The 57,671-nt window shown below is 37.0% G+C and carries 51 protein-coding genes and 1 pseudogene (1 of these 52 running past the window's edge); 13 read left to right on the top strand and 39 right to left on the bottom strand.

The features are described from left to right. The 3 genes in view from M3175_RS13360 to M3175_RS13350 are tightly spaced (each overlapping or abutting the next) and all read left to right on the top strand, a layout consistent with a single transcriptional unit that may run on beyond the window. On the top strand, nucleotides 1-954 hold the 3' portion of the coding sequence (locus M3175_RS13360; RefSeq protein WP_251519662.1) for a spore germination protein. Its footprint begins 360 nt before the window's first position; the window shows 954 of its 1,314 coding nt (coding positions 361-1,314); its start codon lies off the left edge, out of view; the stop codon is at nucleotides 952-954. Continuing rightward, complete coding sequence (locus tag M3175_RS13355) at nucleotides 951-2,036, top strand: GerAB/ArcD/ProY family transporter (RefSeq protein ID WP_251519661.1); 1,086 nt, start codon at nucleotides 951-953, stop codon at nucleotides 2,034-2,036. The genes M3175_RS13360 and M3175_RS13355 overlap by 4 nt, the downstream gene beginning before the upstream one ends. Continuing rightward, nucleotides 2,023-3,072, top strand: a complete 1,050-nt coding sequence (locus M3175_RS13350) for a Ger(x)C family spore germination protein (RefSeq protein WP_251519660.1) — start codon at nucleotides 2,023-2,025, stop codon at nucleotides 3,070-3,072. The genes M3175_RS13355 and M3175_RS13350 overlap by 14 nt, the downstream gene beginning before the upstream one ends. A 364-nt stretch (nucleotides 3,073-3,436) precedes the next feature. Here the strand turns inward: M3175_RS13350 and M3175_RS13345 are convergent. From M3175_RS13345 to M3175_RS13325, 5 genes and pseudogenes are all read right to left on the bottom strand, one after another. After that, nucleotides 3,437-3,709: pseudogene (locus M3175_RS13345) on the bottom strand (pirin-like C-terminal cupin domain-containing protein); the annotation flags it as partial. A 385-nt stretch (nucleotides 3,710-4,094) separates the two neighbouring features. Then, complete coding sequence (locus M3175_RS13340) at nucleotides 4,095-6,104, bottom strand: acetoacetate--CoA ligase (RefSeq protein WP_251519682.1); 2,010 nt, start codon at nucleotides 6,102-6,104, stop codon at nucleotides 4,095-4,097. Nucleotides 6,105-6,255: 151 nt separating this feature from the next. Beyond that, complete coding sequence (locus M3175_RS13335) at nucleotides 6,256-7,140, bottom strand: VOC family protein (RefSeq protein ID WP_251519659.1); 885 nt, start codon at nucleotides 7,138-7,140, stop codon at nucleotides 6,256-6,258. A 165-nt stretch (nucleotides 7,141-7,305) separates the two neighbouring features. After that, nucleotides 7,306-8,325: a fumarylacetoacetate hydrolase family protein gene (locus tag M3175_RS13330; protein WP_251519657.1), complete on the bottom strand. Its 1,020-nt coding sequence runs from the start codon at nucleotides 8,323-8,325 to the stop codon at nucleotides 7,306-7,308. A 15-nt stretch (nucleotides 8,326-8,340) separates the two neighbouring features. After that, nucleotides 8,341-9,075 carry a FadR/GntR family transcriptional regulator gene (locus M3175_RS13325; protein ID WP_251519656.1) on the bottom strand — a complete coding sequence of 245 codons (735 nt, stop codon included), beginning with the start codon at nucleotides 9,073-9,075 and terminating at the stop codon, nucleotides 8,341-8,343. A gap of 451 nt (nucleotides 9,076-9,526) precedes the next feature. Between M3175_RS13325 and M3175_RS13320 the strand changes: the two genes are divergently transcribed. Beyond that, nucleotides 9,527-10,732: an acyl-CoA dehydrogenase family protein gene (locus M3175_RS13320; protein WP_251519655.1), complete on the top strand. Its 1,206-nt coding sequence runs from the start codon at nucleotides 9,527-9,529 to the stop codon at nucleotides 10,730-10,732. 191 nt (nucleotides 10,733-10,923) lie between these two features. Further along, nucleotides 10,924-11,385 carry a PNPOx family protein gene (locus M3175_RS13315; RefSeq protein WP_251519654.1) on the top strand — a complete coding sequence of 154 codons (462 nt, stop codon included), beginning with the start codon at nucleotides 10,924-10,926 and terminating at the stop codon, nucleotides 11,383-11,385. A 472-nt stretch (nucleotides 11,386-11,857) separates the two neighbouring features. Here the strand turns inward: M3175_RS13315 and pssA are convergent, their stop codons facing one another. Then, on the bottom strand, nucleotides 11,858-12,349 hold the full coding sequence (pssA, locus tag M3175_RS13310) for a CDP-diacylglycerol--serine O-phosphatidyltransferase (protein WP_251519653.1): 492 nt from the start codon (nucleotides 12,347-12,349) through the stop codon (nucleotides 11,858-11,860). A 368-nt stretch (nucleotides 12,350-12,717) separates the two neighbouring features. Here pssA and M3175_RS13305 point away from each other — a divergent pair, with 368 nt between their 5' ends. Then, the gene (locus M3175_RS13305) at nucleotides 12,718-13,740 is read left to right on the top strand and encodes a DUF3231 family protein (protein WP_251519652.1); all 1,023 of its coding nucleotides are present in this window, start codon (nucleotides 12,718-12,720) and stop codon (nucleotides 13,738-13,740) included. Between the two features lie 638 nt (nucleotides 13,741-14,378). Here M3175_RS13305 and M3175_RS13300 read toward each other — a convergent pair. From M3175_RS13300 to M3175_RS13240, 13 genes are all read right to left on the bottom strand, one after another. Further along, nucleotides 14,379-15,359 carry an NADPH:quinone reductase gene (locus M3175_RS13300; RefSeq protein WP_251519651.1) on the bottom strand — a complete coding sequence of 327 codons (981 nt, stop codon included), beginning with the start codon at nucleotides 15,357-15,359 and terminating at the stop codon, nucleotides 14,379-14,381. 209 nt (nucleotides 15,360-15,568) lie between these two features. Next, entirely contained in the window at nucleotides 15,569-16,513 is a 945-nt protein-coding gene (gene manA / locus M3175_RS13295) for a mannose-6-phosphate isomerase, class I (protein WP_251519650.1), read from the bottom strand. Between the two features lie 68 nt (nucleotides 16,514-16,581). Beyond that, complete coding sequence (locus M3175_RS13290; RefSeq protein ID WP_251519649.1) at nucleotides 16,582-17,481, bottom strand: ROK family protein; 900 nt, start codon at nucleotides 17,479-17,481, stop codon at nucleotides 16,582-16,584. A gap of 29 nt (nucleotides 17,482-17,510) precedes the next feature. Next, complete coding sequence (locus tag M3175_RS13285) at nucleotides 17,511-18,206, bottom strand: N-acetylmannosamine-6-phosphate 2-epimerase (protein WP_251519648.1); 696 nt, start codon at nucleotides 18,204-18,206, stop codon at nucleotides 17,511-17,513. A gap of 1 nt (nucleotide 18,207) precedes the next feature. Continuing rightward, on the bottom strand, nucleotides 18,208-19,728 hold the full coding sequence (locus M3175_RS13280; protein WP_251519647.1) for a DUF4127 family protein: 1,521 nt from the start codon (nucleotides 19,726-19,728) through the stop codon (nucleotides 18,208-18,210). Between the two features lie 55 nt (nucleotides 19,729-19,783). After that, a complete protein-coding gene (locus tag M3175_RS13275; protein WP_251519646.1) occupies nucleotides 19,784-20,737 on the bottom strand; it encodes an acetylxylan esterase in 954 nt (317 codons plus the stop codon). Between the two features lie 87 nt (nucleotides 20,738-20,824). Continuing rightward, complete coding sequence (locus M3175_RS13270; RefSeq protein ID WP_251519645.1) at nucleotides 20,825-22,504, bottom strand: ROK family protein; 1,680 nt, start codon at nucleotides 22,502-22,504, stop codon at nucleotides 20,825-20,827. A gap of 34 nt (nucleotides 22,505-22,538) precedes the next feature. After that, nucleotides 22,539-25,094, bottom strand: a complete 2,556-nt coding sequence (locus M3175_RS13265) for a glycoside hydrolase family 38 N-terminal domain-containing protein (RefSeq protein WP_251519644.1) — start codon at nucleotides 25,092-25,094, stop codon at nucleotides 22,539-22,541. 2 nt (nucleotides 25,095-25,096) lie between these two features. Then, nucleotides 25,097-26,449, bottom strand: coding sequence for an FAD-dependent oxidoreductase (locus M3175_RS13260; protein ID WP_251519643.1), 1,353 nt, complete (start codon nucleotides 26,447-26,449; stop codon nucleotides 25,097-25,099). Nucleotides 26,450-26,476: 27 nt separating this feature from the next. Continuing rightward, a complete protein-coding gene (locus M3175_RS13255; protein ID WP_251519642.1) occupies nucleotides 26,477-27,301 on the bottom strand; it encodes a carbohydrate ABC transporter permease in 825 nt (274 codons plus the stop codon). A gap of 19 nt (nucleotides 27,302-27,320) precedes the next feature. Next, nucleotides 27,321-28,259, bottom strand: a complete 939-nt coding sequence (locus M3175_RS13250; protein WP_251519641.1) for a carbohydrate ABC transporter permease — start codon at nucleotides 28,257-28,259, stop codon at nucleotides 27,321-27,323. Between the two features lie 160 nt (nucleotides 28,260-28,419). Continuing rightward, nucleotides 28,420-29,757 carry an ABC transporter substrate-binding protein gene (locus M3175_RS13245; protein WP_251519640.1) on the bottom strand — a complete coding sequence of 446 codons (1,338 nt, stop codon included), beginning with the start codon at nucleotides 29,755-29,757 and terminating at the stop codon, nucleotides 28,420-28,422. Nucleotides 29,758-29,936: 179 nt separating this feature from the next. Further along, a complete protein-coding gene (locus tag M3175_RS13240; RefSeq protein ID WP_251519680.1) occupies nucleotides 29,937-32,294 on the bottom strand; it encodes a glycoside hydrolase family 10-like protein in 2,358 nt (785 codons plus the stop codon). Nucleotides 32,295-32,682: 388 nt separating this feature from the next. Between M3175_RS13240 and M3175_RS13235 the strand changes: the two genes are divergently transcribed. The 3 genes from M3175_RS13235 to M3175_RS13225 all read left to right on the top strand — a co-directional run bounded on the left by M3175_RS13235 (nucleotide 32,683) and on the right by M3175_RS13225 (nucleotide 34,579). Further along, nucleotides 32,683-33,579, top strand: coding sequence for a LysR family transcriptional regulator (locus tag M3175_RS13235; protein WP_251519639.1), 897 nt, complete (start codon nucleotides 32,683-32,685; stop codon nucleotides 33,577-33,579). Between the two features lie 92 nt (nucleotides 33,580-33,671). Next, nucleotides 33,672-34,439 (top strand): MFS transporter, encoded by a 768-nt coding sequence (locus M3175_RS13230; RefSeq protein ID WP_371321693.1) that lies wholly within the window; start codon nucleotides 33,672-33,674, stop codon nucleotides 34,437-34,439. Further along, nucleotides 34,415-34,579: a hypothetical protein gene (locus M3175_RS13225; protein WP_251519638.1), complete on the top strand. Its 165-nt coding sequence runs from the start codon at nucleotides 34,415-34,417 to the stop codon at nucleotides 34,577-34,579. The genes M3175_RS13230 and M3175_RS13225 overlap by 25 nt, the downstream gene beginning before the upstream one ends. 235 nt (nucleotides 34,580-34,814) lie before the next feature. Here M3175_RS13225 and M3175_RS13220 read toward each other — a convergent pair whose 3' ends face one another. After that, nucleotides 34,815-35,522 (bottom strand): GntR family transcriptional regulator, encoded by a 708-nt coding sequence (locus M3175_RS13220; RefSeq protein WP_251519637.1) that lies wholly within the window; start codon nucleotides 35,520-35,522, stop codon nucleotides 34,815-34,817. Between the two features lie 155 nt (nucleotides 35,523-35,677). Between M3175_RS13220 and M3175_RS13215 the strand changes: the two genes are divergently transcribed. Beyond that, entirely contained in the window at nucleotides 35,678-36,415 is a 738-nt protein-coding gene (locus tag M3175_RS13215; RefSeq protein ID WP_251519677.1) for an SDR family oxidoreductase, read from the top strand. A gap of 62 nt (nucleotides 36,416-36,477) precedes the next feature. Further along, on the top strand, nucleotides 36,478-37,167 hold the full coding sequence (locus tag M3175_RS13210) for a YczE/YyaS/YitT family protein (protein ID WP_251519636.1): 690 nt from the start codon (nucleotides 36,478-36,480) through the stop codon (nucleotides 37,165-37,167). 232 nt (nucleotides 37,168-37,399) lie between these two features. Here the strand turns inward: M3175_RS13210 and M3175_RS13205 are convergent, their stop codons facing one another. The 14 genes from M3175_RS13205 to M3175_RS13140 all read right to left on the bottom strand — a co-directional run bounded on the left by M3175_RS13205 (nucleotide 37,400) and on the right by M3175_RS13140 (nucleotide 50,963). Then, the gene (locus M3175_RS13205) at nucleotides 37,400-38,188 is read right to left on the bottom strand and encodes an enoyl-CoA hydratase-related protein (protein WP_251519635.1); all 789 of its coding nucleotides are present in this window, start codon (nucleotides 38,186-38,188) and stop codon (nucleotides 37,400-37,402) included. A 17-nt stretch (nucleotides 38,189-38,205) separates the two neighbouring features. Next, nucleotides 38,206-39,045 carry a 3-hydroxybutyryl-CoA dehydrogenase gene (locus M3175_RS13200; RefSeq protein ID WP_251519634.1) on the bottom strand — a complete coding sequence of 280 codons (840 nt, stop codon included), beginning with the start codon at nucleotides 39,043-39,045 and terminating at the stop codon, nucleotides 38,206-38,208. A gap of 3 nt (nucleotides 39,046-39,048) precedes the next feature. After that, nucleotides 39,049-39,870 (bottom strand): enoyl-CoA hydratase-related protein, encoded by an 822-nt coding sequence (locus tag M3175_RS13195; protein ID WP_251519633.1) that lies wholly within the window; start codon nucleotides 39,868-39,870, stop codon nucleotides 39,049-39,051. After that, nucleotides 39,863-40,771, bottom strand: a complete 909-nt coding sequence (locus M3175_RS13190; RefSeq protein ID WP_251519632.1) for an NAD(P)H-dependent flavin oxidoreductase — start codon at nucleotides 40,769-40,771, stop codon at nucleotides 39,863-39,865. Before M3175_RS13190 ends, M3175_RS13195 begins: the two co-directional genes overlap by 8 nt. Before the next feature lie 6 nt (nucleotides 40,772-40,777). Next, on the bottom strand, nucleotides 40,778-41,965 hold the full coding sequence (locus M3175_RS13185) for a thiolase family protein (protein WP_251519631.1): 1,188 nt from the start codon (nucleotides 41,963-41,965) through the stop codon (nucleotides 40,778-40,780). Continuing rightward, nucleotides 41,962-42,468, bottom strand: a complete 507-nt coding sequence (locus tag M3175_RS13180) for a TRAP transporter small permease (protein WP_251519630.1) — start codon at nucleotides 42,466-42,468, stop codon at nucleotides 41,962-41,964. Before M3175_RS13180 ends, M3175_RS13185 begins: the two co-directional genes overlap by 4 nt. 15 nt (nucleotides 42,469-42,483) lie before the next feature. Beyond that, nucleotides 42,484-43,830 (bottom strand): TRAP transporter large permease, encoded by a 1,347-nt coding sequence (locus M3175_RS13175; RefSeq protein ID WP_251519629.1) that lies wholly within the window; start codon nucleotides 43,828-43,830, stop codon nucleotides 42,484-42,486. A gap of 86 nt (nucleotides 43,831-43,916) precedes the next feature. Then, nucleotides 43,917-45,056, bottom strand: a complete 1,140-nt coding sequence (dctP, locus tag M3175_RS13170) for a TRAP transporter substrate-binding protein DctP (protein ID WP_251519628.1) — start codon at nucleotides 45,054-45,056, stop codon at nucleotides 43,917-43,919. A 20-nt stretch (nucleotides 45,057-45,076) separates the two neighbouring features. Then, entirely contained in the window at nucleotides 45,077-45,850 is a 774-nt protein-coding gene (locus tag M3175_RS13165; protein WP_251519626.1) for an enoyl-CoA hydratase/isomerase family protein, read from the bottom strand. A gap of 2 nt (nucleotides 45,851-45,852) precedes the next feature. Further along, entirely contained in the window at nucleotides 45,853-47,352 is a 1,500-nt protein-coding gene (locus M3175_RS13160; RefSeq protein WP_251519624.1) for a class I adenylate-forming enzyme family protein, read from the bottom strand. Nucleotides 47,353-47,380: 28 nt separating this feature from the next. Beyond that, nucleotides 47,381-47,965 (bottom strand): TetR/AcrR family transcriptional regulator, encoded by a 585-nt coding sequence (locus tag M3175_RS13155; RefSeq protein ID WP_251519622.1) that lies wholly within the window; start codon nucleotides 47,963-47,965, stop codon nucleotides 47,381-47,383. Between the two features lie 19 nt (nucleotides 47,966-47,984). Further along, complete coding sequence (locus tag M3175_RS13150) at nucleotides 47,985-49,130, bottom strand: acyl-CoA dehydrogenase family protein (protein WP_285852273.1); 1,146 nt, start codon at nucleotides 49,128-49,130, stop codon at nucleotides 47,985-47,987. A 238-nt stretch (nucleotides 49,131-49,368) separates the two neighbouring features. Continuing rightward, nucleotides 49,369-49,674 carry a YwaF family protein gene (locus tag M3175_RS13145; RefSeq protein ID WP_251519620.1) on the bottom strand — a complete coding sequence of 102 codons (306 nt, stop codon included), beginning with the start codon at nucleotides 49,672-49,674 and terminating at the stop codon, nucleotides 49,369-49,371. A gap of 107 nt (nucleotides 49,675-49,781) precedes the next feature. Beyond that, on the bottom strand, nucleotides 49,782-50,963 hold the full coding sequence (locus M3175_RS13140; RefSeq protein ID WP_251519618.1) for an MFS transporter: 1,182 nt from the start codon (nucleotides 50,961-50,963) through the stop codon (nucleotides 49,782-49,784). A gap of 304 nt (nucleotides 50,964-51,267) precedes the next feature. Here M3175_RS13140 and M3175_RS13135 point away from each other — a divergent pair, with 304 nt between their 5' ends. Both M3175_RS13135 and yidA read left to right on the top strand, forming a co-directional pair. Next, a complete protein-coding gene (locus M3175_RS13135; RefSeq protein WP_251519616.1) occupies nucleotides 51,268-51,813 on the top strand; it encodes a TetR/AcrR family transcriptional regulator in 546 nt (181 codons plus the stop codon). A gap of 199 nt (nucleotides 51,814-52,012) precedes the next feature. Continuing rightward, nucleotides 52,013-52,819, top strand: a complete 807-nt coding sequence (gene yidA / locus M3175_RS13130; RefSeq protein ID WP_251519614.1) for a sugar-phosphatase — start codon at nucleotides 52,013-52,015, stop codon at nucleotides 52,817-52,819. A gap of 81 nt (nucleotides 52,820-52,900) precedes the next feature. Here the strand turns inward: yidA and M3175_RS13125 are convergent, their stop codons facing one another. From M3175_RS13125 to hprK, 5 genes are all read right to left on the bottom strand, one after another. Continuing rightward, nucleotides 52,901-53,854, bottom strand: coding sequence for a sensor domain-containing diguanylate cyclase (locus tag M3175_RS13125; protein ID WP_251519612.1), 954 nt, complete (start codon nucleotides 53,852-53,854; stop codon nucleotides 52,901-52,903). A gap of 173 nt (nucleotides 53,855-54,027) precedes the next feature. After that, nucleotides 54,028-54,498 (bottom strand): spore coat protein GerQ, encoded by a 471-nt coding sequence (gene gerQ, locus M3175_RS13120; RefSeq protein WP_251519610.1) that lies wholly within the window; start codon nucleotides 54,496-54,498, stop codon nucleotides 54,028-54,030. A gap of 21 nt (nucleotides 54,499-54,519) precedes the next feature. After that, nucleotides 54,520-54,996 (bottom strand): cell wall hydrolase, encoded by a 477-nt coding sequence (locus M3175_RS13115; protein ID WP_251519608.1) that lies wholly within the window; start codon nucleotides 54,994-54,996, stop codon nucleotides 54,520-54,522. 185 nt (nucleotides 54,997-55,181) lie between these two features. Then, complete coding sequence (locus tag M3175_RS13110; RefSeq protein ID WP_251519606.1) at nucleotides 55,182-56,432, bottom strand: ATP-binding protein; 1,251 nt, start codon at nucleotides 56,430-56,432, stop codon at nucleotides 55,182-55,184. Nucleotides 56,433-56,604: 172 nt separating this feature from the next. Then, the gene (gene hprK / locus M3175_RS13105; RefSeq protein ID WP_371321689.1) at nucleotides 56,605-57,516 is read right to left on the bottom strand and encodes an HPr(Ser) kinase/phosphatase; all 912 of its coding nucleotides are present in this window, start codon (nucleotides 57,514-57,516) and stop codon (nucleotides 56,605-56,607) included. Between the last annotated feature and the right edge of the window lie 155 nt (nucleotides 57,517-57,671).

Here is a 57,671-nt window from a genome sequence, read left to right as displayed (position 1 = left end):
TTTGACGCCTTCGGAGAGGATGTTGATATGAACATAGGGCTACTACGAAAGAGGCTGAATACTGACCGTCTTTACCATTGTTCTTATCAAGTTGGTGAGTTGGAAAAGAGAAGGATTTCTATCCTTTATATTAAAGGAAAAACTCCAAGTGCTCTTATTGAAAAAATTATCCGGAAGTTAAAACAAATAGAAACTGACATTGAATCACTTGAAGACCTGAATAAACATTTTGGTTATCGTAAATTTATTCCCGTCAGTCATTTATTTGTAACGGAAATTCCAATTCAAGCCGTCCAGTCTTTAAAAAAAAGCCGAGTGGTTCTATTTTTGGACAATTATCCCTCAGCTCTTGTTTTTCCTCACCTATTTTGGGATATGTTTGTTACTGAAAATGATCGCAATTTCCCTTTTCTTCTATCATTTATGGTTCGCAGCTTAAGGGTAATTGGAGCTTTAGCCACTCTGATACTACCCGGTTTATATGTCGCCTTAACGTCAGTTAACCCCGATTTATTAAGGATAGATCTCGCATTGTTTGTGGCAGAAAGTAGAGAAGGAATTCCATTAACGCCTTTAATTGAAACCCTTACAATGTTGGTATTAGTAGATTTAACGATTGAAGCGATTGTCAGACTTCCTAAAAGTATAGGTTCTACCATTACAATGGTTGGGGGAATCATACTCGGTCAGGCGATGGTTGAAGCGAAGTTAGTCAGTCAATTATTAGTTATTGTAATAGCAGCAATGGTAATTGCAGCTTCCACAATAGTTGGAGTCCAAAACTCATTATACATTCGTTCACTTAAATATTTTATTTTATTTGCGGCATCCATTTTTGGTATTTTAGGTCTATTTACCGGATTATTATTTATTTGTATACTTCTGGCTAGTTTAACGACATTCGATATTCCGTATATGGCATTTCGCTTTCCTGAAAAGGGGGATTCCCAATGACCCAAAGGGTGCAAATGGCATTATTAGTTTGTGTCGCTAGCGGGGGGTTTGTATATTTACTTTATCCCAGACTAGTAACTTCGTCGACAGATAGCGGACACTGGGTTATGGTTCTTTTTCAAGGATTACTACAAATATTTTTTATGCTTATCTACAAAAAAGGACTGGATTACTTTCCAGATAAGGATCTTATCGATATATTTAGACAAATGGGAAAGTGGGTTGCATTCATCATTCTCGTCCCCTATGCATTTATCCTGACATCAATGGTTGGATTCGGTCTTCGCGCCCATAGTGAAGAAATCATTGCTATTTTGAGAATGAGTCGAACACCTTATTGGGCGGTATTGGCTTTTCTTGTTTTTATATCCGCTTTTACAGCGATAAAAGGTTTGGGAACGATGCTACGTGCTTCTGTCATTGTTTTTATCATCACTAATTTATTAATCATGTTTAATACTTTGACTGTGACAGCAAATTTTGATTTTTACAATGCTTTTCCAGTTTGGCCATCATCACTCCAATTCTTATGGGACACAAACTTTAATTTTCTAACCGGATTCTCACCGTTATTATTTTTAGGGTTCGTGCCATCCGAAAACAATATGAAATACAGTCACCTGTTTTGGGTATGGACATATGTAACTTTCATAATACTACTATCTGTGTATATTCCGCTTTTCATATTTGGACAAGAAACAGTTGTCAAACTTCATTATCTGGTGGAAGAGGCAGTTGATACGGTAGACATGAGATGGTTCATTTTCAGCAGACAAACGATATTCTTTGGTATGTCATTAATTGCGTTTACGATTTTCTTGAATGCACTTTTGCTATGGAAAGCCGGACAACTCATGCAGAAAACGTTTAATTGGAAAAAAAACAAACGGTCTTATTCGATTATTGCTTTTTCATCGTTAGCATTTCTTATGGGATTATATGTTCCAAACCAGTATATGATAGAGAAATCTGTAGAGTTGAGCACAGGCATTCACGCTTTGTTAATTGTAATCATTCCTTTGATCATTTTTATCTATGGTGTCATAAATAGGAGAAGGATGGCGGTTTATGAAAAGAAATAGTCGTTTCAAACTTTTCATTGTACTTATTTCTTTAACGTTCCTTTGCGGTTGTTGGAATATTAAAGAAATCAATCACCGCACCACTCCATTGTACATAGGTGTATCCAAAGAAAACGATGACGAATACATTGTGACAATGTATGTTCCAGTAACGCAAAGTGGCGAATCAGAATCAATAATTGCAACAAAAAAAGGAGATACTCTTTCTAATATTTTCCGACAATTGCGAACAGACTCAGATAGTGCGCTTGACTACTCACATGTACAATTAATAGTCATCCAAGAAAAATTGGCAGAGAACGAAGAGGAAATGACTAAATTAATTCGTCTTTCAATGGCGGTGGAGCAACTGCCATCCCAAGCATTGGTTGTCATTACAGATGACGATATTAAAAAGATGTTTTCAAATATTGACAAATTACTGGGTACTCATGGAACCTATGTCCAAGAATTTTTTTATAAAGAGGAGTGGGCTCCAGAGGTTTCGAGCACCCACATTTGGGAGTTGTATCGCAGTCTATATTCCTATACGGAAGATATAAATGTTCCAATCATCACTATCGACAAGGATACAGGAATAGGTTTCAAAGGTACTGCTATTTTTAAAAAGGGAAAATTGACGGGGCGGGTCAACCCAAAGGAAAATCTACTGTTGAATTTATTTCATCACGACAATGCAAAAGGAGAGATAGAAAGTCTGGGTTCATCCGGCGTTATTGTACTAAACAGCTCTTTGTACATGACACCATCAATGAAAAAGAATGAACCGCTCGTGTCATGCGATCTTAAAATAAAAATAGATGTTATAGAAAGGAACGATGGTGTGACAGATAAACAGATACAAGGAGAATTCAAAGAGCTTATTGAAAAGCAATTTTACAAGATCTTCACACAAACCCAAGAAAACAAAGCGGATGTTTTTGGCTTTGGCCAATATTTTCGTAATCAGCTTTCATATCAGGAACTAAAAAAATGGAGAGACGAATATTATCCCAAGTTAAAAGTTAATTTTCAGGTTCATGTAAGTATGAAATAACTATATTTCGTTTAATATTACAAGTGATGTCTCTCAAATGAAATTGAGCCACAGTAACAATTAGTAAAATACCCTTACAAAGAAGCGTCAAAGACAGGGAATTGGTCTTTGACGCTGAAATATTACCTAAGAAACTATATACTTCTTCCATTTTCCCTCCTAATACAATGTGCATCTTTTAATTTCAAATGAATTTGTTATTTTCAATTTTGATTATCAAATTTTCCAATAATCATGTCAAACCTAGTAGCTACTCTACAATGGTTAGGTTCTTTTTCCATTCATTACCTCCATTAATACTAATGATGACTACTTATTATTAACATAGTTCTTTATTTTGATATTTATTTTTATTTTCTCTTATTCAGTCTAGGAAAGTTCCATTTTCATAATCAGAGAACGCTTTATTTATTTCTTCCTCTGTATTCATAACAAGTGGGCCTCTGGCAACCACAGGTTCGCCAATAGGTGCTCCTGCATATAGCATTACATGCATATCCTCTTCAGCTTTTATAATAATATTACTTAGGTCAGCGTTGTGCCCTGAGCCAAGCCATAATACTTCACCAGCTTTTCCGGCTGTTTGTTCTGGAACAAAGGTTTCTGAACCTTTTATTATATATAAGAATCCATTATAGGACCCTGGGAATTCGGGACCGTGTGAATATCACTATTTTGCTGAAATCGAGGAGTGTATTTACGACTAATTGTTCTGCTATAAATGTTGGGACTCATCTAATATTCCTCCATCTTACAAATTATTTGTAGAAACAATGTGTACTACAGTTATTAATTATGTATCCTTAATGCCTTATTGATAAGTAGGCACTTTAATGTGGGGTAGTTTCTTTGAAGAAACTATAGATTAGAGAGCCAACTCTCCCAACTTTATATACATAACTTTCCATTATATAAAAATCCACTTCAGTAATTCACCAAAACAAAGAGAGCACAAAAAATTGTACTCTCTAGAATTTCATTCTCTTATAAATCTTAGCTATTGCGCCGAGATTTTTCTTCGACTAATACATTCCTCTAATCCATTCTTCAAACTCAATAAAATACCTCAAGGATCCTGGGTTTAATAATGATCCTTCGTTAACAGCTTGTTCAACTGGTATTCCCATTAATATTTTTTTTATGGGCACCTCTATTTTCTTTCCATTTAATGTTTTCGGCAGATCTTCCACACTAAAAATGTCATTTGGTACATGCCTTGGGGAACAGCTCAGCCTAATCGTTTGGTAAATAGTTGATCTCAATTCATTTGTAAGCAAAGATTCGCCTTTTAATACTATGAATAACGGCATGTACGATTCGTTAGAGTTTATTGGAATATCAACAATTAAACTATCGTTTATTTCTTGGATTGTATCAAGAGCACCGTAGATTTCACTAGTTCCCATTCTTATACCCCCACGGTTAATGGTTGCGTCTGATCTCCCATAAATAATTGCGGTTTCTCTGGTGGTAATCTTAATAAAGTCACCATGCCTCCATACATCAGAAAACACATTAAAGTAACTATTTTTATAACGTGATCCATTCTCATCATTCCAAAAATAAACCGGCATAGAAGGCATTGGTTCAGTTATAACGAGTTCACCTATTTTATCTATTACCTCTTGACCTTCATCGTTATACGCCTTTACAGCTGCTCCTAAGGCACGAGCTTGTATTTCACCTGAATATACTGGCAAAAGCGGACTTCCTCCAAGAAAACCAGAGCAAATATCCGTTCCACCACTAGTAGAAGTAAGCCAAACATCTTCTTTCACGTGTTCATAAACCCAGTTAAATCCACTTTCAGGTAATGGCGAACCTGTTGAACCAATGCATCTCAATTTGGAGAGATTAAATTGTTTTTTGGGATACATTTCAGCTTTCATAGACTCTATTAAAAAACTGGCACTTGTACCAAATATAGTGATTTTCGTAGATTCCGCCAACTTCCATAACGTTTCATTATTGGGATAGCCCGGATTTCCATCATACATTACAATTGTCGCCCCAGTAAGTAAGCCACTAACCACAATGTTCCACATCATCCAGCCTGTAGTAGAGTACCAAAAAAAACGATCTTCCTTTTTTACATCCATTTGAAGAACGTGCATTTTTAAATGCTCTAAAAGTATTCCTCCCTGGCTTTGGACAATCCCTTTAGGTTTTCCAGTGGTTCCTGATGAATACAATATCCAAAGAGGATGATCAAAGGGAACTGGTGTAAATGTTAAAGTTGAATCAATATTGTTTTTCAAAATTACTGGCCAAAGTAAGGTATTGGTCATTCCTGATAATTCAATTTGTTCTTCCATATTTGGGATAAGAATGGTTTGTTTAAGTGATGGCAATTCTGATTGTATTCTTTTCACAACCTCTATCCTGTTGTATCTCTTTCCCCCATATTGGTACCCATCAACAGTAAGCAAAATTGTTGGTTCGATCTGTTTAAACCTGTCTATCACACTTTTAATACCAAATTCAGGGGAGCAACTTGACCAAATAGCCCCTAAACTAGCACATGCTAAGAAAAACGTCAGCGTTTCGGGAATATTTGGTGCATACCCTACAACCCGATCACCACTCTTTACCCCCATAGAACGTAAATGTGCGGCTACTGCCGCCGTATTATTTTTTAATTCTTTCCAGCTTAATTGCTGCACTGGACGAGATTCAGATTTATGAATAATAGCAGGTCTTTCTGCATTTTCATTCCTAAAGATATGTTCAGCATAGTTTAACATTGCCCCCTGGAACCATTTAACGTCCGGCATATTACTACCTGATAAAACTTCTAAATAATTTCTAGAAGCTAAAATATTAAAATATTCCCAAATGGCTGCCCAAAAGTTTTCTATCTCAGTTACAGACCACTTCCATAGCTGGTTATATGTTTCAAATTTTAGGCCTTTATTTTCTTCAAGCCAATTCATAAATTTCTTTACATTAGTATTCATTTGCATTTCTTGTGGGGGTTCCCAAAGTAACTTCCCTTGCGCCTTTTCCGCCTCCAATTTTAGCCCTCCAGTCATAATCAAACTTAAGCATTTACTAAAAAAGAAAGAAGACGAAAAGTGTAAATGTTAGTATAGAACCTTTAATCGTCTCCCCTTGCAATCTTAACTTCATGTTTAAGAAACCTGGAATATACTAACTCCTTAAATAGTCTTTTTGATAATCACTTTATATTTTTGCTAAATCCACTTCAAATTGTGTACCCCACGCACTCAAAGCCTCCCAAACCTTTGGTTTTTGCGGCAGTACCTCATGCCATGGACGAGGCTCAAAAATACCAAGTTCCTCGATAAAAACATCCATATCTGTATACAATTCAACAACATTTTTCTCCGGGTCATAGTGGTAAGTAGCAATATTATGACCCGCAGTGTGACGAGAAGGCCCCCATAGGACTGCACGGCCATGTTTCGCTAATAGATCTGAACTTTCATATTGATGACTTGCATCTTTAAGTTGAAATGCTATATGGTGTAAAAATGTTTGCTCTGAAGCTACAATATTTATGACATGGTGGTCCGTATTGCATGTTAAGAAATTAGCAAAACCTGCCCCAATCTGGTCGGTAAATGCAAATCCCAATACATTTTGGTAAAATTGTATGGTTTCATTAAAGTTCCTGGCACAAAAAGCCACATGTCCTAACTTTAGAGGAATGATACCTGAAGTTCCAAAGCCACCAGCTGTTTGGTCCATTTCTGTAAATAATTCAAGGGTGTTTCCTGCAGGGTCCTGTAATTTTAGAACTTTTGAAATACCTGGTTTAGAATGAGCCTCTATATTTGAGGTGATTCCTTTAAAACTTAGATGTTCTTGTACTTCTTCTAGCGACAATCTACCATCTAATTGGTAACCGTAACTCCTAACTGCTTTTTCTTTAGCTGGTGTAATTACAATATTGTGATGATCAAGCCCGTTACTTAAATAGCTAACTCCTTCTTTTTCTTCTGTCATACGATAACCCATGACATTAGTATAATAGTCCACCATGGATTCAACATTTTTGGCATAAAAATCAACATAAGCTAATCGAAATACTTTTACAGTTGACATGATTTAACCCCCTAAATAGATTAATTTAATTTTAAATAACCAAATTGGAAGCGATTACATATTTACCTAAGAAATGATACTTTTTATTCATACAATAATGGTTATTTCTAAGCCACACTGGGATTTTTGTTGAGTAAATTAAATCCCAGTAATAAATACACGAGCTTATGAAACTGTTACTTTACTTCCTACTACTTTGTTTATTTGCTCACCAAGTTCAATAGTTCCATCAGTACTTCTAATTTGACATTTAATTACGTCTCCATCTACAAGGTACTTTCCATTTTGTAGCTGACTTTCCAAAAGTAGATCCAATTTCTTTTGGTGAGACAGCACCGGATTTGAAACTTGACCAATTAATTCTGGAGAAAGGTTTAAAGCAACACCACCAGTTGTCCCGGTAATGAGTAAATCCCCTTTTGATAAATCCATAATTGCTGAAAGCTCAGTAAGCGTCTCAGTTGGTTTGAATAAAAGTTGCTTTGTATTAGTAGATTGGCGCAGCTCTTCATTTACCCAGCATTTCAATTCTAAATCATGGATGGTCGATATTTCATCTTGATCAAGTAAGTATAGGAATGGGCCTGTAGGACCAAATGTACGGTAGCTTTTTCCTTTCATCCATTGTCCTTCAGAAAGCTGAATGTCTCTAGCAGAAATATCATTAAAGATAACAAGTCCTGCAACATATTTATGTAGGTTGTTGTCTGTAACTTCAACTGAACTAGTAATTTCTGTCCCTATTACAAGTCCTAACTCAACTTCATAATCTAGTAATTGAATATTAGAAGGACGTATAATTTCAGAATAAGCACCACAAAGTGAACTATCTGCTTTACTAAAAATTAAATTAAATGGAGGACGTACGGCTTCAAGGCCGGCTTCAGCTCGATGCGAAGAATAGTTAGCCCCTTGGCATATTATTCTTGCTGGTTTAGTAACTGGGCTTAAGAAGGTTATTTCCTTAAAAGATATTGATTCAGCTATCTTATCTTCTTTCACTTGTCTTGCCTCTTCTACTCCATTCTCTAAAAATTGTGCCAAAGAGCTATATGAATCTTTTAAAACAATAATACGATCGTCTGATACAACTCCCCAATGTTCTTTGCTTTCTTTTTCAAATCTTACTATTTGTATACCCATCTTTTGCTCTTGCCCCTCTCTACATATTTTGTTGTTTAACAATAAATCAAATCTAATTTAAGAATGTTTTTCATTTATTTGTTCTAGTAACTTTTTAACACGGAGGATTAAGTCGGACATGTTTTGTCTTGCCAAATCTTCGTCCCGTGCCATTATTGCATCATATATAGAACGGTGTCGTTCTAATACTTCTTGTGTTGGTGATTCATACATTGAATCATACAAAGATCTAGGAAAATTCATTGCTGCATGGTATGTTTTTTCACGGCTTAAGACAAGTGCTTTACGAAGAGTTTTAATCGTGTTAATCATGATAGCGTTGTAAGAAGCCTGTAGGATTCTTTCATGAAAATCATAGTCTGCTTTTGCCCAGGCTTTTTCGTCTCCAATGGATTGCTCAAGTCGTTCAAATGCATTTTTTATATTGATCAAGTCTTGTTCCGTTGCCCTTTTAGCTGCAAGAGATGCAGCAATCGGTTCTAGTCCTAATCTTACTTCGGTTAAGTGCAATAAAAAATCGGTATTGTTCCCATCTTCAATTATCCAGGTCAATACATCTAGATTCCACCATTGCCAATCCGAGCAAGGAAGGACTACTGTCCCAGCTTTTTGATTTGACCTTACTAATCCAAGTGTCGATAATCCTCTAAATGCTTCACGCACAACCGTTCTACTAACCTCATTTATTTCACTTATATACTCAACCTTAGGCAGTACCTCTCCAGATCTATATTCCCCGGTTACAATCTTTCTTCCAAATTCATGAACAAGTTGATCACTTCTATTTTTCATTTGATAATTTACCCTCCTACTAATACTAGTTTTAAATATTACAATCAGAATACATTATATTTAAATGTATTGGGAGAGTTATTAAACGAAGAAATATAATAAATAGCTGTCTATATAAACACCTACCTTTTAAAAATTTTGACCCATAAAAGCTAATAACAATTATCTGACTATTACAATAAATAATATTTATTTTATTGTCAATATAAAAAATTTTTTTTCAAAGGTAATATTGATAACCTTAATCATTAACTTTCTCTATAATGAGTATCCAGGTCCGCTTCTATTTTAATAATTTATAAGTTTTTAGCGAATTCGAATTATTGTTGACAAATCATTAAATGTGTTTTTAAATGAAAATAAATATTATTTAACAGAAAAATCTGATAAATAATATTTATAAAGAATTACCAAATGCTTTTTACAATCAAAATTTTGGAGGTTGTTATTAATGAGTGAGCAAATGGTAGAAATAAGTAGTTCTTATCAAATGCTATTAGAAAGTGCTAAAAAGGTAAGTCCTAGGCTAAAAGAGAGAGTCCAAGAGGTTGACCAACTTAGAATGCTCCCCCAAGACACAATTTCAGAATTAAAAGCGGCCGGTCTATTTAAGATCCTAACTCCTAAGAAATATGGTGGGCACCAATTAAATTTTCGTCAGTATCTTGATATTGTTTCAGAGTTAGGTAAGGGCTGCGGTTCCACTGCCTGGGTTTCCTCCTTGATAAATGTAGTAAATTGGATGGTTGCTACTACATTTACTGAAGAGGTACATAAGATTGTATTTGGTGAAGATGGTGATGTTAATTGTTGTGGAGTTTTGGAACCAAGAAATTGTGAAGTAAGAAGAGAACCTGATGGCGTTTATATCAAAAAAGGCTTATGGGGATTTGCCTCTGGATCTAGACATGCCGACTATTTCTTCTTAGGAATACCAATAGTCAATGAAAATGGAGTAACTGAAGGATTAGGAGCTGCTTTATTGCCTAAGAAGTATGTAAAAATTTTAGATGATTGGCATACGATAAGTATGCGAGGCACAGGAAGCAATAGTGTAACTGTAGAAGATGTTTTTGTACCAAATAGTTGGGTAACTTCTATATCAAAAGCAATTAAAGGCGATTATCCATCAACGCATTTACAAAACCAAGCTTTATATCGATCAGCATTTATTCCTGTTTCAGCATTAGTATTAATGGCTCCAGGGCTAGGTTTAGGGATTGCTGCTAAAGAATATTTTATTGAAAAACTGCCAAGTCGTAGAATTCAATATACATGGTATAACAAACAAGCTGAAGCTCCAGTTACTCATTTACAATTGGCAGAAGCCGTAATGAAAATTGAAGCCGCTTCCTTACTTACTTATAGGGCAGCTGATGAGATTGATAAATGGGCTCAAAAGGATGTTTATATGGACTTTAACAGCAGAGTTCAAGTTAGGGCTGATTGTAGTTACGCAAACCGCCTAGTTTCTGAAGCTGTTGACATTTTTATGTCTATGGGTGGAGGAAGTGTAATTTCTGAAAATAATACATTATCAAGAATAATGAAGGACGCAAAGACACCACCTCAACATGGACTAATTGTACCAACTACAGGATTAGAATTATATGGTCGTATACTTGCAGGCCAAGAATCTAATACTTTACTTGTTTAACATTAGTTTTTTTGGCTAGTTTATAAGGATCATCTAATATAAACAAAAATAGTATTCGATAGTATTTATAAAATATGGGGTTTTAAGAATTTGAGCTAAATTCGTTAATCAAATTTATGATAAGGGAGGAAGAAATTCTTCCCTTTCTTTATACACAGAGAAGAAAATAAAGAAGTAACAGGGGGATAATAATGGAAAATCAACAACTGAGTAGAGAATTGGTTGATTTTTTACAAGGCGAAAAAATCATTTCACTAATTACGATTAATAAAGAAACTAAACAACCTACTGTTAGCATCATTTCATGGCTACTTGCACATAAAAATGGGAGATTCCTTAGCTTTGCTGTGGGCCATAATGCAGACAGTACTAAGAATATAGAGGAAGATCCCTATGTTGTTTTGAACATTATAGCGGAAAACAGTACTTTCGAGGTAACCGGGGAGGGGAAAGTCTCAAATATTTACAAAGGTACAATAAAATATAGGGTTGTTACGGTAGAAATAAAAACAGTAATAGAAAACATGTTTTATGGCGGCAAGATTACCACTTTCCCCCAATATGAAAAAACCTATGATCTAATTTTAGCCAAAAAGTTAGATCATGAAATATACGTAACATTAAAAGAAATTCTTGAAAAAATATTGCTATAAAGGAATGTTACCAAGAGCAGTCTTGTATAGAAAATAAAACTTGTAATAGAAGTATTAACCATGGATATTTAGGAAACCCAAAATAAATTAACTAAGGGAATTTAGGGGTTATGCCTTTTTGCCGGCCACCTGTAGACTTCTCAAACTACCAAGCGGTTCCTTTTTAATTAAAACCTAGTTATCATTTATAACATGGATACTGCCCATATTATTTAATAGCTAATAGGTTCTGAAACATCATGTTATTTAACGAGGTAAACTTCAGAACCTTCTCCACTTACATATTTTGAACTATACCACGTAAGAAAAATGGGTGTCTGACAGTATAGAATTGTCAGAAATTAAGCGTATTCGACGAAAGTGGAAACTCTATTTTATACATATTGCTGAGTTTTAAAATAACTTTGTATGTTAGGTAAGTATATTATGTAACCATTAATAAATAAATTTTATGTTACCTTTGTTAAAGGATTCAAAGCTTTTTAAACTTAAAAGGACTTACCATTAATAGGGCTAAAATTATCGTAATTAATTCATTACTATATGAAAATAATCCCATACCAGCTAATGTCAACCCAGCAGCTGGAATAGGTAATCCTTTAAAGTATCCAATAGTTGGACTAATATTAAACTTGGCTAATCTTAAAGCTCCCATTATTGGAAACAGTACAAATGCTAAAGAAGTAAAGATTGATGGAGTTGCTAATGTATAAAATAGAATAGCTGGTGACACTCCGAAACTCACGATATCCGCTAAGGAATCCAATTCTATCCCAAAATTACTATTCACTTTTAATTTTCTAGCAACCCTCCCGTCAAGAAAATCAAAAAGAGCTGAACAGAAAATTAAAATGGATGATAGCTTTAATAAGCCGTTCATATTACTGGTAATTGAAAGCACACCACACAATAAATTACCAATTGTAAATAGATTAGGTACCACCCTCACTATCCAATTAAACATCCTAGTCCCCCTTCGCTTTGGATCTCCATTAATTTTCAAACATGTTACCTATTTAACCCTTTGCTAATCATTTTCAGTTCTTATACTTCTCAGGTTATTTTTGACATTGGTCATTTGTGTTTTTGATAAAATAAATGTTATAGTGACTCAGTAATTCAAAGAAGAATTAAAGATAATTACTTCAGGAATTACACTAAGCATATTAAACAACACCGTACCCAATATTATTCCTAAAAATATAATTTTTACTGAAAACACTAATCCCAAAATACCTATTTAATCATAATACCTTAGATTTATCGCGTATATTAAACAATGAATTCCACAAAATAATCTCAGAATTATAAACGAAGTATGGAGGTATTCCTTTGAGTATTATTAGGGGGACAAAAACCAATTTTTTAACCTCAGCCGAAGTATCTGCACTTTGGCTTCAGTATATGGGCGATAGCATGGCAATTTGTGTTTACAAATATTTTCTTAAGATTGTTGAAAACAAAGATATAGAAACCATTTTAGAACTATCATTTCAGTTTGCTGAGAGCCATATTAAGAACATCACCGAATTCTTAAAGAGTGCTAATTTTCAAATCCCAATAGGATTCACAGAGAGTGACGTGAATATTAGTGCCCCACGTCTGTTTTCTGACCAATTTTTACTATTTTACTCCTATATTATGACAATTCATGGGTTATCCGCTTATAGTTTAGCTGTTACAAACTCGGAGCGAAAAGATATCCAAAATTATTTTTTTGAATGTATGGTTTCTTCTAGGGAATTGTTTCAAAAAATAGTGGAATTGGCTAAAAAACAGCCAAAATATTCAAGTGTTCCCTCCATTCCTTCACCTCATGGTGCAAAATTTATGGAATCGCCAGGATTCATTTCTAATTTAATTGGAGACAAAAGACCACTAAATAGTTCAGAAATCAGCACCCTCTTCTTTAATTCAATGAAAACTGGATTTATCAGGTCGTTAGCTTTGGCATTTAGTCAGGTGGCGGTGAATGAAGATGTTCGTAATTTTATGTTAAAACACGTTAAATTAGCAGGGAAAGATGTCGAAAGCTTTGACGATTTATTACAAAAGGATCATTTACCAATACCTGAAAAATGGGATGCTGAGATTACCGATTCTACGGTAAGTCCATTTTCAGACAAATTGATCATGTTTCATTCAGGTTTTTTAGTAAATGCGGCTCTTAGTTATTATGGTGCATCATTGGGTTCAACCTTTAGATCGGATATAATTATAAACTATAGTAAAGCATTTACTCATGCTATGGAGGGTGGTGCATCTTCTTTCAATATTATGGTTAAAAACGGATGGTTAGAAAAACAACCAGAAGCGATTGACAGAAAATCTTTGGCCCAAGAATCAAATAAATGAGACGGTATTTGTGCGGTGTACTACGGTATATCGCCTTTTTTATGCTTATGTTTACAAAGCATGATTAGTGTTAATAGAAGTTCTATAACGCACTAAAATCAGAAAAAATTAAACCCAATATGTGTACAATGTATGCACAGACTTATTTTATTTAATTGATTTTAATTGATCTAGATTGACTAACAGTATGCTAAAACTTTGATATACCAGGCTTAATTGTTTATAATTGAATGTAATTTTACTCAATTGTTCAATAGATTTTTTCTCTGGTAGCGTAGAGTTGCTCTTATTAAAGAATCTACATCACAAGAAGGCCTACTTTAAAGAAAGGCCCCTACTAGCCATACCAAAAATTGTTTACAGCTACCAAATGTGGTTAAAATATAGGATATTATGGCGTATTATAATGACCATAATTTCTAAGGTCGTATTCAATAATGTGCTATACCGGACCGCTATTTATGGAAACTAAACGATAAGTCAAAGTATCTACTTTCCTAATATATTATGTAAACTAGAAAAATGAAAATTATAAAATTACCCCCTTTCTTTTATTACTGATTGACGAGCGACACAAAGATACTGAAACTTATGTTAATTCCAGTATCTTTATATTTAAGATGATTCATCCAAGCTATTTAGTCAATTATTAAAATAAGTTTACCATTTCCTATACCTTTTTCTAATTGTTCAAAACCCTTCGACACTTGTTGGAGAGGCAAAGTTCTCCCAATGATAGGACGAAGTGCACCACTTGTTAACATACCAATTACACCATGGATACTTTGATCATATTCTTCTTTTGGTGCATTCCAAAGAGCTGTTGCTAAAATATCACATTCCTTTTGCATTGCAAGACGTGGAGTTATTTCTATTGAACCACGATTTCCAACAATTACAATTTTACCAAATGGTGCAATAAGCTTTAAATCTGTTTCTAAATTCTTGTTAGCTAAAAACTCAATAATTACATCTGGTCCATTGCCATTCAGTAAAGCTAGCACATCTTCAATCGTTTCTTCTGTTACATGATCAATGACAAAATCTGCTCCAGCTTGCTGAACCATTTTTTTACCCTCCGGCTTGCTTGCTGTTCCAATCACTTTAGCACCGTGAGATTTTGCCATTTGCACAATCTGTAATCCAACCCCACCACTGGCTCCATGAATAAACACGGTTTGACCAGGCTTCAGACAGGCACGTTGAAACAGTGCACGATATGCGGTTAAAGCAGGTACACCTAATGCCGCACCTTGTTCAAAAGATACATGGTCAGGTAATGGATGTACAAAGCTTGCATCACATACTACTTTTTGTGCAAATGTTCCTGTACTTTTGCCTCGTATTAAGGACGCAATAAATACACGATCACCCACACGAACATTTGTGACTCCTTCTCCAATCGCCTCTACAATCCCTGCACCGTCTAATCCTGGGGTATAAGGCAAATGAGGGATACTAAATGCATATGTACCTGATAATGTGTATGTATCACTCGGGTTAACTCCCGCTGCATATAAACGGACACATACCTCTCCCTTTCCTGCTACTACATCCTCAACTTCTTTAAATTCTAATTTATCTGGTCCACCAAATTGTGTAACTTGAATTGTTTTCATGTTCCGAACCTCCTTATTATTTATTATATATTGAAGGTTTAGAATTTACAGTAATATCGAACTTTAAGCATGATTTTCATTTGTACTTCCGATTTAAGTTGCTTCAACATGTCTTTGCAAGGTTACCAATTCATAGACTCTCAATTAAGGACAGCCTATCCAATATTTCAAGTGCGTTACAATCGTTGCTATAACCCTGTTTAATCATTCTATAAATGAGTTACTATTAACTCAACTTTCCCATAGATTTCAAAGTCACCATATCCAGATGGTAGCATGAAGTGGTCTCCTTTTTTGAATCTATAGCTTTCATCATTTTGTTTAATTAAACCTGCTCCTGATATAACACTAACTAAGAGAAAGAAATCTTTCTCTGTTATATTTACAGTGCCTTGCAGTTCCCACTTGTGCATGTTGAAATAGTCGCATTCTACAAAGGTAGTGATTATCATATCTCCGTCTCTTTTATGAAAATGAGTTTTTTTAGGCTCTTCAGATGGTACCTTTGTAACTGCAATGGATTGTGAAGGGTGTAGCTCTCGCAAATTACCATTGTGATCTCTTCGATCATAATCATACACTCTATAGGTTGTGTCAGAGTTTTGTTGTGTTTCTAGGATAATAATACCTGCCCCAATTGCATGGATTGTTCCGCTTGGTACAAAAAAGAAGTCCCCTGGTCGGACGGGAATTTTGCGAAGGAGGGTATCCCATTTCCCTTCTACAACCATACGTTGAAACTCTTCTTTTGTTTGAGCAGTATGGCCGTAGATAATCTCCGCTCCCTCATCACAATCAATAATATACCAACATTCGTTTTTTCCTAGATCCCCTTCATTGTCTAATGCATAATTATCATCTGGGTGGACTTGTACAGATAAGTTTTGTGTAGCATCGAGAATTTTTGTTAAGAGAGGAAAGCGATCCCCCTTTAAATTCCCAAAAAGGTGGGGATGGTCTTTCCATAGTTGTCCTAATGTCAAGCCTTTAAATTCACCACTCTTTACTATGGACTCTCCATTACGATGAGCGGCAAAGGCCCAGCATTCACCTGTTCGACTAGAGGGTATATCATAACCAAATGATGTGAGTCGTTGCCCTCCCCAAATTCTATCTTTAAAAATGGGTTCAAAAAATAATGGTTGTTTTGACATATTGGAATACCTCCATAGATAGCAAAACTAATAGATTTATAAAATGGTAAACTAATCAATATATGAATTTATTTATTCTTACCGTCCCCTACTTTACAACTTTGTTCTTGATAGGCATGCATAGCAAGTAAAAGGGCTCCGGTAATACCTGCACGGTCTCCTAGACCTGGACTTACAATGTACTCTGAGAAATTTGGTAACGATACATAATCATTTAGTAACTTCTCAAGATAAAGATAAATAGAAGAAAAGATCTGTTTTTGATTCATGACACCGCCACCAAGGATGATCTTCTTCGGAGATAGAATCAATATATATTGCATTAATGCCTGAGCAATATAGTAGCCTTCAAGATCCCAGACCTCTTCCTTGCTGAAAAGATTTACACCTTGGTCTCCCCAGCGTTCTTCTATAGCAGGTCCACTTGCTAACCCCTCAAAGCAATCTTTATGAATTGGACATTTTCCATGAAAATCATCCTTAGGATGGCGCCTTAACAAGATATGTCCCATTTCCGGATGGGAATATCCCCCAAGCAAATTACCATGAATGATAGCCCCAGCACCTATACCTGTTCCGACAGTAATATACAAGCAACTGTCCAATCCCTTTGCAGCTCCAAACGAAACTTCACCCAATGCTGCCGCATTCACATCTGTATTAAATCCCACAGGTAGTGAAAATGATAGCGCTTTCTTTATTTCCTTGACAAATGGATAGTCAGCCCAAGCTTGCTTTGGTGTCGAAGTAATATTTCCATATGTCGGACTATTTGCATTTATATCAATCGGACCAAAAGAACCTATTCCCATAGCCTTAATTTTATGATTTTGAAAGAAAGAAATTACCTGAGGAATCGTCTCATTTGGTGTCGTAGTGGGGATCTGAATCCGGTCAAAAATGTTTCCAAATTCATCACCAACTGCACAAACAAATTTTGTCCCACCTGCTTCAATGGCTCCCAACATAAAAAACCCCTCCAAACTCTAACAGTCTATTAAATACTTGTCCTTGACCTGTTCATTTCTTCGACAAATCGTTCGGTAATTTGCTGAGGTCTTGTAATAGCTCCTCCAACCACTACGGAATAGGCTCCATATTCAAGAGCCTTAGAAGCCATTTCGGGTGTTAAAATATTTCCTTCTGCTATGATTGGTACTTTTACTGCACTAGCCACATCTTTCAAAAATTGAAAGTCATCATGATATAGTTTTTTTCCTTTTGTACTTTCTGTGTACCCATGCATGGTGGTTCCGACGTAGTCGAATCCTAGTTCTTGAGCATTTAAACACTCCTCAAACGTCGAACAGTCTGCCATCCATTTCTGTTCAGGAAAATGTCTATTTGCTTCCTTCATGAAGAGGGCAAGGTCGATTGCTCCTGGTCTAATTCTATTTGTTGCGTCTGTCGCAATAATATCTACACCCACCTCAACAAGTTCCTCTACTTCCTTTAAGGTTGGTGTAATATAAACGTTTGAATCATTATATTCTCGCTTGATGATTCCTATAATCGGAAGTTTGACATATTCTTTTATCACTTTAATATCAGCAACACCGTTTGCCCGAATACCTATAGCACCTCCTCGTTTGGCTGCATCAGCCATACGTTTCATAATGTTTGAACCATACAATGGTTCGCCTTCTAATGCTTGGCAGGACACAATAAGGCCTTTTTTAATTTCTGAAAGCATTTTATTTCCACCTCTTTGTAAATGATAATCCACATTCAAACATTCTGTTCCACGGGGCAAAAGTTTGGACTTCTTTAAGTTCTATATCCTTAAAGGTATGAAGAATCGTTTCTTTGTATCTATTTAACATGCGTTTATTACGTTCTTTAATCACCTCATCCGCTGCCTCTTTTAAATCGAAGTAGGTCAATCCCTTATCAGGAAGGAAATCAGCTGTCATTTGCATACGAATTTCGGCCTGATAAAAGTAATCGTCTAAAAGATGATAAATAATATTTTCTTTAATAATGTCCTCTTTTCCATTAAGAGCAACCACACCTTGACTGATTGTGGTACCAAGGGTATTACAATTTGTATTCCAGCCCTTATAAGAAAGAATCCGGTCTAGAACCTTTTCTTCGTCTAAAAGAGTTACTAATTCTAGATCTCCACCATTCGCATAGGCAGAATCCGCAACAATTACGTTTTTCCCTGATTGGACATATGAGGTAATCTCGTCAACAAAGGTAAGAATATTTCTAAAACTTGTATAGGTAATATCCTTTTTGTGTTGATCCCACGACTCTTGCATCACCCGCCCCGGTGTATTGTAAGCAAGAATGAGGTCAGCATCCTCCTCATTACTAGTTAATTGACAGCCTGATGCTAAAATATGTGCTTTCAAGCTTTCTGCAAAAGGTCTATCTTCGTACATGGGAATGATCTGTGGACCAAGTGTACTGCTCCATATTGGATAAACTTTTGGACTTTGCTGCTTAAATTCATTATAAGCTCTTGCTAGTAAGGTGGCCCCAACCTCATCAGCTCCGGGATACATGTGTATGTTCTTATAAAGCCGAAGCTGTTCTCGCTTTTTAACAACAATCATTTGATCCATAGCTGTATATCCATATTCAGCACTATCATCTTGAGGAATTGCTAAGAAATTTAGTACGCCTTCATGAACAAGCTCTAGCATCTGTAAATTAATATGCGAATTAAACTTTCTTCTTTGTTCGTAATCATCAATATATTCTTTTGGTAGTCTTGTTATAATTTCTTTTAATTGGGCAGTTTCTTCTGAAGTAAGAGTTTCTCTATTTTGTTTATCAAGTAAATAAGAGCGTAAGAACAGTTCATGGCCCCAATCCCCATAATAATCTGGCTCTTCATCATTGGAACTGTATTTCGGTGTTCGCATGATAAGGTTAGAAGCATAGATAGGTAGCTTGGGATTTTCTTGTCGAAGAGAACGTAATCTTCCCTTCCAAAAAGCAACATTTTCTTCCTTCAGGTAATGTAAACGGGATGGAAGCAGTCCCCCAAAAATAAGCATATCAATACTTAAAATGAGGGCATCTGCCATTTTGGCCTTGTCCTTAATCCAGTTCCATAATCTTTCTGTATCTGCAGCTATTTTTTTATCACCGAGCAGTTCCATTTCAGGAATGACTAAATTTATATCAGATGATGAGTTAGCAATCATTTGAACATACTTTATATTACAAGGACGTTCGTCAATCGGCAGGTAAACAAGTCTCATGAATGGATCATCTCCTATAAAAGTTCATAGTAAAAGGGGCATTTACAGGTATACGCTAACCAATATGGGAAGCAATAAACTGAAGCTTTACTTCCTCATGTATGGCAGGAACCTCATGCCCGTATTCTGGATACACGTTTATTTCCTTTGAACAGTTCAGATGGTTATATATGGCAAAAATGCTGGATGGGGGACAAATCGTGTCTTCGAGGCCAACTGACATTAGTGTTGGACAGGTAACCCTTCCTGCTAGATTCATACAATCAATATAGCTTAGTGTTTCAAAGATTCTTTTTGTTGTGGTATGTAAGGGATCTTGAACTTTAAAATAATGATAGATTTCCTTATAAGGTCCATCCGAAGCAAGTTTAATTGAACGTTCAAAATGACTAAGGAACGGTATGTCACATAATGTAAATAGGATATTTTTTTGCAGAGCCGCCACCGCAAGAGCCATCGCACCTCCCTGGCTTGCCCCTTCAACGTATACACTAGATTTACCTGACAATTTCCTTGCAACATCCACGCCTCTGAAACAATCCATATATACATGTGTGTAATAGTAATTGTCGGGTTGATTAATACCCACGGTCATCCAGCCTGCTGACCCTCCGTTGTCATAATGATTTTTGTCTGGTGATTCTATGTTTTGTCCACGAATTTCTATCATTAATACAGGGTAACCTTGTATAACATGCTTAAAAGCATAATTAGGCTGCAAGGTATTCCAATTATAACCGTGAAAGATTACCGCTACTGGTTTACTTTCTTCAATCGTCACAGGAGAAATATAGACAGCATGAAGACGTGAGTTTCGGAAGCCATCAAAGTATACATCTTTTACTTTGATTCCCTTGACCGGGTACACCCTCTCCTTAACTTCGATGTTCAATGGATATTGAGTATTTTCTTTTATCCGACTGTCCCAAAAAGAATGAAAATCCGGTTTACTCGTTAGCTCTGGCATATATTTGTTTAACTGATCTAAAGACATATCAAATAAATTCATGCAGCGTCACTCCGTAACATAGATGAAGCAGGAATTAAGTTACAGCCAAAATAATTTAAGCACTGTTTCCCACTTCCTGCCCATGATTTAAATAATCTCTTTTTTTTCGACATCTTCAAGGAAATTCTGTAGTTCTTTTAAAATTACATCAACCAGAAAATAGACAGATACCTCCCCTAAAGAGCTGCTTTCTCTGTGAATATCTTCTGTAGCAGGTATGAGCAGGGGTATACTTGAGGCATGGGCCAAAGGGGAATCCTGTTGGCTTGTAACCCCTAATGTCATACACCCAGCCTGATTGCCTATTTCTATCATATCAACCACTTCTGCCGAATAACCATTCACACTGAAACCTACCATTACAGTTTTTGAAGTCAATGAGTGAACAGACATTTCCATTTGATATGGTGTTGAAAATGCGTCAGCCCGAATCCCGAGCTTCATTAACTTAAATTTCAACTGATCCGCAGCGAAAGACATCTCATGCCCACCATAAAGATAAACTTGATCTGCTTTACCAAGGACCTGTGTTACTTTTTGGATGTCATTTTTTTGCTGTAGGGTATTGAATTTAGTTAACATTCCCGTATAGGCTTCTTTTATCGCCGTTATTCCTGACATCTCTGAATGCTCATAAAGCCGAGTACTTACAGAGGCTTCCTTTGCTAGTAAACGCAGTTTATTATAGCTACCAAACTCTAATTTTTGACAAAAACGAGTAATTGTAGCTTCCGAAACATTAATCTGGCGAGATAGTTCAGAAATGGTCTTATTAGGGACCGATTCTAAATTTGTAATGATATATCTTGCTATCATTTGTTCACGTTTTGTTAATTTATGGTTGTTGGATTCTATAATCGTTACAATACTTTTCAAGGGTTTTAGGGATTCCTGAAGCATGAAATGGCGAACTGCACCAATCATGCCTGCATCGTTCAAGTTCTGAGCTATTTTAATCTTCGTTTTACTTAAAATCGCAGGTATAATATCTTTTTCAAGATGCTTCATAATAATTGGGTATAAGTAATCCTTTTGTGCTGTAATCCCGCCACCGATGATTACCATTTCAGGATTCATCATATAGGCAATGGTAGCAATTCCTTTAGACAAGAAATAAGCCAACCGATCAATTTCTTCGATACAGATTTCATCCCCTCTAAGGGCAAGCTCAAATATTTTTTTTCCATCAATCTCACTCTCAGAAATTCCCTTTCGGAGTGATACATTTTTAATTAATATCCTAGTAGAAGCTAATTCCTGAAACTGATTTCCCTCGATTGGAATATAGCCTATTTCTCCACCGCTAAAGCTATGCCCTGTATGAAGCTTATTATCAAGAATGTAACTGCCTCCGATTCCTGTACCAACAGTCAAGCAGAATAAGCTTTTTGCATCTTTTCCGGTTCCGATCCATGACTCTGCCAAACCTGCACAGTTAACGTCATTTTCAACTTCCACTGGCAAGTTAAAATAAGCTTCCAATTCCTTCTTCAGTGGAGTCCCCGTATATTCAGGAATGAGCGATGAGGCATAAATTATCGTTCCTTTATTTGAATCAACCTGTCCTGCGGTGCTAATACAAATTCCTGCAATATCGTATTTGGATGCCAGTCCCTTGCCGTATTCTTTTACCTTCTCAATAATGGATTGGCCACCTTGCATAGCTTCTGTCGGGGATTCAAACTTCTCTATGAATGTTCCATCCTCGTTCAGGACCCCGTATTTGAGTAATGTCCCACCAATATCAAATGCTATAAATTTTCTCATTTTGTCACCTTCATTTTCTAAGGATGGAGAAAGCCTAGTACCCTACGGCTTTTCTGTTTACACGAATTGTTTTAATTTCTTTGGGTTTGAAAGTAATGTTTAGCTCACGTTTTGCCGGATATACAGTGACCAATTCTCCAGTAAAATTAACTTCTGCCACTTCTTCTGGCTTAAAACCGAAATATATTTTCGTACTAGCTTCTTGTTCGGATGGATTAAACATCCGTATGTCAAAGGAATTCTCCTGTTTAGAAATAAAAGAGGAGAATGAAATATGTTGTGAACATTGTTTAAATAGTTGTTGAGGTTTAGCCTCTTCATAGGATTGTTGTACCAATATAGGTTGGCGCATCATTTTCGCATGATTTAGAGATCTGTTCTCCTGTCCCAATACCAGTCCGTATTCGAATTCGTATTTTCCTAGACACTGAGCTCCAGGTGTTTCAAAACCAGGACCTGCACCATTACCACGCGTACGTAAATCACGTCTTGATAACCAACCCACACCTCTTATCATCGTTAAAAAGATTGTGTCTTTCCCTTGAAAATGGTCCACTTCATATTCTTGGAGTCCACGATGAACTAGCAGATGCTCATTTGCTAACACTGTTGAATAGGTAGTGTATTGATTCATGATAGCTTCCTTATTTTTTGGTACATCATATTCCTTATTTCGAAGAGTCTTTCTCTGTAACAAATCAAATGCCGTATCTGCATAGCTTACTTCTGCATCTGAAGTTGCAAATCCAACTCTTAGTTTCTGGTCCTTTGCAGCATTCTCTACCTTTGTTTTAAATTTAATCATATTTTTTCCTTTATAAAGAGTTACTACTGTTTCTATACGATTTATGACTCTTTCACTACTAGGTCCAGACCTCTCATTATCCAAGGAAGCAGGAAGTTCCATCTCGTAATGAATGGTCACCGATTGGTATGTTTTACCCCAAAAAACATTTGATACATATTTTAACTTAGCTTTACTAAACAAGTCATTTACTGGTGGAGAGTAATTATATGAATCACCCGCATCCAGAGAGGAAACGAAAGTGTTCTGATTATCATGAACAATACCAGTTATCTTGTCTGTAATGGTTAAACCATCATCATTCCAATGGATTTTATAGTATTCATTTTCTATCCATTTACTTGATTGTTTTCTAACTACTTCTGCTTCCTCTTCTATTCGCTGAACCCTGACAGACTTTAGTTCCACTCCGTCAAAAGGCAAATTAAACGCTACATCATATGTCACATATCGAGCATAGTGTGGTTCTGCCAATATATGATGGATAAATTCTTCACAGACTTCTCTAGTAAGTATATCAAATTCAATTCCCTGATCTTGGTAGAATAGCTTTATTGATCCCAAATCAAGCCCCTCAGGTATCCGAATTTTTGCTCTTACAGGATAAACATCTGAGATTGGTATATTATTTATAAGATGTAAGTATGGATTTTCTACAGTGGCATTTAAAAATTCGAACGGGAACAGGTCATTCATGAGGTCACTAGAAAATTGTTGAATGGCACTTAACACCTTTTGTGTTCTTGTTTCCATTTCATTATGGACATCATCCACACTACAACCACAAATGCTGTCATGTGGTTGATTTTGTAATATAAGCTTCCATACATATTCTTTAAATTCCTCTGAGTTACTTGTCCCATTAGTCCAAACATCTAATGCCTCCATGATGCCTATAGCTTGGTCCTCACACATTTGATTTTGAACTTTTAAATATGAACGTGTAGAAAAAACTCCCGGCAAAATAAAGATTTTGGATGGATTACGTTGCTCCCCGCTAATTTTCCCTTCAATCATTTCTTTATTGTGAACATTGATATACTCAGACATCAAAGACTGTCTAAACTTTACTCCTGGTATTTCTTTTTTTAATTGCTCGATTCTTCCTACTAAATCCGGGGAAGGAAAAGTATGATCCGCCCCATTCATAATTAATACTTTTTCGGACGTGATATAGGGAGAACTATCATTCAAATACTTCTTTGTCTGGTCAATAAAATCCTTATGTTTAAGAAACGTTTGATAGTAACCTTCAAATAGTGGTAGCACAAATGTAAACACCTTACTACCATCTGTTCCTTCCCATGTATTTTCGTATTGATTGGAAACAGCTCCTCTAAATACAAGTGCTGTATCTATATCATAACCCTTTAATATCTGGGGCATCTGACTTATATGTCCAAAGGTATCAGGGAGGTAGCCGATATTAAACTCTGATCCTAAGGATTTAGCCATTTTACTTCCTATTCCAAGGTTTTTTAAAATGGATTCTCCTGAAACGAGGAACTCATCCGCTAACAAATACCATGGTCCGACTTCTATTTTTCCTTCTCTTATAAAATTTAGTAGGCGATTGAATTCTCTTTCACTCACAATTTCCCTGTAATCATCTAGAACGATAGTTTGACCATCGAGAAAAAAGTTATCAATTTTATTCTCATCTAATAAGTTTTGAACATAACGTAATCCATTCCGTAGCTTATAGCGGAATTGCTCAAATGTTTCATACCATTCACGGTCCCAATGGGTATGATTTAATATATGTACTTCTTTAATACGGTCCATCGTCATTCCTCCGCAAGTTGAAGTTTCTTTTTAAGTACAGCACCATTGATCCGATTTAGTCCAAGGGACTCTTTTACAGAAAGTGCACAAGCAAGTCCTGCTGCCTGCCCCATGTCTCTTACCGTTGGCTGTATTCTTAAAGAGGCCTGCATTAAAAATGTACATGATATATGTCGCCCGACCACAACAAGGTTATTTACTTCCTTAGTAATCATTGACCTATAAGGGATTTCGTAGTATTCCCCCTTAAAGAATTTGGACTGGTTCACATCTTCCTTTGATACACTGTGAACATCGATATACCAATCCCCCCGTGCAATACCGTCTTCAAATCGGGATCTGTTCACATAATCATGTTCTGTTAGTACATATTGACCAATAATTCTCCATGATTCCCTTATGCCCAGTTGGTTAGCTTCCTTTAAAAGAAAAGCATGTTCAAATCCAGGTACATACTTTGGTAAAAATTTCACAAGTCTATGAATCATCTCTCTACCTTTTACAACTGCCTTGGAACGGAGTTTCGGGTCAGTCGTCTTTACTATTCCAGGAATATGTGGGCAATTAAACGACATGACTGTTGGTTTACCAGGTTGAGTAAAGGCTTGGAAGTATCGAAGGTCTTCTTCCATCAAGTCTCCATTTTCCAATCCTTTTCTAAACAGGGGCTCTAGAAAATGGCCTTTTCCAGGAACCATGGCAATTTCAAAGAATTCCGGGTCTTCAATTTTGCAAAAGGTCTCTCCCTTTGAAAGAATAAAATCTCTTAGAACGGGGATGTTAATTCCACCCATTTCAAATCTAAAGGAAATCTGTTGATTCCGTTGCTCTTTATCACCAGATTCAACTGTAACTCCTGCTGATCTGGATAGAATGGCATCTGCCGAGGCATCAATAAATGTTTTTCCTTTTATAGCAACAAGTCCACTACAAGTACTAACGATAATATGGGTTATGTCCCCGCCTTCTTTAATACAGTCAATAAACTTGGCATCATAAAGAATTTCTCCACCACGTTCAGTAATCAATTGTTCAAGAACATAGCTTAGTGCCTCCACATTAAACCAACTACATTCTGTTGTACCATCAACAGTTTTTATATTTTCTTGATTAAGTCGTTCAATAATCATTTGGTTGATACGCTGTATTTTTACATGAGTAGGCATCATGGGTGAGACAAGTGAATTTGTCTGTGTCCCACCGAGCGAAATCGTTTTTTCCACAATTAATGTAGAGATCTTTTCTTCTAATGCAGAAAGTGCAGCCGTAGCACCTCCTGTTCCTCCACCTACTACAATACAATCCATTTCATAGATAATAGGAATTTCATGTCCGAAGAAGCTTAAAGAATCCAATAGATCACCTCATTCCAATCTTTTAAATTATCCTTTTACTGCTCCATCCGTAGCTCCAGAGATGAAGTACTTTTGCAACCATATAAAGATTAATAGAGTAGGAATCGTAGTTAAAATTGAAGCCGCACTAATTAACTTCAGATTTGATCCATCAAAGTTTTGAGATAACTGTGCCAAGCCAATCGATAAGGTATATTTGTTGCTTTCAGTAGAATTTAAAAGTGGCCATAAATAATCACCCCATGTTCCCATGAAAGTAAAAATAGCGAGTGTGACCAGGGTTGGTTTCACAAGGGGCAGAACAACCATATACCAAACCTTGAATTTATTTGCTCCATCTAAATAGGCCGATTCTTCGAGATCTCTTGGTACACGTAAATAAGCTTGACGCATAAGAAAAATCCCAAATGCGGTAGAGACTTGCATAACAATTAAGCCTACATGTGTATTCCTCAGTCCTAATTCACCTGATAGTTGAAAAAGGGGGGCCATATAAAGCTGAAAAGGAACCATCATCGTTGATATGATCAAAGCAAGAACTACACTTCTGCCTCTAAAATCCATCCTTGCAAGCGGATAAGCTGCTAGGCTGCAGAATAATAGATTTAAAGGAATGGCAAGGCCAGTAACAATTACTGTATTTAAGAAATATGTAGCAAAATTTGCTTTATTAAAGGCAATAACAAAATTTCCAAAGGTTGGATCGTTTGGAATTATTCTGTCGTAAATTCCTTCACCTGGGGATTTTACTGCCATAAATAATGTTATAAGAAATGGCCCCACTGTTAAAACAGTAATGAAGATCATCAGGGCGTACATCCATACTTTTTGTTTTAAACGCTTAGATTTCATATTTGTTCCCTCCGATCGTTTAGGCTCTTAGATCATCTTCACGTTTACTAGTCATCTTCATTTGAAGAAGTGAAGCGCCAATAGCAAGGACCAATAGTACAAGGCCTGCTGCAGAAGCAATACTGACATCAAGGCTGTTGAATTTTGCGTAAATATACATAACGAGTGTCGTGGTTGCTCCAGCAGGACCTCCACCAGTCGTTAACGCAATTTCTTCAAACACTTTCATACCTGCAATAATAGTCATAACGGAAACCAGAGTAATTGATGGGGTGAGCATTGGAATGGTTATTCTAGTGAATTGCTGCCAAATTGAAGCCCCGTCAATATCAGCTGACTCGTACACATCCCTTGGAATCGACTGTAGACCAGCTAAATATATGATCATATAGTAGCCAAGTCCTTTCCAGACGGTTATAGCAGAAACGGCAACTAGAGCCGTAGAGGATTGGACCAGCAAGTTGGTCGGAGAGTCGAATATCCCTATCTTCAAAAATAGGTCTGAAATAATTCCACTTTGTGAATAAAGCATTTTCCACATTAAAGCTGCCACTACCATGGGTGTAATAACTGGAAGGTAATAAAGAACACGAAAAGTTTCCGCTCCTCTTATTTTTTGATTTACCAAAACAGCAAGTATCATTGGCAAAAATACATTTAATGGTAAAACCATGAGTAAAAAAACAATTGTGTTTAATAATGCGTTCCAAAAATACTTATCTGAAAAAATTTCTTTAAAATTATCTAACCCAACAAATTCTCCGGAACCGGCAATGATTTTATAATCTAAGAAGCTCCATTTAAATGCTTCAATAATGGGGTAAACAAGAAAAACTCCTAAAATTGCTATGGATGGTAGCAAAAATAACCACGGTGTGATTTGTTTCATTCCCCAACTTATCTTTTTCGGGACGGGCTTAATCTTTGTATTTTGAATGATTGCGGGTTCTCTCTCCATCTTTAACTCTCCTTTTAAAAACTAGAGACTAGCTCTTTCATTAGAAAAGCTAGTCTCTCGAACAAAGCAGGTACAAGCTTTATAAAATAGTAGTCATTTCTGCCTTCCTCTAAATTAGGATCAAACCATAGCCTCACTACTTAAACTCTCTGCATTCACTTTAGAAAGTAACTTTTTCACCCGTTTTCTCAAAAGCTTTGTTCCACTCTTCTTCCAGTTCTTTCAATGCTTCTTCAGGTGATACCTTTCCTTGTAGGTTTTTCGTAAAAATGTTCTTTGTAGCAGCACGAAGATCAGCACTATTTTCAGTAGGTGGTATCAATACCTCAGCACGACTTAGTGATTTAGAAGCCTCTAACATCCCAAGACCCTTTGGTGAGTCTCCCGGATTTGCGAAATAGTCATCTTCTAATGACTCTTTAGTTGATGGAAGAATCGTTCCTGCTACCTTCGCAAACTCAAGCTGATTATCAGCATTTGTCACAAATTCTGCTAGCGCAACGGCGGCTTCTTTGTTCTTTGTTTTAGCAGGAACTGCGAAGTTCATTACTGCCACATTAACAGGAGCATTTGTATCATTTAATGGTTGACCAGCTTTAGAAGCCTTAAATACTTCTGGTGCACCTGATTCTACTGGACCTAAAAAAGTGACTCCACCTTCAAGTAAGGAGATATTTCCTGCCATATATAATTCTTGGCCAGTTTTGATAGATCCTTCAGCTGTCTCTTGCGGAATCATACCTTCTTTGTACATTTTTTGAGTAAGCTCAAAGAATTCCAAAATAGCCTGATTACCTTTTAGATTTGCTTTGCCATCCTTTACAATTGGTTCACCATTTGATATAGAAACCATTTTTTCCATGATGGTATTTCCATCGTTAATTACTGGATAGTAAGAAGGTTTTCCAGTTGCTTCAGTAACTTTCTTAGCAGTTTCATAGATTCCTTGAGTTGTAGTAGGCAATTCTGTTACACCTGCTTCTGTAAAATGATCATCATTGTACCAAGCTACAGTAGTAGTTAGATACCAAGGCAGCGCAAACAGCTTACCATCGTATTTCCCTGATTCGAATGGACCCTCTACATATGCATTATTTGCTTCATCACTAATTTCATTAGTTAAATCAAGCAAGCCACCCTGAGATGCAATATTCGACATATAGTGAGGGTTTAAATTGACCACATCAGGTACATCACTTCCTGTAAGAGAAGTAAGTACTTTTTGCTCCATTTCGTTCTGAGGAACATCTTGGATAATGACGTCCAGTTTGGGATGTTGTTCTTCAAATTCCTTTTCTAATTCTTTAAAATATGTATCAAAAGGTTCACCAGCAAGTGATGCCGTCCATAACGTAACTTCACCTGATAGCTCTCCTGCTTTTGAAGTGTTATCCTCTTTTTCCCCGCTTGCTTGATCTTTGTTACAAGCCATTAAACTCATTGAAAGTGCTGCAACAATTGAACCTGCAACGAATTTCTTTGCCGCTTTTTTCTTCATATAATTTTCCCCCTAGAGAATATTTTAGAAAGCGTTTTCTAATCTTTATTATAAATGGAATCTACTTAACTTTCAATTCAATTTGTAAATTATTTTACCTGTTTTATATTTATTGAAAATTAATTTCATTTTTCACTGAAGAGTAGTCTAACCATTAAAGACTACTCTTCTTTTCTTAATTAGTTTTGATGCTTCAAATAATAATTCACCCACATTTTTGTTTCTGTTAACTGGTCTTTCATTCTATTTCCAACAACCTGATCGAGCTTTTCTGCCGACATGGCTTTTTGAATATGTTCCTCCACTACTTCATAATAGTCGCTGCTACTATTCGGATTTTTCTCAATTGCCTTTTCTAATTTTTTGATTGATTGTCTGATACTGATTCCTTCAGTTTCTTCTACCGCTCCTTTAGGTATATAAAGATGATTAATCTCCTTCTGCAAGTCTTTTAATACTGCAAGACTAGCTAGAATAGGCTCTTCACCTGGGTTAACTGCTTTTTCTCTCCATGGACCCTTCCCAAGCGCATCAACAGATGGAGCACTCGCTTGACCAAACGCAAACATATTAACACCTGATGTTCCAAACTTAGCTGATATCACGTCATTGACGCTTGCCATCTCGCTTAAATGGTGGTAGAACGAATAGATACCAGTATAGTACATGGTTCCTTTAGGCATTAGCTTTTTACTTGCTTGAACCGTTTGTTGGATGCTATTAAAATCATGTCCGTATGCTTGAGGAATGACACCATCAAGGTCATCCTTCCAATCATTGATTAGCACAGCTTCAGGACCAGGCTCTGGAGTTGCTGTCAACATAAATTGCTTATCATTTGCCTTTGACTGTTCATGTAATTTATGGACAAAATCATTTTCTCGATTTCGAATCCACTCCTGCCAGTCCTGCCACTCTGATGGGTTGTCGGTAGGGTTTATTGTCATTGGATCAGTACCAGTGTGTTCTTTGTACATGTCTTTCACTGTATCACTATAACCATAACTCTGTTCAAATTTATGGTGTGGATAACGCATGTAATCAATATTCAAACCTTTAATATCGTAGCTGTTTTGCATTTCTTTATATATGTCCAACATGAACGTCTGAACATCAGGTTGTGCTATATCTAACCAATAATATTGATTGGAGGTGTCAGGTTTCGGCTGTCTTGTTGTGTTGGAGCGTTGAATAGCAGCCCAGGAAGGATATTTTTTAAATTGAGAAGGTAAACCAAGAGAACCATGTCCAATCATAAACCCGTCCGTCCAAGCCTGAATGGTAAGACCTCGTTTTTTCCCTTCCTCAATATATGCTTTTAGCAAATCTTTTCCGTACATACCGTAATTCCCATTTTCAAACCTTGGATGTTGCTCTGGAAGCCCATAGGCTTTCATTGTTTCACTTGGATAAATGGTATAGCCCCAAAATGTGGTTTCAAGATAAACTGAATTGAACCCCGCTTTTTCCATACGGTCTAGTACTTGTTTTACCCCATCTAAGGTAGTCTCCTCTGGTCGGTACCAGATTGCTCTTTGCTCTGCCATATTGGATGGAAGTGAATAATAATATGCGTCATAAGCAAGTTGCGTAGCCTGACGTGTCATGTCCAAAGAGCGTACCGGGTCACTCGTATTCATCGCTTCCGCTTCTTTTAAAATTGCCTCTGCCTTCTGAACCGCTTCCTCAGCCATCGTCATTTCAACATCTAAAAATTCTGCATTCGCTTTCGCAATGTTTGCTTTTGCCTGCTGAATGGACTGTTTGCTTTGGTATTGGAAACTCTCTACATCTTGTACTATTTGAACTAATCCCGTTTCACTTACTGTCACTTTTGCACCAATAATAGAGTTAGAAGAAATCCATTTAGAAGCTATGCCATGACCGCTGACTACGAATCCATTCTTAGGAATCTTGGAGTTTCCACCACCAAGTTTAGTTACAAATCCATTTTCGACTGTAATTTCATATCCATATGGATTCGTCTTCGTTGATTCACCAAAGGAAGGAGTATAGACAATGAGTTGATCTGGTCCGCGGTATCCATCAAAAACAGCGCCAGATGGATTTGATTGAGCAGTAGGATCTACCGCGTTTGTCTGCATTTGTTCCTGTTTTATCATTGGTTCATGAAGGGTAACAGTCTCACCGTTCTCCAATTGTGCCAAGAAACTTTTAATCTCTAAAGTTGTCAAATCACCTGTTGAGAGAACAAGGCCATTTTCGGGGATTTCACTGTCTCCATCCGTACGCTTTACTACACGATATGTATTTAGGCCACTTTTTTCAAGCACAACCTCAAAGCTACCTTTATCCGTCTCCGTGTAATAACTGAACATGTCATTGAATGCTATTAACTTATTATCATTCAAACGTTCGTTCAGAGAATTAATTTTCATCATATCTCCCGATTGGTCCACTACCGCTAAAACATTCACGGGAACTCCATTTTCTGCTTTGACATTCCCTAATGCCCCCATAGAAGAAAATACTAAACTTGAAGCAAGAATCGAACCAGTAACAACATTCCATTTCATTTTCACCATTCATCCCCCTTTATAGAGTTAACGCTCCAAGCAAATAGAAATGGTAGCGTTTTCAAATTTATTATAAACGCAAATCAAGCACCCTTACAACAATAAAATAAAAATAATTTCATAAATTACTAATAAATGAAAATTATTTTCTTTTTTTAAAAAATTTGATTCTAAAGAAGGATTGTTGTTAGCTGAAAATATTGAGAAAATAATTTTTTTATATCTATTTAACAGGGTAAAAGCACTTTCTTACGGCTATGAACTTCAATTGCTGTTGCTTCTGGTATGCTGTTAAAATACGACCAATCCTTATATCTGCTATCGAGATATGCTTGATGAGCATATCTAAAAACATATATACTAAAACATACTATAGGAGGTGTGTTATATGGAACTTAGAGTTTTGCGTTATTTTCTTACAGTTGCAAGAGAAGGAAGCATGACGGCAGCTGCTGATTTTTTACATGTTACACAGCCAACCTTATCCAGACAAATAAAAGATCTTGAACAAGAATTAGGAAAAAAGCTTTTTATTCGTAGTAGTCACAGTATCATTCTTACAGATGAAGGAATGCTCCTTCGAAAGAGAGCAGAGAATATAGTTGATTTGGTCGAAAAATTAGAGACAGAATTTCATACGATGGAAGAAACAATAAGTGGTAATGTTTACATTGGTAGCGGGGAAACAGAAGCAATGAAACAGATTGCTAGGGTTGTAAAACATTTACAAGTACGGTATCCAAATATACGGTATCATCTTTACAGCGGAAACGAGGATGATGTGACAGAACGGCTGGATAAGGGATTGCTTGACTTTGGGATATTAATTCAACCAGCTGACATTTCAAAAAACAATTATATCAATATCCCAGCTAAAGATGTTTGGGGCGTTATTATGAGGAAAGACAGTCCTCTTGCTGTCAAAGATACCATTACAGCGGCCGATTTAATAAATGTACCGCTAATCTGTTCACGACAGGCGTTGAAACAGACATATTCAAAAAATGAATTTATGGATTGGTTTGGCGAAGATTTCGATAAATTAAACATTGTGACTACCTACAATCTTGCCTACAATGCTTCCATTATGGTTGAAGAAGGCATTGGTTATGCCTTAGTCCTTGATAAAATAGTCAATACGTCCAGTGATAGCAACCTTTGTTTCAGACCGCTAGAGCCAAGAGTGGAGTCTAGCTTAAACCTTGTTTGGAAAAAGCATCAGGTTTTATCCGCTGCTGCAGAGTTGTTTTTAAATGAAGTTAGGCGGAAATTTCAAATTATATGAATGGACGGCAGCGAAGTAACCTATTAATTTTGCTCTTAAACTAAGGTGCTTATCGTTATAGCAAAAAATAAAACGCTCAATCTGAGCGTTTTATTTTTTCAAATGTCAATGTCGCTGCTGCTGGGCTGGTCATCTCTCGCGCAATTGTTCGTGATCTATATAGTGGAGTTGAACTAACTAAGTTTTTTGCTCTTCTCACTATGATAACTAGTGTCACTCCATTACTCTCGCCACTTGCAGGAAGTGCCGTTACATCCTATACCTCTTGGATGGGTGTGTTCATTTTTACAGGACTGTTAGGAATATACCTAACAATCATAACATCATGGAAGATAAAAGAAACTCTACCCATGGACAAACGGATACAGAGTAACTTTAGTGAGTTATTGAACAACTATAAAAAATTGACACTAAATCGAACTTTTATGGGCTATGCACTTGTATCAGGTATCATATTTGCAGGTGTGTTTGCTTATGTTTCTGGAAGTCCTTTTGTTTACCAAAAGATTTATGGTGTGTCTCCTCAAGTTTTTTCGCTACTATTTGCTTTAAATGGGATTGGTCTAATATTAGCTTCTCAACTTACTAAATACCTAGCGGGACGAGTAAATCCAGGTAATATTCTTTTGTTTGGATTGTGGTTTGCTTTTGCTGCTAGTCTCTCAGTTCTACTTGTAGTCTTGTCTCATGGACCGTTATTTGCATTGGTTATTTCACTCTTTATATTCAATGCATCAAATGGTATCATTGGACCGATTTCATTTACATTAGCAATGGAGTCTCAAGGACAAATTGCAGGAAGTGCTTCTGCTTTGCTAGGGATTCTTCCATTTTTTTGGGTTCTGTTACTTCCCCATTAGTGGGAATGGCAGGTGAATTTTCTGCTTTGCCATTAGGAGTGATTATTTTCACTTCCAGTTTGTTGTCCGCATTACTCTATGTGGTGCTAATTAAAAACGGCAAAGCGATTGCCTCAACCAAAGAAATTAGTAATCTTTAAAGATATTCTAATAGACTAGGTTATGGGTGATTTTCCTTTGGCAGACCTTTGCTCCATTCACGGAAACCCTTGTGTTGAAGGAATTTAATTTTTCGTCAATTTAACCTTTACAAAACTACAAAGACTTGCAGATGTAATCCCTGCAAGTCTTTGTCACACCAAATAAAAAGGATGGATAAAAAGGAATATTAGATTAATACCCTCAAGCAAAACTCCCAATTCTACAAAAGGATGATTAAAAATGGCTGTTAGCCTGGATAAAGAATTGCGATTGTTTGTAGTTATAGGTGATTTTCGAAAAGTCGAAGGGCTGTCCGTTTGTTAAATGAAAGATAACCTCAAGGCAAAACTTTGGGTCGCCTGGTTCTAGACCTAAATACTCCGCTTCTTCTTTATTCAATTTATCCGCGTGGAGGTACATATCCGAAAAGCCAACCTTTAATCCTAATCCCTCTTGAATGTAATGAAAGATAGATTCAGACACTATTTCTTTATTTAAATAAGGTATGATCGCTTTATTATAATAGGAATGCTCAAGGCATAATGTTTCCCCATTAATATATTGAATCCGTTTGACAGAATAGACCTCATCCTCTGTTCCAATATTTAAATTGTCCATCACTTCTTGTGTCGGCCTAACAATATCTAATTCGATGACCTCAGAAGTTGGCTGAGATTCCTCCATTTCTTTACTAAATCCTTGATTGGACAACAGGCTGATGTAGCCCTTCCGTTTATGGCGTCTCACAAAGATTCCGCTGCCTCGTACTTGAAAGATAATCCCTTTTCTCTCCAAAAGATCTAAGGCACTCGTAATCGTGCTCTTACTTACTGCAAATTGTGCCGTTAACGTTTCTAATATTGGAAGCTTATCTCCCTGCTGCAGGTTATGGTCAACTATATATTTTTCAATTTCGCTGGCAATTTGTTGGTACTTTAACATTTCGTTCCCTCATTTGTTTCATTCATTTGCCCATATTATAGCACAAACCAAGTTAAATTATTGCATGAATAAAAAAATAGTTTGTGTATTGAAAAATTATACCGGTACAATTATAATGTGAATATACAAATAACAAGGAAGGGTGTTACTTTATGATGTCAAATATACAAGATAAAGTGGTTATTATTATGGGGGCTTCGAGTGGAATTGGTGAGGCTACCACAAAGAAACTTGCACAAGAAGGAGCAAAATTAGTTATCTCGGCACGTCGTGAAGATCGTTTGAAAGCGCTTGTCGAATCATTACCAAATACTGATATTTCTTTTATGGTTGCAGATGTAACGAATAATGACGAGGTTCAAGCTGTGATCGATTTGGCCCTCGAAAAACACGGCCGTGTCGATGTCCTCTTTAATAATGCCGGAATCATGCCACAATCTTTGCTCTCAGACTTAAAAATCGATGAATGGCGTCAAATGCTTGATACTAATATCATGGGTGTTTTAAATGGAATTGCTGCGGTGTTACCAACCATGCAAAAGCAAAAATCAGGTCACATTGTAACCACTGCCTCCGAAGCAGGCCATGTTGTTTTTCAACAAGGGGCTGTTTACAGTGGAACAAAGTTTGCCGTTCGCGCCATCATGGAAACATTGCGACAAGAGGAACGAAATAACCATATCCGAAGCACGCTAATCTCACCTGGAACGGTCAACACGGAACTTCATTTAACCATCAGTGACTCTGAAAGACGGGAATGGATTGAGAATCTACAACGAGAGATCGGGTTAAAATCAAGTGATGTCGCAGATGCCGTTGCTTATGCCATTAGCACACCAAATACAGTTAATATTAGTGAAATTCTCATGGTCCCCTCGACACCAATGGAATAATAGGTGCTCTGGACACCTATTTTTAAAAAACTAAAAGTTGGCTCTTTCAAGGAGATAAAATAATGAAACAAATAAAAAAAATGTTTCTTCTATCATTAATAATAATATCAGTGGGGATTGCTGCATCCTTATCTTTAAAAGTTTCCATTGGTGTGGGGGCATATGATGCATTAGCACAATCTATTTCTTTTTTAACTGGAATTAAAGTAGGAACGATTGGAATGATTTTTAATACTAGTTGTATAGTAGGCCAATTGATTCTTCTTAGAAAGGGGTTTAAAATACGACATCTATTACAATTGCCTTTGACCATTCTCATTGGTGTTGTAATTAATTTCTTTTTCTATGAGGTTTGGGGATCTATTACAATAGATAGTTATATACTTAGAGTGATGTTGTTAATGGCTGCATTAGCAATAGTAGCTTTTGCATTAGCGATTATGTTGGTATTAGATGTTGTTACTTTTCCATTGGAAGGATTTTGTATGACATTGTCCAAAAAAACAAAATGGAATTTTGTTTTTATCAGACAATCGGTCGATCTTTTATGTATCCTTCTTGTAGTTCTACTTACATTTGGGTTCTCATTATCACTTACTTTAAGGGAAGGTACCGTAATTGGTATGCTCCTTATGGGCCCGTTAATCGGATTCTTTATGAAGATGATTCAACCAGTTTTAAGAAAATTTGATCTTATAAATGAAGAAGAACGGGAAATCGTAACAAATAAGGATTCTATAGAAGTAGTTTAAATCGTTGATTACTCAACAAATCCAATTAATTTGTCGATTTTCTTCAGGAAGCTTGCTAACAAAATGATGCTGATAACAAATTGAGGAGAAACCAAAGACAATAGAAAGAGCCACTTGTATTTTTGATGAAATACAGGTGGCTCTTTTGTTAATATTTACGAATCATGATATAAGTTCTGTAACTTGATATACCAGACTTAATTGTTCTAAATTACTTCACTAATAAAAAAACTTATCTCCCTTTAAACTCAGCCTTCCTTTTCTCTATAAACGCACAAACACCTTCAACTTTATCTTCTGTTACACAAAGCTCGCCAAAATACTGTGCTTCGATCTTTATACCTTCATTCAATGTGGTATCAAAACCGAGATTCACCGCACTTTTTGCTTTGGAAACAGCTATTGGCCCTCTAGTAGCAATTTTGTCAGCAAGTGCCTTTGCTTCATATAAAGCCTTTCCTAACGGAACCAATTTATCAATTAACCCGATTCGATAAGCCTCTTCAGCGTTGATACTTTCGCCTGAAAATATTAATTCCTTTGCCTTTCCTAAGCCAACAAGGCGTGATAATCTTTGCGTTCCGCCATATCCAGGGATAATTCCTAAAGTCACCTCCGGTAGACCTAGTAAGGCCTGTTCATCTGCAATTCGAATATCACAGGCTAGTGCCAGCTCTAACCCGGCACCTAATGCATAGCCATGAATAGCGCAGATAACAGGGATTTTTAAGTTTTCAAGTCTAGAAAAAATACCGTGACCGTTTAATGATAACTCTCTTCCTGTCACTTCAGTCAGGTTAGGAAATTCCTTAATATCCGCTCCAGCAACAAAGTGTTTTTTCCCGGCGCCCGCAAGAATAACCGCTCTTAATTCGTTATTTTTCTCTAGCTGGTCTATTACACAATTAAGCTCCACCATTACCTTAGCATTTAGCGCATTGACGGGTGGATTATTGATAAGGACAACCCCTACTGCACCATCAGTACCAAAATTAACAAGCTGTTGTTGAGATACAGACATTCTGATTTAAGCCTCCTTTAGTATTGATAAAAGCCTTTTCCAGTTTTTCGACCAAAATGCCCTGCTCTTACTAATTTCTTTAGTAAAGGTGGTACTCGATATTTCGAATCACCTGTTTCATTTAATAATGTTTCAGCAACAAAAAGAAATGTATCTAACCCGATTAAATCGGCTAATGCTAATGGCCCAATCGGATGATTTGCACCTAATTCCATTCCTTTGTCAATGTCCTCAGCAGATGCTAAGCCTTCACTTAGGACTAAAATCGCTTCATTTATCATTGGAACGAGTATCCGATTTACCACAAACAATGGCGAATCTTGAACTGTGATGCCTTCCTTCTCAATTGATTTTGCTAATCTACTTATAGTTTGATAGGTTTCTTCAGACGTTTCCTCTGTTTTAATTATTTCAACGAGCTTCATTACTGGTACTGGGTTGAAAAAGTGCATGCCTATCACACGGTCAGGTCGATTTGTAGCTGCTCCAAGCTCAGTTATACTTAAGCCCGATGTATTGGAGGCAAGTATCGTTTTTTCCTCGCAAATACTATCAAGCTCTCGAAATACCTTTTTCTTCACGTCCATCTGTTCAACAATTGCTTCGATGACTAAATCGGCTTCACGGAATAAATTTAAATCCGTTGTAAGTGTTATCCTCTGAATCACGGCTGAAGCCTCGTCTATTGGTAGCCCCTTTTTTTTAAATACACGCTCGAGATTAGTTGTAATATTACTTCGAGCACGTTCTAAAACAACCTGCTCTAAATCTCGTAATATTACTTCATACCCTGCTGTTGCCAACACCTGTGCAATTCCGTTTCCCATTGTACCTGAACCTAGCACAGCAATTTTCATGTCCTACACCTCCTCTGAAGTTTTATCTATAAAAGTAGGCAAACTTGATATCGGCATTTTAAAATCGGGCTTTCGTTTTTCGATAAATGATTGTACTCCTTCCTTTGCATCATCACGGCAACCAGCCCACTGTAGAAACCGTGACTCTGCTAGGTGAGATTCCATTGGACCTGTTGTGCCAAGCATGTTCCATAACAATTCCCTCGAAAAAGAAGTCGATACTGCTGATGTATTTTGTATAATCTCCTCTGCAAGCTGATAGGCTGTTGGGAGAGCATCGTCTGATTCGATTTGTACTAATCCATTTGACCCTGCTTCCTCTGTTGTTAGCATTCGGCCTGTTAGCACCCACTCTAAAGCCTTTCCAATTCCGACCAACTTTGGTAAAAACCAGCCGCTGCATGCCTCTGGTCCAATTCCGCGGCGGGCAAATACAAAACCCAGTTTGGCTCCTTTTGACACAACACGAATGTCCATCGGAAGAGTCATCGTAAGTCCAACGCCGATCGCTGCACCATTAATTGCAGCAATAATCGGTTTTTTCAACCGAAACACACGTAAGCTTAATTGCCCCCCTGTATCGCGGTAATCGTAAGCATCCGTTGCGAAGGTGTCTCCGCCCTGAGAAAGGTCCGAGCCTGCACAAAACGCTCTACCGCTGCCGGTTACAACGACCATTCGGACATCATCATCCTCATCAATTCTTTCGTAAGCATCCAACAGTTCCTCAAGCATTTCATCATTAAACGCGTTTAATACCTCAGGACGATTTAGTGTAATTGTCGCGATTCCATTATGAACAGTGTAGAGAATCGTTTTATACAAGATGCCCTACCTCCTTTTGTGCACTTTCATATTCCAGAACCAGTTGATCTATAATTTCTACAACCGACTGCACCCTTCGAACGGTCGTTACACCTTGCCCAGCTGACCATATATCTCGCCATGCTTTCACATCAACCATATGCGATAAATCAACACTTTCCCTTCGCTTAAGTAAAGCTATGTCAATTCCTTCTTTTTTTAAACTAGGAATAAGATAATTGGCATGTATGCCGCTAAATGCATCCGTATAAACGATATCTTCAACTGTACTGTTTACGACCATTTCTTTATATGTGTCTGATGCAACGCTTTCTTTAGTTGCTATAAATCGAGTCCCCATATAAACGAAGTCGGCTCCCAGTACTCGTGCAGCCAAAACATCCTTACCATCTGAAATCGAACCCGCTAGAATGATCATCCCATTCCAAAATTCCTTCACAGCAGCGAGAAATGCAAAAGGATTTAATGTTCCACCATGACCTCCTGCACCGCTACAAACAAGAATTAGTCCATCTACACCCGCTTCGGCAGCTTTTTTCGCGTGCTTAATTGTCGCAACATCTGAAAAAACTAAACCACCATAGCTACGTACAGCCTCTATTACCTTGCCCGGATGTCCAAGTGACGTAATGACGATGGACGGCTTGTATTTCCGGATTAACTCCAAATCTCCCTCAAATCGTTTGTTCGTTGGGTGTGATATAAAATTGACGGCCCAAGGCTTGTCAGGTAATGCCTCCTTAATTTCTGCTAACCATTGCTCGAGAATTTCACTACTTCGAGCATTTAGTAAAGGAATGGATCCGACTACACCACCTTGACTGGCTTGGATAACAAGTGTTGGACTGGACACTAAAAACATGGGAGCAACAATAACAGGAATTTTTAAATTTTCAAGCATCAGAAATCACGCCTTCATATTTTCTATAACAACTGCAATACCCTGACCGCCACCGATACATAGGCTTGCTACGCCATATTTCCCACCACGTCGGTTTAACTCATATGCCAGTGTTAGAATAAGACGAGCACCACTAGCACCGACTGGATGACCTAATGCAATCGCGCCTCCATTTACGTTGGCTATCTCACGATTAATACCAAGCTCTTTTTCAACGGATAGATACTGAGCTGCGAACGCTTCATTGATTTCAAATAAATCGATATCTGAGATATTCAAATTTACTTTATCTAATGCTTGACGAATCGCTGGAACAGGTCCAATTCCCATCATCGTTGGATCCACACCAGTAACGGACCAGCTAACAATTTTTGCTAGCGGCTGTAGTTCTTTTTCTTGAACCGCTTTTTTGCTGGCAATAATTAGAGATGCTGCTCCATCATTAATGCCACTCGAATTTCCTGGTGTGACGGTGCCATCCTTCTGAAAAGAAGGCTTTAGACTAGCAAGCTTTTCATATGTGACACCTTCTTTAATATGTTCATCGTCTGCGATCAGTAGTTTTTCCCTTCGGTTGGTTACTTCAACAGGGACAATTTCCTTTGCAAATATTCCATTCTCTCTTGCTTGAATCGCCCGTTTTTGACTTAATAATGAAAACTCATCCTGTGCCTCACGGGATATGGAATGAATACGAGCTAATTTTTCAGCCGTCAGTCCCATGCCCGAACCAATATATTCATCTGTTAATGTGGCAAGAAGCATATCCTCAAACGAAATCGCCCCAAATTTTGAGCCATTAAAGCGCGCTTGGAAATTAGCATGTGGTGACATCGACATATTTTCAGCTCCACCTGCCAACACGATGTCTGCTTCCCCTAGCAAAATATGATGGGCGGCAGATATGACGGATTGTGCACCTGATCCACATAAGCGATTGATCGTATAGGCTGGTGTCGACTGAGGGACTTCCGCTTTTAAACCAATATGTCTAGATAAATAGCTGGCATTTGAATACGAATGAATCACATTACCATAAATAACATGATCCACATCCGTACCTTGGAGATTTGCTCTTTTTATTGCTTCGACGGCTGAAGCCACACCTAAATCCTCCGCATTTAACGCTCCAAACGAACCTCCAAAGCTAGTAAACGCTGTTCTTGCACCTTCTACTACATACACTTCACTCATATTGAAGACTCCTTATCTACTTTTTTACGATCATAAATCGTCGAAAAAATCACAACCCACAACACGGCAAGAAAACCAAGTGGAACGAATAAATATATTGGATAAACGGGTAGCAAGTTTCCGCTAACTGGAATTGCCATTCGATCAGCAATACCAGAAAGGGCAAATTTTAACCCATAAATGGTTAATAAGCTAAAAATGAACACTTCTATCACCAAGATTAAATATTTATTAAACTTTTGAAACTTTTTCGGCATTTTTTCTGCGAGTTCAGACAATTTTGGTAGCACACCTGATTGATAGGTGTAAGCTAGTGCTGGGAAAATCGCCAACGGCATCAGAAAATACTGAACCATTTCATACGTACCTGAAATAGGCTCATTAAACAAATTTCTCATCGCAACATCGACGACAATCAGTAGCATCATAGCCAGAATCGCTACTCCGCTCAGGATGAGACCCATAAATACCAGCTTTTGTGTGAACTTATATAATTTCTCCATGATTTCCTCCCTCCTCTACTTCATCTGACTTGGTAGCCATGTCACGATTTCAGGGAATAGAATTAAACAAAAAATCACAATAACCGCAGCAATGGCCGCAAAGACAGTTGAGGTTCTAAATAATTTCTCAATCGAAATCCCAGAAACGCTACCAACTGCATACACACTAATACCAACAGGTGGGGTTAACATTCCTAATGTACAAACAATCGTGAGCATGATGCCAAAAATGAGAGGATCAAAACTCATTTCCGTTAACATCGGTGAAATTATTGGAACCGTCATTAAAATGACAGCAACACCTTCAATAAACATGAACAGAAAGAAATAAAACGCCATTAGAATCACAATGATTAGTATCGGACTTTCCATTAAGCCACCTAATAAAGCAATAATTTTCCGCGGTATTAACGATAGTGAGATAAAGCGGCTAAATAATGAAGCACCGACAACAATTAACATCGCCATCACTGAAACCTTTACCGTTTCCGTTAAAGAGTTAATAATAAAAGCCTTGTTTACACTTCCCAACAAAAGTGCTAATAATAAGGCAATGAATGCACCAATTGCACCTGCTTCAGTTGGTGTGAAAATTCCTGTATAAATACCTCCAAAAATAGATGCGACGATAAATAGACCAGCTAAAACGACAACCACATATCTTGAAACTGGTGTATGATCGAAGTCCAAATCCGCTTCCGATTCAAGAGTTGCGCTTGTTTCGGCGACAGCTTTTGTAGACTGTATTTTATAACGATTCATTCGTAGATAAACCATTGTAATACCAGAAAAAGTTACCATTAATAGAATGCCTGGCAATAGGGCTGCTGAGAATAATTGACCAATGGATATTTGCGCGACCACTCCATATATAATTAAAAATATACTTGGCGGGATAATCGAGGATAATGAACCAGCAGCTGCTGCGATCGTTCCTGCTAAATGATCTGGATAGCCTCTACGCTGCATTTCAGGTACAGCGATTTGTCCTAGAGCTGCAGATGTTGCTGTTCCAGAACCAGAAACACCACCTAAAAGACCACCAATTAGGATTGTTAGTACACCCAGGACACCCTTTCGGCCACGTGAGAGCCGATAAAATAATCCATATAAATCTTTTACAATACCAGCTTGCATAATAAATTGAGCCATTAACATATAGAGAGGTACAGTTGTTAATGTATAGCTCGCAACTCGATTAAATGGTTCATTTTGGATGAATCCATTCAACAGCTGCATTCCTCCTAATAAATAGATTCCGAGAATGCCAACCGTTAATAACACCGAGCTAATATACTGACCCATTAATAACATATATAAAAAAAGTATTAAAACGATAATAATAACTGTACTTTCTTCCATTTTTTCGCCTCCTTTTAGGCAAAATATCTGAATATAGTAGGAAACGGAAATGGAGCCAACTATTCTAGCTCCATTCCCGGTTATCCCTAATTTAGACTCATAATTTCTTCAGGTAACTTTGCACCAGCATCCACTAACATATCTCTCCAAAGCTTCGCCATTTCTTTTCCAGCAAGACCTTGACCTTCTAGGCTTTCAATCCAATCCATCCATGTGTCAACCATCGCTTTCTCTAAATGCTTAGAAACCTCTGGATTAAGGTCATCTAAGTGTGTAATTTCTCCACCCTTTTCTTTATTGCTCTTTTCATTTTCTTCTCTTTCACTTTTTGTTAAATTAGCTCCATCGAAGATAATTTCCTCCGCTGCCGTTCTAAAGATATCCTGTGTTTCCTGCGGGAAGGAATCCCATTTTTCTTGCGTCATCACTGTATGACCAACAAAGTGGCCTAAGTTTGCGCCGACAATCGTATGCTTCACTAATTCATCAAGTCCCATCGCCTTCCAATCAGGAATGTTATAAAATAGGCCGTCTAAAGCATTCCGACTTAGTCCGTCATAAGCTTCTGTAATTGGCATTGATAATGAAGTAATTCCTAAATTTGCAGCTAAAATTTCGTGCACGCGTGACGCTGTCCGCATTCTTATTTGCTTATTAAAGTCATTTACGCTTTCAAAAGTATGCTTTGTCGTAGAAATGACATAAGGTTCTGTTGGAGGATTCGCAAATGCTACCAATTTTTTATCACCGAATTCAAGCTGATAATATGTTTTTCCGTCTTTTACCTCTCGGTCGCTTTTCATCATATTGCTCATAGCAGTGGCTGCGATATGGGAATCTGATTCTAGCAATGGAAGCATTACTACTTCTGTATAAGGAAATCTCTGTGGATCATATGGAGCCATAAACGTTAATGCAACGTCAATTTGACCACTAGTAAGGGCATCATATTCTGTACCAAGTGCAACCAACTCACCTGCAGTAAACTTGTCAAACGTAACATCGCCTGCTGTTTCCTCGGTTACTCTGTCAACTAAAGGCTGAAAGAAGCCACGGTCCCAGAAGTGTTTATCCGATACGCCTGAGGAGGCACGTAAATGAATACTCTTCTTTTTCTCTTCATTACCACTATTACTTGAGTCTGTTGAAGTTACTTCTCCTCCACAACCAGATAAAAATAGCATTGCTCCTAGTGCTAACGTTGATACCGCTCTCAATCCCTTCATCTATACCCCTCCAATTTTCCCTAATTCCCTTTGAATACAGGCTTTCGTTTTTGAAAGAACGCAGCAATTCCTTCTTTATGATCACTTGACATTAGCAGCATCGCTTGATGTAAATTTTCTAAGGCAATACTATCTCTCAATTTACTATCTACTAGCTCATTGATAATCTTTTTTGTAAATTTTTGACTCAATGGACTTCCATTGACAAGCGGTTTGGAAAATTGCATCGCTTCACTAACGACAGAATGCTGAACCACTCGATTAACGACGCCTTTATCCAGTAAGGTTTCAGCATTTAATACCGAACCAAAAGAGATCCATTCTTTCACAAGATTAATAGGCACACGCTCTATCAGTAATTGTGTTGAACCTAAATCAGGGATAAGTCCAACTTTAGAAAAACTAAGTGTAAATTTAGCGTCTTTTTCAGCAATAATAAAATCAGATGCGAGGGCTAAACTAAAACCTGCTCCAGCTGCATACCCATGAATGGCTGCAACAACATATTTAGGTAGTGAACGGATTTTCAATGTTAATTGCGTTACCTCCGCCAACCAATCATAAGATTCTACCGAGCTTTGAAGGTCCTTCATCATGTCTAAATCTCCACCTGCACAGAAAGACGACCCGCTGCCGCTAAGCACCACGACCTTTGCAGCATCATCATTTGCCACACGATCAAGCGCATCTGATAGTTGACGAGTTAACTCGTAAGAAAAGGTATTTAGCTTTTCTGGCCGATTCAATTGAATATGTGCTATGCCTTCAGTTACTTCATAGGTTACAACACTCATTACTATATCCTCACATTTTGCCGTAATGAATTTTTCAATACCTTCCCACTAGCATTACGAGGTAATGCCTCTAGGAACTCCACCTCGAAAGGTAATTTGTATTTCGCTAACCGTCCTTTACAATAGAGGATGACATCCTCTTCTGTTATGGATTGATCGCTTTTAAGAACAATAAACGCTTTTGGAACCTCTCCGTATACTTCATGCGGGATGCCAACAACTGCAGCCTCTAATATTTCATCGATTTGATAGAGTACTTCTTCGACTTCAACCGGATATACATTTTCGCCACCACGGTTAATCATGTCCTTCTTTCTATCAACGATATAAAGCAAACCATCTTCATCAAAGCGGCCTAAATCTCCACTATATAACCAGCCATCTTTTAACGCTCGATTTGTTTCAACTTCATTTTTTAAGTAGCCCTTCATTACCTGCGGACCTTTTACGACAATTTCACCTACTTTTCCAGGAGGAAGAAGCGTTCCGAACTCATCAACGACTCGAACCTGCGTTTGCGGAAGTACCTCACCAACAGATCCGATTTTCTCTAGTGCATGATGGTCCTTAAGGGAGGTAGCCGCTGGAGAATTCTCTGTTTGTCCGTATAAATTTTGTACCATTACCCTTGGATAAAGCGCTTTCAATTTTTTGACTAATTCATAAGGCATAGGGGCGGCACCGTAGGTAAACAGTCGTAAATGTGAGAGGTCTAAAAAAGCCATTTTAGGTGTATTTAATAAGATACTATAAATAGCAGGGACGCCGAAGAAGATCGTAATCTTTGATTTTTCCATTGTTTCTAACGTTTGTTCTGGAGAAAATGCCTCTTCTATAACAACTGTTCCTCCCTTATATATAACTGGTATTGCAAAAACGTGGCTTGCTGCACAATGGAACAGTGGTGTAATGATTTGAACTCGGTCCTCCGCTGTAATTTCCATCGATTCTGACCAAATTTGTCCGGCAGCTCTAACATTACCAGCGGTAAGCATCACTCCCTTTGGCTTCCCGGTTGTCCCTGAAGTATAAAAAATAACAGCTGTATCATCTTTATCAATCTCTCCTTCTTCAAATGGAATTGAATCATCAGAAAGAACAGCTTCTAGCGTGTCTTCCCCACCTACATCTAGCAGGTCTTCAAAGATTTGAAGATTGATATTTTTTAATTTTTCGTTGAAGCGAACATCAAAAATTAAAGCCTTTGCTTCTGAATGTGTAAAGATATATTCTACCTCGGGTGCAGTTAATTTCGTATTAACAGGGGTTACTGTAAATCCAGCGATTTGGCAGGCATAGTAGGATAACAAGAAGTAGTCTGAATTGTGGAGAAACAAAGCAATTTTATCTTCTTTTTTATAGCCTTTTCTTTGAAAATAGCCTGCTAGGTTTTTAGCCTGCTGATAAAATTGCTTGTAGGATAGCTCTCTTCCTTGGTAGGAGCTAATGATTTTTTCTGGCTGGAATTTTGCATGTACCGCTAATTGTTCAAAAACAAACATCGAAACATCCCCTTTATAATTTATTTGATTATTTCACTACTTTTAACAAATAATCTGCATAAACATTTTGGAGCTCTTCAACGTTAAATTTACCGTCTGGTTGATACCACTGCTGAATCCAGTTCATTGAACCTAATAGGATCATCCGCGCAATTTTCAGTTCAGTAATTGTGAACTCATTTGCTTTCATTCCCTCCTTTATAACTGTGTCAAATTGATGTGCATACTCTTGACGTTTTAATAATATCGGTTTTAATTGCTCGCTAGAAAAGGTTTCATCTGGCTTTAAAATCATATTAAAGGTTTCTTTTTCTTTGATCGCGTATGCAATATGAGTCTTAATCATATTGCGCAAACGAGTTTCATAGGAAACGGGTTCCTCCAAGTGTACTTGTAGCTCTTCAATCGCGTTTGTTAGTACGAGTTCGTGACACTGAAAGATTAAATCTTCCTTATTTTTAAAATAGTAGTAAAGGGCACCCTTGGTCATCAGAAGCTCTGCCGCTATTTCCTCCATTGTCGCACCATTGTACCCTTTTCGATTCATTATTTTAATAGCAGATAAAATAATTTGTTCCTTCTTTTTCAGTACTCGTTTCTCTGATAGTTTCATAAGGTCTCCTTTCGGGATGCTACAAGTCTAGCTGCTTGGCAATGATGGTCTTCATGATTTCAGTACTGCCGGCATATATGCTTGCTACAGGAATATCACGGTAGCGTCTAGCAATCTCGTATTCTTCCATATAGCCGTAGCCGCCATGAAGCTGAAGGCATTCAGCCGCAACTCTTTTAGCCATTTCACTGATCCACCATTTGGCCATCGACACTTCCTTTGTTAGCTTTTCACCCTTCATATGACGTGTTGCTATTTGATTAAGGTATGTTCGACCTAATTCTATTTCTGTAGCCATTTCTGCGATTCTAAATTGTGTATTTTGGAATTTGCTTATGGTTTGCCCAAAGGCTTGCCTAGTCTTCACATAATCGATCGTAATTCGAAGCATTTCTTCTGCCTCAACCTGACATTGAATCGCTACAACGAGACGTTCCTGCTGCAGATTTTCCATTAGGTAATAAAATCCTTTTCCTTCCTCACCTAACAGGTTTTCAACTGGAACCTTTGCATCCTCAAAAATAAGCTCACCAGTCTCACCACTATGCATACCGATTTTATTTAGTTTTTTTCCTTTCTTAAAGCCTTCTGTACCTTTCTCGACTAAGATAAGACTAATTCCTTTATGTACGGGTGTGATTTGGGTATCTGTCTTGCAGACAACTACAACAAGGTCCGATGAAATAGAATTTGTAATAAATGTCTTTTCCCCATTTAAAATATAATAATCTCCCTCACGTCTCGCCGTTGTTTTAATATTAACTAAATCGGATCCCGCTCCAGGTTCTGTCATTGCAATGGCTGTAATCACCTCTCCGCTTAAACACTTTGGCAGCCATTTTTGTTTTTGCTCTTCAGTACCTATTTTCTGAATATAAGGGCTTACAATTTCAGAATGCAAACAAACACCACTTGATAAACCTTGCCCTACTCTTTCAAGTTCCTCATTCAATATAAAAGAATACATGAAATCCAATCCGAGTCCACCATACGCTTCATCTATCCATGGACAAAGAAACCCATTATCTCCCATTTTTAACCAGAACTCTCTTGGAATTTCACGATTCTTTTCCCATTCCTCAAAAAACGGGTACGCTTCCCGCTCCAGCATTTTACGTAGCGATTTCCGAAACAGTTCATGCTCTTCAGTTAAGAATGATTCCAATGGTTACCCCCCTATTTCAGATAATTTTTAATAGTCTGAAATTTATTTATCTAAATCTATTATAAACACTGCCCGCATATAGTCAATCACTTTTTAAACAAGGTTCAAATTTTAAATAAAAAAAATATTGTTTAAATAAAATCCCCTTAGTTACTACTATCGCAAGAAAGAGAATCAGGTTTAATTTTTGAAAGTATATGCATAGTTTAATTTTCACATACCAACTAATGATTCAAATTTACCTCAATAGTTTCCATCGTTCAAATAAAATAAAAGGAAAATAGAGGAATATACATAAAACGAGTGCAACAACCTCAAGTGAAAGAATGTACCATGGCCATGGTCCAAGAAAATCAAGCAAAGATACGGTGGCTGGTTTTCTTGCTAGAAACATGTAATTTGCTACTGTTATTGCATTTACCGGTATCACAACTACTATTAGGATATTTAACCACAGCATCGTCCTTCCAACCGATGTCCAAGTTGGTCTAAAACCTTCTACAGCAGTCATAAAAATCGCCGTTAATACAATTCCTCCGTGCAAGACAGGAGCTGTGCGAATGAGAAAATTAAAACCCCTGAACCTCTATTTAAGAGACTCAGGGGGGTTAACCCTTATTTAGCACTAATCTTAAATCTCTTAGTCGAGACCTATTGGGATGCGACATCCTTTGAAATTGCTGTATCGAGATTCCCATTTCTCTGTACCAAACGATTAACATAAAATCTAAAGACTACTAATGCACACCCAACAGACACTGCACTTACGATGAAAAGTACTGAATAACTTGTGTACTGCGAAATCCATCCCAACACGATTGATCCAAGTCCAATACCTAGATCTGTAGCCGTAAGTAGAGAAGCATTCGCTACTCCTTTACGATCTGGATTAGCAAGTCGTACGGTGGCTGCTTGTAAAGCAGGCGATGCCGAACCGAACCCGATACCGTATAAAATGGCAGAAACGAGAATTCCAATTGATCCTTCTGCTAGACTTAAGGAAATGAGAGCTATTATGGTTATACCAAGAGCTGGTATAATCACAAACTTCTCTCCATGTCGGTCTGAAAGTTTTCCTGCAATAGGCCGGCTAAGAATAAGAGTTGCAGCATACACCAGAAAAAACGCTCCAGAATTAACAGCAAGAGAATTTGTAAATAACGGGACAAAAGCTGTAATTCCACCATATGCAATATGTAAGAAGAATACTGAGATAATGATAGGTAGAACTGATTTTTCAAATAGCTCAATTTTTTGCGTTCCCGTTTTCTTCGGCTGGAAAGGTATTTTAGCAGCGAACATCAACAATAGGGCAACTACAGAAAGACCTACTGCAATGAAAAACAACGCTTGATAAGATATGTTCTGTGTTATCCAAATTCCGCACATAGGCCCTATCGCCATGGCGAGGGTCATCGCTGTGCTAAACCAGCCCATTCCCTCCCCTCTTCGGGTAGGCGGTATAATATCTGTAATGGCGGTAAAAATAGCCGTGGTTGACACCGCCCAACTCAATCCTTGTAAAATCCGGAGCCCAAGTAAAACAAACACTCCACCAACCCAGCTATAGAAATACATAGCCACTGTAAAAATAAGAAGTCCCCATAAAATAAATGGCCGTCTACCGTAACGATCTAATAGTCCTCCGATGAGTGGTCTAAGAATGACAGCAGATAGCATAAACGCACCTACGAGCAGTCCAACCTGACTTTCAGTTCCACCAATGAATTTAATAAACAACGGAAGTGTTGGGAGAAGCATATAAAATCCGGTGAAAAGGAAAAGCATCGCCACGGTCATTAGAATAAATGGCTTCGTCCATAAGCGTTCCAAAATTTCATTCCCCCTAAAGTAATATTTAAATAGAATCAACTATTCTATAATAAGAAAGGCAAAACTTTACCTCATTATAAGGTAACGATTTTGCCTGATTAAACAGTTACAACCCTTATCTTATATTTACAATTAATTATATCTAATAAGAAAGCACTTTCAATTGTCAAAACAAAGGGGTTTGTAAATTAATAGACAAACAGTTAATATTTGTTTAATATCTTTTAATAAACTTTTTTTCATTTTTGAACACTTGTTTATAATTATTATCATACATATTTTATTAAAGTAGGTGAACCATAGAATGAGTAAAATCGATCGAAGAATACTTAAATCACGAGTGGCGATTAAAGATGCGGTTGTTCAATTAATGTCAGAAAAAAATTTTGATGATATTACAATTCAAGATATTTCTGATAAGGCAAATGTAAGCCGAGGAACGATTTACCTTCATTATCTTGATAAATATGATCTATTGGAAAAACTAATTGAGGAGCATATTAACAACCTACGGGAGCTGTGCGAATCTGCATCTGAATTAGAATACGGAGAAGCTAATTTACCGTGGTTTAAATATCTAGAAAATAATTTTTTGTTTTTTTCTACCATGTTAGCAAGTAAAGGGGCTCCTTCGTTTCGAAAGCAATTCATTGAATTTCTTATCGAGGAATTCAATGATGAAGTAAATGCCATAACTGGGGTAAATTCAGATGTAAATAAGGAGGTTATTCTTCAATTTATTGTTACGTCTTACGTAGGAATAGTAGAATGGTGGTTCAAAAATGGAATGCCGTATTCTCCTGAAGTTATGTCAGAACAAGTAGGATTATTATTAGAACGAAATTTATAAATCTATTAGAAAAATAAACTTCTTTCTTTAGAACCCCAAACAAGGGCAATTTGAGCATGAGAAACCCCACGTTTTTCTGAAATTCCCTAAAGCTTACTAATAATGTAGAGGTTCTAGGGTTCGAATAAGGAGATTAGGCAGCCTCTATTTCTTTGTGCTACCATAAGGTAAATACCTAATATTGGAGTGGATTAAACACATGTATAAATTGCTTGCTATTGATATTGATGGGACCTTAATCAATGATCGTAAAGAGGTAACAAAGGAAGTAAATGAAGCCATCCAAGCAGCAAAACGAAAGGGAGTCAAAGTGGTCATTTGTACAGGGAGACCTATCGGAGGGGTTTATGGGTTCATTGAAGAGTTAGACCTTCATGACCAATATGTCGTTACATTTAATGGTGCACTAGTTCAACATTCCGAAACAAAGGAAGTGGCGTCAGAAATTTCTCTGACACATGAGGACTTAATGACACTCTATGGAGTCAGTCAGGACCTCCAAACATCCATGCATTTCTTTGATTCCCAAAGAATATATACTCCCAATAAGGACATTAGTCCCTTTACCGTAGTGGAATCATTTGTCAATGGTGTGCCGTTACACTATCGTGAAATTGAAGAAATACCAGCTGACATCTTAATACCGAAAGTAATGTTCGTTGGAGAACCTGAGCGTTTAGAAAAAACGATAGCTTCAATTCCAGCAACTCTTAAGGAAAAATATACGATGGTGCGCAGTGCTCCCTATTTTTATGAAATTTTACACCCAAGTGTAAGTAAAGGGAATGCCGTAAAGCTTCTTGCTGAAAAATTAGACATTCCTCGTGAAGAAGTCATCTGTATTGGTGATGGCGAGAATGATTTAACGATGATTGAGTATGCAGGTTGTGGCGTTGCAATGGGTAATGCCGAGCAAAGTGTAAAAGAAATCGCCCAATTTCATACACGTTCCAACAATGAACACGGAGTCGCCTATGCGATTGAACAATTAATATTAAATACTTAGTACATATAACAAACTCATAGATGATTATTAAAAAGAACCCTAGTTTGGGTTCTTTTTGATATAATTACTTCCAAATTTTCTTTAAAAAAACTGATACGAATTCTTTCCATTTGCTTTTGCACGATATAGCGCATTGTCTGCATCTTTAAGTAAAACACTTATATTATTCTCAAAACTAGGTGGGTAAAAAACAATTCCCATACTAGCTGACAAATTAAACTCTTTTAAATGAATATCCCAAGTGGATAGTCTAGAAAGGAAACATTCTGCTTTTTCGCGAAGGTCTTTATAGTTTACCTCACCAGTAATGTTAATAATAAATTCATCTCCACCTAATCGTGCGGCAAAACCATCTATTTTCTGTTGCTTTAAAATTTCCTCAATCCTTAGTGCTACTTCCTTTAATACTAAATCCCCAGTGTCATGTCCAAGCATGTCATTAATCTTTTTAAACCCGTCCAAATCTAAAAAGAAAAGGGCCCCTCCTTTTGTTGAATACAAATTAAAGTACTTATAGAGGAATTGCCGATTATAAATTCCTGTTAATTGATCTCTGAAAGCCAAGTGCTCCAATTCCAAATAATAAGAAAACATTTTCGCTAATCTTTCAATCATTCTTACATTTTTCCAGTTAAACTCTTTAGCCTCCTCATGAACAGCACATAGGGTACCAAATGTCTCTCCGTTTTTCAATTTAATAGGCACCCCTAAATAAGAATTAATATTTGCATCAAGGAGTGCTCTCCTAATGTCATCTAAATCTGTCTCCTTACTAATATCTTCAATAACTAAAGGGATGGCTTTTTGAAAGTCTATGCGATGACATACGCTTTGTTTAACGGGTATCGACATACCCTCTTTAATCTGTATATTGTGATTTTTTTCAGACAGCTTTAAGATCGTTTGTTGTTCGTTTGTCAAAGTACTTAGAAAGAATAAACGATCCGGCATTACTTCTCTTGCTAATTCTAAAATATCCAAAGCAAGTTCATTAAAATTCTTGTACAATTGAAACTCATTTATTGCTGATACCAAAATAAACACTCCAAATATATGTTATAAAAATAAGATACCATAACCGCGTTTTTATCTAAAGGTGAATCATATGTATAAACCATTAGTTAATCTCTTTTTTGAGAAAACGCCATACTAAAACCCGCTTATCTTTTTCAAATTGGAAGTAAGCGGGTTTTAAGTGTTTTATAAACTCAGTCCGAAGTTGTAAGAGTCGCCTGGACATCTGGAGTGATTGTAGGAAAAGGATAGTTAATTTCTTCATCAAATTCTACCCAGTCAAGATTTGCCATCATCAGTAGGTAGCGTTTGCCGCTTGTTGGATCACTTATGATGATATGGTCACGCCCTGCTGTTTCTACACGTCCATGGTATACCATCGCGTTCCATTTGCTGTTACCTTGATAAGTAAAATAAAAAGTTCCGATTTTACCTTTGTTGTAGCGTAGGATATTTTCGATAAATGATTCTTCCATTGTACCTGCAAGAAGTTGCTGTCCAGTCCCCATCGGAACCACCGGGACAGAATACGTAGGTCCAGAGGGCATAGAGGGCATAGCCCCTGGAAAACCAGCTGGTTGTGTAGCGCTTTCCCTAGTCATGGAAGATGGATATAAACTAGAATGATAGTTCGTTGGATAATAATTAAAGCCTTGGCAAGACATAAAAAATCAACTCCTCAAAATTTATCTATAAAACTCTGTGCAATAGCCCGGTACAGCGACATAGAAGCAATGATTTTTGTGTGCAAAATCAAACTTCGTCATAGGTGATCTAGGCATAGTAGCGCCACAAGGTGCTCGAAATTTTTTCCCTGGACTTGGGTTATAAAACCACAAATTCATTCTGGCACGAGGTTCTCTATGACCATGCAACAAATTCCTAGCTCTCTGGAGGTCCGCTTCACTCGGACGCTGTGTATATAATGATCCATTTAAAACGGGTTCGAAATGAGGGATTCCAGTTCCAGGTATCGTTTGGTAAATTGCATGCCTTATATTGCGGAGGTTTCTGAAATCAGGATCACAGTCGGCCTCGACCCGATTGGCCACAACCGTTCCCACCTTGTTCATCCCTTCGACTCCTTCACCTATCGCTTCGGCCAGCATAAGCCTTGCTAACTCTTCCACGTCACGTGCATTATGTTTTATTCGTCTGCCCATTTTCTCACTCCTTCGGCTTATACAAGTAATTTATTAACCGAAGTTGACTTTGGTAGCTTGCCTATGAGCCTAATTTTACAAATTAGTTTTAACTAATTAATCTCCCACAAAAATGCTTAAAAAAAGAAAAAAACCTAATATTTAAGGCTTTTTTCATAAGTATTTTTTTCTTTTCAAATACTTTTCTAACTAATCTGCGGTAATAAAATAATAAATTCTGTTCCCTTATCTTTTTCACTATTCACTTTTATTGTCCCTTGGAAAGAATGGATTATTTGAAAACTTACCATCATTCCTAATCCTGTTCCCTTTTCTTTTAAGGAGTAGAACGGGGATCCGAGCATGTCTATTTGTTTTTTTGTCATACCTATACCTTGGTCCTTAATGATAATCTGTATATATCCATCATCTGTTGAAGTACAGCTAACCCAAACGGTTCCACCATTCGGCATAGACTCTACTGCATTTTTTAAAATATTAATTAATGACTGGTTCAATTTTTGAGGATTAGCATTAATATAACAGTAAGAGAGAATATCAGTGTTAATCTCTACATTGCGATTTATGGTATAACTACGAATGATATTTACTACGCGCTCTATTTGATAACCTACTTCGACTTTTTCGATATTATTAATTGACGGTTTTCCAAAGGATAAAAAATCATCAATAATTTCATTGGCACGATCTAATTCTTCAATGGATATTTTGATGTAATTTTTCTTTTCTTTAGGCAGATCGGGTTCGTTGAGAAGTTGTAAAAAACCGCGGGTAACTTGCATCGGGTTTCTGATTTCATGAGCAAAAACACTAGTTAACTCACTTATCACTCGTAATTTTTCCGTATTTTGCACCTCTAGACGAAGTTGATGGGTCTCCCTGATTGTTTCAATTAACATTGTGAAGAACCAAGTAATAACAATTACTAAGATGAGATGAACAATCTGGATTTTTAGATAATCATAGGAAAAACCTCTTAAAATACTGAAAATAGTAAGCCCGATAAGACAGTAGTAAAAGGAAAGACCCACTGAAATTTTAACTCTTTTATCCTTTTTTGAACGAGAAAACAATCTTTGAAAATACAATACAACAGGTAGTGAAAATAATAGGACAAGAACCGTATTATAAAATCCAATACTTATACCAAAGGATAAGCGAAAAAGTACAATTAAGACAGATAGGATGATGCCTGGCCAGAATCCACCGTATAATGTCCCTATTAATAGTGGAATAACTCTTAGCTCCAAACGAGCATTTTCACCAAAATCCACTGGAAAGGACATACAAAACAGAATGGATATTCCCCACAAAATGGTCATTATGATGTTTTTATTTTTAGTACTTTTTACCTTTTCAGTAATAAATGTATAGTAGATAAATATGGGTATGACCATAAGCGTTAATTGAAACAAAAAGTCTTTAATAATACTCATCTTTATTACCTTTCGTATGTATAATCATTTTGAATTTGAGATATGTATATTATCATTATCGACCCATTTTCCCTAAAGTACAGTATTTCTGTAAAATTTTTTATACAAAAACTTAAAAAGGGCATTAACCGTAATGATTAATTCCACTCTTTACTAAAGAATATTAAATCAGTTAAATATCAGACTCTAACCGTTGCATAAACTCCTCGGCTGCACTGTATCCTTGCCGCTTCAGAAGCCAGTTATTTGCCGCTGCTTCAATTAAACCAGCTACATCCCGACCAGGTTGAAGCTGAATCTCTATATGAGGAATTTGAACTCCCATATATTCCGTATATTTCGGTTCGTGGTCTAATTCATTATTGAGTGAATTCTTCTGCCATTTTGTCAATTCAATATCAAGTGCAATCCTCGTCTCATCCTGAAAAGCTTTTCTCCCGTATAAGCGGACCACATTTAGAAGCCCGATACTCCGTAGGGCTAGAAACTCTTTTGTCTTCCCATCGTGGGTTCCTAAAATCGTTCGTGGACTGAGTTTTTTCAATACAACAATATCATCAGCCACAAGCCTGTGACCCCTACCAATCATCGTGTGTGCCGTTTCGCTTTTACCGACACCTGAATTACCCCGAAGTAAAATGCCCATTCCGTATACATTGATACAAACCCCGTGTACTGCGATTGCTGGAGCTAAAGTTTTTAACATATAATCATCAAGGTTTGTGATAAATTCAGAAGTAGTCTGAGGTTCATATGTACATAACAATGGAATTCCCTCTTCAAGACAATACTGAGTCAAATAGGTAAGCCCCTCCTGTCCAGCAGTAACGATAAAGCATGGTGGATGGTATTTTACGATATTACCAATACGCATCTGACGTTCCTCTATACTCAATTTGTGCAGATATGTAATTTCTTTTCTACCAAGGATTTGAACACGTTCCGTTGGAAAAAAATCAAAGTGGCCAACAAATTCCAAGCCAGGACGGTGGGATCTTGATTGTTTTATTTGTTGCTTTAATTTATTTTCTCCAGTTAGTACTTTTAATGAAAACTTTCGAACTAGATCTTCAACCGTTAACATTCTCAAAGCAATCTCCCTTTCATTCCGTTCTATTTATACTATTTAGAATATGTATGTAATTATGAAAGAATATAAGAATATTATATCAATGGTTAAATCCAAAGACTATTTTAAACACAAGTGATAATAGTATTTACAAAATAAAAAACCGTAGA

It is taken from the genome of Robertmurraya korlensis (genome assembly GCF_023715225.1).
GTDB lineage: Bacteria > Bacillota > Bacilli > Bacillales > Cytobacillaceae > Robertmurraya_A.
Note: the sequence above shows the minus strand (reverse complement) of the source record. Positions and strands in the feature narration are given on the sequence as shown.

Excerpts from the sequence above, each read along its gene's own strand:
- M3175_RS13265 (WP_251519644.1), bottom strand. The coding sequence starts at position 25,094 with ATGGACCGTATTAAAGAAGTACATATATTAAATCATACCCATTGGGAC.
- M3175_RS13215 (WP_251519677.1), top strand. The coding sequence starts at position 35,678 with ATGTCAAATATACAAGATAAAGTGGTTATTATTATGGGGGCTTCGAGT.
- M3175_RS13180 (WP_251519630.1), bottom strand. The coding sequence starts at position 42,468 with ATGGAGAAATTATATAAGTTCACACAAAAGCTGGTATTTATGGGTCTC.
- M3175_RS13315 (WP_251519654.1), top strand. The coding sequence starts at position 10,924 with ATGGAAAATCAACAACTGAGTAGAGAATTGGTTGATTTTTTACAAGGC.
- M3175_RS13245 (WP_251519640.1), bottom strand. The coding sequence starts at position 29,757 with ATGAAGAAAAAAGCGGCAAAGAAATTCGTTGCAGGTTCAATTGTTGCA.
- hprK (WP_371321689.1), bottom strand. The coding sequence starts at position 57,516 with ATGTTAACGGTTGAAGATCTAGTTCGAAAGTTTTCATTAAAAGTACTA.
- M3175_RS13285 (WP_251519648.1), bottom strand. The coding sequence starts at position 18,206 with ATGCTTTCAGAAATTAAAAAAGGCCTTATTGTGTCCTGCCAAGCATTA.
- M3175_RS13300 (WP_251519651.1), bottom strand. The coding sequence starts at position 15,359 with ATGAAAACAATTCAAGTTACACAATTTGGTGGACCAGATAAATTAGAA.
- M3175_RS13280 (WP_251519647.1), bottom strand. The coding sequence starts at position 19,728 with ATGAGACTTGTTTACCTGCCGATTGACGAACGTCCTTGTAATATAAAG.
- yidA (WP_251519614.1), top strand. The coding sequence starts at position 52,013 with ATGTATAAATTGCTTGCTATTGATATTGATGGGACCTTAATCAATGAT.
- M3175_RS13255 (WP_251519642.1), bottom strand. The coding sequence starts at position 27,301 with ATGAAATCTAAGCGTTTAAAACAAAAAGTATGGATGTACGCCCTGATG.
- M3175_RS13250 (WP_251519641.1), bottom strand. The coding sequence starts at position 28,259 with ATGGAGAGAGAACCCGCAATCATTCAAAATACAAAGATTAAGCCCGTC.
- M3175_RS13320 (WP_251519655.1), top strand. The coding sequence starts at position 9,527 with ATGAGTGAGCAAATGGTAGAAATAAGTAGTTCTTATCAAATGCTATTA.
- M3175_RS13175 (WP_251519629.1), bottom strand. The coding sequence starts at position 43,830 with ATGGAAGAAAGTACAGTTATTATTATCGTTTTAATACTTTTTTTATAT.
- M3175_RS13270 (WP_251519645.1), bottom strand. The coding sequence starts at position 22,504 with ATGAGAAAATTTATAGCATTTGATATTGGTGGGACATTACTCAAATAC.
- dctP (WP_251519628.1), bottom strand. The coding sequence starts at position 45,056 with ATGAAGGGATTGAGAGCGGTATCAACGTTAGCACTAGGAGCAATGCTA.
- manA (WP_251519650.1), bottom strand. The coding sequence starts at position 16,513 with ATGTCAAAACAACCATTATTTTTTGAACCCATTTTTAAAGATAGAATT.
- pssA (WP_251519653.1), bottom strand. The coding sequence starts at position 12,349 with ATGTTTAATTGGATAGTGAGGGTGGTACCTAATCTATTTACAATTGGT.
- M3175_RS13355 (WP_251519661.1), top strand. The coding sequence starts at position 951 with ATGACCCAAAGGGTGCAAATGGCATTATTAGTTTGTGTCGCTAGCGGG.
- M3175_RS13185 (WP_251519631.1), bottom strand. The coding sequence starts at position 41,965 with ATGAGTGAAGTGTATGTAGTAGAAGGTGCAAGAACAGCGTTTACTAGC.
- M3175_RS13165 (WP_251519626.1), bottom strand. The coding sequence starts at position 45,850 with ATGAGTGTTGTAACCTATGAAGTAACTGAAGGCATAGCACATATTCAA.
- M3175_RS13340 (WP_251519682.1), bottom strand. The coding sequence starts at position 6,104 with ATGACTGGAGGGCTAAAATTGGAGGCGGAAAAGGCGCAAGGGAAGTTA.
- M3175_RS13210 (WP_251519636.1), top strand. The coding sequence starts at position 36,478 with ATGAAACAAATAAAAAAAATGTTTCTTCTATCATTAATAATAATATCA.
- M3175_RS13235 (WP_251519639.1), top strand. The coding sequence starts at position 32,683 with ATGGAACTTAGAGTTTTGCGTTATTTTCTTACAGTTGCAAGAGAAGGA.
- M3175_RS13220 (WP_251519637.1), bottom strand. The coding sequence starts at position 35,522 with ATGTTAAAGTACCAACAAATTGCCAGCGAAATTGAAAAATATATAGTT.
- M3175_RS13200 (WP_251519634.1), bottom strand. The coding sequence starts at position 39,045 with ATGAAAATTGCTGTGCTAGGTTCAGGTACAATGGGAAACGGAATTGCA.
- M3175_RS13335 (WP_251519659.1), bottom strand. The coding sequence starts at position 7,140 with ATGTCAACTGTAAAAGTATTTCGATTAGCTTATGTTGATTTTTATGCC.
- M3175_RS13155 (WP_251519622.1), bottom strand. The coding sequence starts at position 47,965 with ATGAAACTATCAGAGAAACGAGTACTGAAAAAGAAGGAACAAATTATT.
- M3175_RS13190 (WP_251519632.1), bottom strand. The coding sequence starts at position 40,771 with ATGCTTGAAAATTTAAAAATTCCTGTTATTGTTGCTCCCATGTTTTTA.
- M3175_RS13160 (WP_251519624.1), bottom strand. The coding sequence starts at position 47,352 with ATGTTTGTTTTTGAACAATTAGCGGTACATGCAAAATTCCAGCCAGAA.
- M3175_RS13135 (WP_251519616.1), top strand. The coding sequence starts at position 51,268 with ATGAGTAAAATCGATCGAAGAATACTTAAATCACGAGTGGCGATTAAA.
- M3175_RS13350 (WP_251519660.1), top strand. The coding sequence starts at position 2,023 with ATGAAAAGAAATAGTCGTTTCAAACTTTTCATTGTACTTATTTCTTTA.
- M3175_RS13205 (WP_251519635.1), bottom strand. The coding sequence starts at position 38,188 with ATGTCTGTATCTCAACAACAGCTTGTTAATTTTGGTACTGATGGTGCA.
- gerQ (WP_251519610.1), bottom strand. The coding sequence starts at position 54,498 with ATGTCTTGCCAAGGCTTTAATTATTATCCAACGAACTATCATTCTAGT.
- M3175_RS13325 (WP_251519656.1), bottom strand. The coding sequence starts at position 9,075 with ATGAAAAATAGAAGTGATCAACTTGTTCATGAATTTGGAAGAAAGATT.
- M3175_RS13115 (WP_251519608.1), bottom strand. The coding sequence starts at position 54,996 with ATGGGCAGACGAATAAAACATAATGCACGTGACGTGGAAGAGTTAGCA.
- M3175_RS13240 (WP_251519680.1), bottom strand. The coding sequence starts at position 32,294 with ATGAAATGGAATGTTGTTACTGGTTCGATTCTTGCTTCAAGTTTAGTA.
- M3175_RS13110 (WP_251519606.1), bottom strand. The coding sequence starts at position 56,432 with ATGAGTATTATTAAAGACTTTTTGTTTCAATTAACGCTTATGGTCATA.
- M3175_RS13275 (WP_251519646.1), bottom strand. The coding sequence starts at position 20,737 with ATGAATTTATTTGATATGTCTTTAGATCAGTTAAACAAATATATGCCA.
- M3175_RS13290 (WP_251519649.1), bottom strand. The coding sequence starts at position 17,481 with ATGTTGGGAGCCATTGAAGCAGGTGGGACAAAATTTGTTTGTGCAGTT.